The following is a 57671-nucleotide window of genomic DNA, read 5'->3' on the forward strand; positions in this document are numbered from 1 at the left end:
CTCACAATGACGCCCTTGCCTCCGGCTCGGGGTTAGCACCACCTCTTCCCCCAGGGGACTTTCACCCCCAAGCAATCGCCCATGCTGGGCGCACACGGCGAAGGGGCCCCGGTCGGTTGACCGGGGCCCCTTCGCCATATCACGTACCTCGTATGTGCGTGCCGCCTACGCCGTCTTCTGCTCGCCCGGCCCCCGCCCGCGCGCGTCCCGCGGGATCAGGGTCGGGTTGACGTTCGAGCGGACGACCTCCGATGTGATGACGACGCGGGCCACATCCTTGCGGGACGGGACCTCGTACATCACCGCCTGGAGGACCTCTTCCATGATGGCGCGCAGGCCGCGTGCGCCGGTCTGGCGGAGGATGGCCTGGTCGGCGATGGCTTCGAGGGCCTCGCGCTCGAAGTCCAGCTCCACGCCGTCGAGTTCGAAGAGGCGCTGGTACTGCTTCACGAGCGCGTTGCGCGGCTCCACCAGGATCTGCAGGAGGGCCTCACGGTCGAGGTTGTGGACCGAAGTGATGACCGGGAGGCGGCCGATGAACTCCGGGATCATGCCGAACTTCACCAGGTCCTCGGGCATGACGTCCTCGAAGCGGTCCTTCGCCTCCAACTCCTTCTTCGAGCGGATCGTCGCGCCGAAGCCGATGCCCTTGGCACCCGCGCGGGACTCGACGATCTTCTCCAGGCCCGCGAAGGCGCCGCCCACGATGAACAGGACGTTCGTCGTGTCGATCTGGATGAATTCCTGGTGCGGGTGCTTGCGTCCGCCCTGGGGCGGGACCGAGGCCGTCGTGCCTTCGAGGATCTTCAACAGGGCCTGCTGGACGCCCTCGCCGGACACGTCGCGAGTGATCGAGGGGTTTTCGCTCTTACGAGCCACCTTGTCGATCTCGTCGATGTAGATGATGCCCGTCTCGGCCTTCTTGACGTCGTAGTCGGCGGCCTGGATGAGCTTCAGCAGGATGTTCTCGACGTCCTCGCCGACATAGCCGGCCTCCGTCAGCGCCGTCGCGTCGGCGATGGCGAACGGGACGTTCAGCATGCGGGCCAGGGTCTGGGCGAGGAGCGTCTTGCCCGAGCCCGTGGGGCCGAGGAGCAGGATGTTGGACTTCGCCAACTCGATGGCGTCCTCGCGGTTCTGACCCGTGCTGTTCTCACCGGCCTGGACCCGCTTGTAGTGGTTGTAGACCGCGACGGAGAGCGCCTTCTTGGCGGACTCCTGGCCCACGACGTACCCCTCGAGGAACTCGTAGATCTCGCGAGGTTTGGGGAGTTCCTCCCAGCGGACCTCGCTCGTTTCCGCGAGTTCCTCCTCGATGATCTCGTTGCAGAGGTCGATGCACTCGTCGCAGATGTACACACCAGGGCCTGCGATGAGCTTCTTGACCTGCTTCTGGCTCTTGCCACAGAACGAGCACTTGAGCAGATCGCCGCCGTCACCGATGCGTGCCACGGTGTGCTTCCCCTTCGCCTGGGAGACGCCTAGGTCCAGCGGCTCCTGGTGCTGCCTTATGTCCGACGGTACCTTGCCGAGCCCCCCGTTCGGGCCCCCCTTGGCGCGGTTCACTTTGTCGTGAACCGCGTCAAGGAGCGGCAGACGATACAGCGACGCGTCACGCGACCGCGGCGTTGTTCATCTTCCGGGTCGAGATGATCTGGTCGATCAGGCCGTACGCGAGCGCGTCCTCGGCCGTGAGGATCTTGTCGCGCTCGATGTCCTCGCGGATCTTGTCGATCGGCGTCGTCGAGTGCTTGGCCAGCATGTCTTCCAGCTGGGCGCGCATGCGGAGGATCTCGTTCGCCGCGATTTCGAGGTCCGAGACCTGACCTCGGCCGGTCTCGCTGTACGGCTGGTGGATCAGCACGCGGGCGTTGGGAAGTGCCATGCGCTTGCCCGGCGTACCAGCGGCGAGCAGGATCGCGGCGGCCGAGGCCGCCTGGCCCATGCAGACCGTCTGGATGTCCGGCTTCACGAACTGCATCGTGTCGTAAATCGCAGTGAGTGCCGTGAAGGAACCGCCGGGGCTGTTGATGTAGACCGAGATGTCCCGGTCGGGGTCCATCGACTCCAGGCACAGCAGCTGCGCCATGACGTCGTTGGCGGAGGCGTCGTCGATCTGCACGCCGAGGAAGATCACGCGCTCCTCGAAGAGCTTCGCGTACGGGTCGTACTCACGGACGCCCTGCGAGGTGCGCTCGACGAAGCGCGGGATGACGTAGCGGGACTCCGCGCGAGGGCCGGTGTACTCGGCCTCTGTGCGGGCGTAGAGGCCGCTGCCGGGGAAGTCGTTCACTGTGTCTCCTGGAAAGCCTGATAAGGGCTGAGGCGGTCGGCTGGGGGCTCGGAGGGGCTTGGTGCCGGTCTACGCCGGCACCCGGGTCGGCTGTGTGCCGACCTAGGCCGCTCCGGTGCCGCCGCCGCCAGGCATTCCGGCAGCGGTGGGCATGATGTCGTCGATGAGGCCGTACTCCTTGGCCTCGATCGGGTCGAACCAGCGGTCCCGGTCCGAGTCGCGGGTGATCTGCTCCACGGTCTGGCCGGTGTGGAAGGAGGTCAGTTCCGCCATCCGCTTCTTGGTGTGCAGCAGCCGCTCGGCGTGGATCTTGATGTCCGACGCGGAACCGGCGAGGCCGGCCGAGGGCTGGTGGATCAGGATCTCCGCGTTCGGCAGCGCGAAGCGCTTGCCCGGAGTGCCCGCGCTCAGCAGGAACTGGCCCATGGAGGCCGCCATGCCCATCGCGATCGTCACCACGTCGTTCTTGATGTACTGCATGGTGTCGTAGATCGCCATGCCGGCGGTGATCGAGCCGCCGGGGCTGTTGATGTAGAGGTAGATGTCCTTCTCCGGGTCGGAGGCAAGGAGCAGCAGCTGCGCCGTGATCTTGTTGGCGATGTCATCGTCGACCGCCTGGCCGAGGAAGATGATCCGCTCGCCGAGCAGCCGGTTGTAGACCTGGTCGCCGAGGCCACCACCGATGGGGTCGCCGGCGGCTGTGGGCATCAGATTCGTCACGTATCCACCTGCTCGTCTTACGACGGCGCCGGGCCGTCTCACGTCTTCTGCTGGGGGCGTGGGACCCCGTGTGCGCGCCGTGTCGGACGGCTCCGGGGACTCCCCTGCCCTCGTACTCATGGACCCTAACGCGCGGGTCCCTCCGGGGAATCCCGCAGAGGTGACTGTTCGCTGTGAGCGCATGCGCTCCGCTGGGTGAGCAGGGGGTACGGCCGGCCCCGCCCCGGCCTCTTGGGGGCGCGGGGAACTGCGCGCTCAGCCCCCGCCGGGCCGCGGTCGCGTCTGCCACGGGAGGTTCGACGGCGGGTGCGGCTAGGTGGCGGCCGGCCGCAGTCGCGTCTGCCGCGGGTGGCGCATCGGCGGGTGCGGGGTCGTGGACGGTTGCTCGCGCAGTTCCCCGCGCCCCTGGGAGGCCCTACGGGCCCCCGGGACATGTCCCGGGGGCCCGTAGTACGTACTGGTGAGGCGATCAGGCCTCGGTCTTCTCCTCGGAGGCCTCGGCGGCTGCCGGGGTCTCCTCAGCGGCTTCCTCGGTCGAGCCCTCGGCAGAGGCCTCGTCCTCGTCCTCGTCGTCCAGGTCGACGAGCTCGCCGTTCGTGTCCTTCACCGTGGCGGCCTCGACCACGACGGCCAGGGCCTTGCCGCGGGCGACCTCGCCGACGAGCATCGGGACCTGACCACCCTCGACGACCGCCTGGGCGAACTGGTCGGGGGACATGCCGGAGGAGGCAGCGCGCCGCATGAGGTGCTCGGTGAGCTCCTCCTGGTTGACGTTCAGCTTCTCCTTGTTGACGAGCTCGTCCAGGACGAACTGCGTCTTGATGCCCTTGACCGCGGCTTCCTTGGTCTCGGTGTCGAACTCCTCGGCCGTCTTGCCCTGGATCTCGAGGTACTTCTCGAGGTCGATGCCCATCTGGCCGAGCTGGTGGTGCTCCAGGTTGTGCTTGCGGGTGTTGATCTCGTCCTCGAGCAGCTTCTCGGGGACGGGCACCTCGACGAGCTCCAGCAGCTTCTCCAGGACGCGCTCCTGGGCCTGCGTGGCCTGGTCGTACTGCTTCATGTTCTCGAGGCGCTTGCGGCTGTCGCCACGCAGCTCTTCAAGGGTGTCGAACTCGGACGCGAGCTGCGCGAAGTCGTCGTCCAGCTCGGGCAGTTCGCGCTTGGCGACCTGGGTGACCTTGACGGTGACCTCGGCCTCCTTGCCGGCCGCCGAGCCGCCCTTGAGCTCGGAGGCGAAGGTGGCCTCGCCACCGGCCTCCACGCCCTTCACGGCGTCGTCGATGCCATCCAGCAGCTCACCGGAACCGATGGTGTAGGAGACGCCGCTCGCGACGCCGTCCTCCAGGACCTCGCCGTCGACCTTGGCCTCCAGGTCGAGGGTGACGACGTCGCCGTCCTCGGCGGCACGCTCGACCGGGGCGGTCGAGGCGAAGCGCTCACGCAGCTCCTCGACGGCCTTGTCGACGTCCTCTTCGCTGACCTCGACGGCGTCGACCTCGACCTCGATGCCGGAGTAGTCCGGGATCTCGATGGCCGGGCGGACGTCGACCTCGGCGGTGAAGTTCAGCGTCTCGCCGTCCTTCAGCTCCGTGATGTCGACCTCGGGCTGGCCGAGGACGTTCAGCTCGGCCTCGTTGACCGCGTCGGTGTAGAACTTCGGAAGCGCGTCGTTGACCGCTTCCTCAAGAACCGCACCGCGGCCGAACCGCTGGTCGATGACGCGCGCCGGAATCTTGCCCTTCCGGAACCCCTTCACCGTGACCTGCTGGTTGATCTTCTTGTACGCCGCGTCGAGGCTGTCCTTGAGCTCCTCGAAGGGCACCTCGATGCTGAGCCGAACCCGGGTCGGGTTCAGGGTCTCCACGGCGCTCTTCACGGTTCGGTCTCCTTGGGGGCTGACTTCTCTGGGTTCTGCTGACGTTCTCTGCCGGATACGGCGGAGCCTCAGCGGATTGGCGGCCCTTGAGGGACGTAACAATGCAGACACACGGGCGCGCAGTTTGCATACTAGCCGCAGGCGGTACACGCCCCAAAAGGTGATCTTGCCGATGTCCGACACGGTGGTCCGGCACGGTGGTCGGGGTGGCGGGATTTGAACCCACGGCCTTCCGCTCCCAAAGCGGACGCGCTACCAAGCTGCGCCACACCCCGTCTGGTGCGAGACGTAGGGTACATGCCCGCAGGCGGCGCGGCTCCCGCATTTCACGGGGCACTCGGGCCCTCCGGAACGGGGTGTGCGACGAGGGGGTGCGACCCGCTACGATGCTTCCGTGCCGCGCGTCACTGACCTGCGGCGCGTCCTGTGCGGGCGTAGCTCAATGGTAGAGCCCTAGTCTTCCAAACTAGCTACGCGGGTTCGATTCCCGTCGCCCGCTCTGTACGGCTCAGGGCCAGGTCGGAGATTCACTCCCCGACCTGGCCCTGACGCGTTTCCGGGGCGGGTTCGATTCCGGAAGCGGATCCGGAACCGGTCTGTCCCGTTCAGCTGCGTTCAGCTGCGGAGGAAGGCGATCAGTTCGCCCAGGAGGCGGGCCGGGGCGTCCAGGGGGACCAGGTGGCCCGCGTCCGGGATCGGGCGGAGGCGGGCGCCCGGGATCAGGGAGGCTAGTTCCTCGCCCTTGGCGGGTGGGATCCAGGTGTCCTCGGCGGCCCAGCAGACGGTGACCGGCAGATTCAGCGTGGGATAGAGGGGTTGGATCTCGTCCGTGTAGCGCTGGTCGGCCTGGGCGATCTGACGGTAGAACGCCGCCTGTCCCGCCGTGTCCGTCCAGGGGGCGACCAGGGCGTCCAGGGCCTCGGGCAGCAGCCCCCGATGGCTCGCGGAGCCCACGTACTCGCGGACCAGGGCCTCGTGCAGCGGGGCGGGCAGTCGCCCGAAGACCGCCGCGTGCTCGGCGACCAGGCGGAAGAAGGGTGAGCCCCAGGGGGCGAGTGCGACGGGGTCGACCAGGGCGAGACGCCGGTACTCGGCCTTGTGCAGCAGATGCGCGCGCAGTGCGACGCAGCCGCCGAAGTCGTGCGCGATCACCGACGGGTTCGACAGCCCCCAGACCCCCAGAAGCTCGGCGAACGCCTCGCCCTGCGCCTTGAGGGACACGTCCTGACCGTCGCTCTTCTGGGAGCTGCCGTAGCCCGGCATGTCCCAGACGTGGACCCGGTGGCCGTCGGCGGCGAGCGCCGGGGCGATGTCGTGCCACACGTACGACGAGAACGGGGTGCCGTGCAGCAGCACCACGGCTGGACCGTCCTGCGGCCCGAGGTGGTCCCACCGGAGGGTTCCGATCGGACTCTCCCAGCTCTCCCGCAACTCCCAGGCGTTCTCGGGGCTCACTTCCTCGGGCTCCTTCGGTCAAGAGGGTCGAGAGTGTGGCTGAGAGGTCGACGGATGGACGACGGATGAATGGATGAGAAGTCGTACGTCGACCGGAGGGCTCGGACGTCCACCGCGGGGACCTGATGGATTCCGTACGGCACACACGGGGCGTCGCCACGGCACATACGGGCGCCGCCGCTCAGGAGTCCGCGCCGGCGTGCGGCCCCGTTCCCGTCCGCTTCCCGGGCGCCCTTGACCGCCGGGAGTCCCCGAGTCGCTCAGAACTGGATCGAGTTGATGGTCTCCGCTACCGAGTTGAGGAACCGTTGGATGTCGTCCGCCATGCCTGTGGAGGCGAGGAAGAAACCGAAGAGCACGGCGACCACCGCCGGCCCGCCCTTGATCGATCCGCCTCGTATCAACACCACCAGGACGATCCCCAACAGAAGCACCACTGACAGCGAAATGGCCACAACTGATCACACCCTACGGTCGGTCCGCTCTCCCGGCCCGGAGGTGCAACCCCGCGCACCCCCGCCAGAACCATCGTGCCACCAACGAGCCCGGCGTATGCGGCTGGTGAGTCATCCTTCGGTCACAGACGCGAACAGCTGGTCGTCGCACGGCAATTCGACGGATCCCTCTCACGGGAAATTCAGGAAGATCGTTTCCATGTCCACACAGTCGTCCACACAACCTGTTCGCAGCCAATTCGAATTGTTGCCACAGGCACAGCAACGAGGCTGAAGACGGGTCACTAAAGACGACTCAACCGGACATTTCACCAGAGTCGCCCGCAGACGTTATGCACCATTTAGTCATGACGAATCTGGACGTAACACCCGCTTGCGGTATGACGATCGACACAGGCATCCGCATGACGACTTCACCAAATACCGGGTATCCGTACAGCGATAAGCAGGATTCGCCTCAGAGGTTTTACGAAATCACACAGACAACGCTAGGGTGCCTCAGATGTTCTACGCTGCCACGTCCCCCGCACGCGCAGCGAGGTCCAGGATCGTCTCCCCCAGCTCCTGGTGGGAGGGTCTGTGACGAACTCGCTCCGTCCGTACGGCCATCAGAGGGCTCCGCTCCCGTCGGCCCAGACACCGGCACCGGGTGTGCCGAGCCCGCGACCACCACGGAACCCGGGATCCCCGCAACCGGGTAACACCGCCACCGGGCCGGGCACCAAGCCCGCCAAGCAGCGCGACGCGTTCTTCGACAACGCCAAGTATCTGGCGATCGTGTTCGTCGCGATGGGTCACGCCTGGGAACCGCTGACCGACCACAGCCGCGCCGCCGAGGCGCTCTACATGGTCGTCTACACCTTCCACATGCCGGCCTTCATCCTCATCTCCGGCTACTTCTCCCGCAGTTTCGACATGCGCGCCGACCGGCTCCAGCGGCTGGTCACGGGCATCGCCGTGCCGTACATCCTCTTCGAGGTCGCGTACTCCCTCTTCAAGAAGTGGGCGGACGACGACCCGAGCCATCCGATCAGCCTGCTCGACCCCTGGTACCTCACGTGGTTCCTGGTCGCGCTGTTCGTGTGGCGGATGACGGTCCCGCTGTGGAAGGTCGTGCGCTGGCCCGTGCCGCTCGCGCTCGCCATCGCGATCCTCGCCTCCGTCTCGCCCGACATCGGCGACGACCTCGACCTCCAGCGGGTCCTGCAGTTCCTGCCGTTCTTCGTCGTGGGCCTGTTCATGAAGCCCGAGCACTTCCAGCTCATTCGGCGCCGCGAGGTGCGGATCCTGTCGGTTCCGGTCCTCCTGGGCGCGCTCGCCTTCGCCTACTGGGCGGGGCCGCGCATGAGCTCGGCGTGGTTCTACCACCGCGACAGCGCCCAGGAGTTGGGTGGCCCCTGGTGGGCCGGTGTCGTGATGACGCTCGCCATGTTCGGCTGCTCGCTCGTGCTCACATCGTGCTTCTTCGCCTGGGTGCCGCGCCGCAAAATGTGGTTCACGGTGCTCGGCGCGGGCACGCTGTACGGCTATCTGCTGCACGGCTTCCTCGCCAAGGGCTCCCGCTTCTGGGGCTGGTACGACGACTACGCGTGGCTGAACCAGCCGCTCGGCGAGATCTTCCTCACGGTTGTCGCCGCCGCGGTCATCACGGTGCTGTGTACGCCGCCTGTGCAGCGGGCGTTCCGGTTCGCGATGGAGCCGAAGATGGAGTGGGCGTTCAAGAGGGACGCCACGGAGTTGGCCCGGGAGCGGGCCAAGAAGTCGTAGGGCGCGCCCCCTCGCGCCCCCGCGGAGCGCTCCGCGGGGAACATGTCGTATGAACCTGCGGGTCCGGCCGTGGCTGGTCGTGCAGTTCCCCGCGCCCCTTACGGGGCCTTGGCCAGGCCCAGGAGTTTGCGCATTCTTGTGTACTTCTGGGTCAGGCGGGCCCGGGTGAACTCGTCGAGGGCCGCCAGGCGGGCCGGGTTCGCGTTGTGGGCCAGGTCCGACTCCTTCACCAGGAGGGCTCCCGGGGTGGCCAGGATGCGGTCGGCGTAGGCCTCCGGGGGCTCGTCCTTCCGCTTGGTGAGGGCCAGGACGATGTCCTTCGTGCGCCGGGACAGGGCGGCCTCGCGGAGCCAGTCCTCGGAGAGCGCGTCGTCCTCGACGGAGTCGTGCAGCCAGGCGGCGGCGATCTGTTCCTCGTCGCCGCCGCGGGCCCGCACCCCGTCGGCCACGGCCAGCAGGTGTTCGGTGTACGGGCGGCCCGCCTTGTCCGTCTGTGCGGCGTGGGCGTTCCGGGCCACGGCCTCGACCTCGGTGAGGGTCAGCAGGGGTCTCTCGGTCACTCGGCGCTCGTTCTCGTTCATGGGTCGAGTGTGCCCCGTATCGCGGCCCGTGCCGGTACGGTCGCCGCCGTCAGGCCGAGGATCACAATGGCCGCCGCGAACGAGCCGTACACCAGCGGGGGTATGTACGGTGCCTGGCCCGTCAGGCCCTTCATCATCGGGACGAGCGTGGCGAGCGCGATGGCCGTGCCGAGGGCGATGCCGGCGAGTGCGACGAGCAGGGCCTCCCAGCGGATCATGCGCATCACCTGGCGGCGGGTGGAACCGATGAGCCGCAGCGTGCCCAGCTCGCGCCGGCGGTCGAGGACCGTCATCACGAGCGTGTTGGCGGCGGCGACGGCCGCGAATCCGCCGAGGACGGCCGCCATGACGGTGTTCGCCCAGGCGTTGAGTTCACGGTCGAGGGACTGGGCGGTCGTGTAGTCCGCGCGGTCCAGGACAGTGCCCACCTTCGCCAGACCGCCGGCGCTCCCGCCCTTCGTCCAGACCTCCGTGAGGAAGGCGGAGCTGACGTGACCCGCCAAATCAGCCTGACCCATGGTGACTTGAGACAGGCCCATGCCCCGTTCGTACGTCGCCACGACGCGCGGGGACGTCTTCGTGCCGTCGGGCAGGCGCAGTTCCATCCGGTCGCCGACACCGACGCCGGCGTTCTCGGCCAGTGAGGCGTCGACCGCGATCTCGCCCCGCTTCAGGGACAGGGCGCCCTTGTCGACGTTCAGGTCCTGCACCCGGGCCAGGTCGCGTGCCGAGCCCGTGACGCCCTGGGTGGAGGCCGAGTCCAGGTACCCGTTCGCCCGCACGAGCACCTCGGTCTTCAACAGGCCGACGGCGGCGGTGACTTCGGGTGTGCGGCCGGCCTCGCGCACGGCGTCCGGAGCCAGTCCCCCGTCCGACGTCACGATGTAGTCGGCCACGATGCCGTCCCGCTGCTGCTCCTCGGTGACCCGCTCCTCGCTGGTGTGCATGAAGACGAGGACGGACGAGAAGGCCATCGCGAGGACGATCGGGGTGATCGCGGAGGCCAGCCGACGGGCGTTCGTACGCGAGTTGGCGGCGGCGAGCGATGCGGACGCTCCCGCGCCACGCAGCGGGAGCCCGAACAGCGCGGCGCAGGCGCGGGCGACCAGCGGTCCGAGAAGCGCCACGGCCAGCATGAACAGCATGACGATGCCCAGTGCGGCGTTGGCCGCGTCCTCGCCGGTCAGCGACGCGGCGAGCCCCGCGCAGACGCAGCCTCCGGCGGCCGCCGCGATCCCCAGAGGGGTACGGATCCAGCCCGGGCGCAGCCGCTCCACGGATGCCTCGGTGAGGGCCTGGCCCGGCTTGATCCGTGCCGGGCGACGGGCGGCCGCGTACCCGGCGAGCAGGGCGGCGACGAGCACCGCGCCGACGGCCGAGACCAGCGGGATGTACGAGACGGACAGGTCGACGGCCTCCGGGATCGCGCCCTTCTCCTTGAGCTGCCCGAACCACCAGCCTGCCAGCGCGATCCCGGGCACCAGGCCGGCCAGTCCGGCGAGGGGCGCGACGAGCAGGGTCTCGGTGGCGATGGAGCGGCGGATCTGACGCGGGGTCGTGCCGATGGCCCTCAACAGGGCGAACTCTCGGGCGCGTTGGGCGACGGACAGCGCCACGGTGCCCATCGCCGTGAAGACGGCGACCGTCGCGGCGATACCGCCGAAGGAGCCGCCGAGCGCGATGAGCAACTCCTTTGCCTCGGCGAGGGAGGAGTCCTCGACGGTCCCTCGGTCACCCCCGGCGTACACCTCGGCGCGGTTGCCGAGGGCGTGCTCCACCTGGGACTTGAGGTCCCCGGCCGACACACCTTCCTTCGGAAGGACGGCGATGGCGTCGACGCGGCCGGGGTGCCCGGAGACGCGTACGGCTTCGGTGTCGGTGAACCAGACGGTGGGCGCCCCGGCCTTGGTGAGCCCGGATACGCGGAAGGTGCGGGGGCCGTCGGCCGTGGTGAGGCTGACGCGGTCGCCCACCGTGCCGTTCGCGAGGACACCCCGCGTGAGGGCGACTTCGCCCGCCCCGGGAGCCTTCCCGGACGTCAGTCGCTCGCCGGTGAAGGCGGTGGAACCCCAGCCGTGGGCGGTGACCTGCCCACCGGCCCGCGTCTGGACGGGGAAGGTCACATCCGGCACGGCCGCCCGCGCCCCGGGCACCGAACCGGCCTTCGCCACCAGGGAGTTGTCCAGCCAGGCCCTGTCCGGGACCGGTACGGCGTCGTCCTCGCGGTCCTCGCCGTGGCCGGTGACGAGGTGGGCCCGCTGGTCGGCGGCGGCGACCACGGGGACGTCGGCGTACCGGACGGGCGGAACCGAGGCCCGCAGGCCGGTCTCCAGGAGGATGCCGCACGCCGAGACGATGAACGCGGCCATGGCGAGCGCGACGAACGTGCCCACGAAGGCGGCGGGCTTGAAGCGGACGGTGGCGCGGGCGAGGCCGTTGGGTACGAACATCAGGCTGCCGCTCCCGAGAAGGAGGGCGCGGCCAGCGAGGCCATACGGGCGGCGATCCGGTCGGCCGGGGCACGCTCCAGGTGGTCGACGATCGAGCCGTCGGCGAGGAACAGGACCCGGTCGGCCCAGGCGGCGGCCGCCGGATCGTGGGTGACCATGACGACGGTGGCACCGAGCCCGTCCACCGCCTGCCTCAGCAGACCGAGGACCTCGGCCGCGGTGGTGGTGTCCAGCGCTCCCGTTGGCTCGTCGGCGAAGACGACATCGGGGCGAGTAACTAGGGCGCGGGCGATGGCGACGCGCTGCTGCTGCCCGCCGGAGAGCTGGCCGGGGCGTCGGCGCGCCAGGCCGTCGAGGCCGACCTGACCGAGGACGGCTGCGGCCCGGCGCCGGTCGGGCCGGTGACCCGCCAGGCGCATCGGCAGCACCACGTTCTGCTCGACCGTCAGGGACGGCAGCAGGTTGAACGCCTGGAAGACGAACCCGAGGCGCGAACGCCTCAGCGCCGTCAGCTTGTTCTCGCTCATGCCCGTGATGTCCGTGCCGCCGAGCCGGACCGTGCCGCCGCTCGGCCGGTCGAGGCCGGCCGCGCACTGCAGGAACGTGGACTTGCCCGAGCCGGACGGCCCCATCACGGCGGTGAAGCTGCCGCGCGGGAGCGCGAGGTCGATACCGCGCAGGGCGTGCACGGCGGAGGCGCCGCGCCCGTACTGCCTCCGCACGCCCCGCAGTTCGACGGCCCAGTCCCCCGCCGGGCCGCTCTCGCCCTGTGCGACGACCGCCGGCCCGCTCGTGCTCCGTGTCCGTACGGCGTCCCCGTCCTCGTACCGCTTCCTGCGCAGCCCCATGGCCGGGTCCGCCTTCCCTCACTCGTAGCCCCGCTCGTCGCAGCGCGCTCGCTGCCGATGTCTCGAAACTACGGATTCGGGACCGCTCGGGACCATGAGGGCGACCGCCGAGTCCAGCTGGGGTAAACCCCACCACTCGGCACGGCCCGACCGACCACCCAGGTCGTTTGGTAAACTAATTACTGACGATTCCTTGACGCTTCTTTGACCAATTTCTGACCGAACCCCCTCACGGAACACCCTCACCGAACACCCCCTGACCGAACCCCCTGCCCACTCTCTCGACCAAGGAGGAACGGGCCCATCGGACACGCAGAGCTTCTGATCGCCATGGGCGGCGCCTTTCTGGCCGCCGCCGTTCTCGCCCGCGCGGGTGCCCGTATCGGGCTCCCCACGATTCCCCTCTTCATCCTGGCCGGCATCCTGCTCGGCCCCCACACGCCCGGCATCGTGCTCGTCTCGGACCCGCACGACATGGAGATGCTCTCCGCACTCGGCCTGGTCCTGCTGCTCTTCTACCTCGGCCTCGAGTTCCACATGGACGACCTCAAGGCGGGCGGGCGCCGGATGGCTCTCGCCGGGGGTACGTATCTGGCGCTGAACGTCGGCGCGGGCCTGGGTTTCGGATTCGCCCTCGGCTGGGGCACCTCCGAGGCGCTGGTCCTCGCCGGGGTGCTGGGCATCTCGTCGTCCGCGATCGTGACGAAGGTGCTCGTGGACACGGGGCGGCTCGGTAACCCCGAGACCAAGCCGATCCTCGGCATCATCGTCGTCGAGGACATCTTCCTCGCCCTCTACCTCGCGGCCCTCCAGCCGATCCTGTCCGGCGCGAACTCCCTCGGCGCAGCCGTCCTCGACGGCGGCAAGGCCTTCGCCTTCCTGCTGCTGCTCGCCCTCGCGGCGCGGTTCGGTACGCGGGTGGTGGGGCGGCTCTTCGACACCAAGGACGACGAGCTGCTGGTCATCTCCTTCCTCGGGGCGGCCGTGTTCATGGCGGGGGTCTCGGAGTGGTTCGGGGTGGCGGACGCGATCGGGGCGTTCATGGTCGGGCTGATGCTCGGCAGTACGTCCTCCGGGGAGCGGATACGGAAGCTGGTGCATCCGTTGCGGGACGCCTTCGGCGCGATGTTCTTCTTCGCGTTCGGGCTGTCCATCGATCCCGGTGATCTGCCCACCGTGCTCTGGCCGGTGCTGGCCGCGGTGGCGCTGACGCTCGTCATGAACGTGCTTGCGGGGCTTGGGGCGGCTCGGGTGTACGGGTTCGGGGCCGGGCCCGCGGCCAATATCTCCACGACTCTTCTGGCTCGGGGGGAGTTCGCGCTCATCCTTGCGACGATGGCTGCGGTGGCGGGGCTCGATGATCGGCTGTCGCCGTTCATCGCGGGGTATGTGTTGCTCTTGGCCGTCCTTGGGCCGCTTGCTGCGGGGCGGGCGGGGTGGCTGGCTCGGGTGTTGCCCGGGGGGCGGGACGTGGAGGTCGAACGGGACGTGGCACGAGTCGGCTGAGGCCGACCGCGTTCGTCCTGTGTGGTGTGGGTTGCTGTGAACGGCCTTTCTCTTCCCCAACCCCACCCCTTCCCGAAACTGGGGCTCCGCCCCGGGGGTGGGTGGGGGTTGGGGCGGATCGGCGAGTGCGGGCCCACTGTGGCTTGTCGCGCAGTTCCCCGCGCCCCTGAAGGCACCGGTGCCTGGGCCGGTTCGCCGTGTGCGGGTCCATCGTGGTTGCTCGCGCCGTTCCCCGCGCCCCTAAAAGCACCCGTGCCCAGGCCCGTCCGGCACGTGACGGTCCGTCCTCGTTGCTCGCGCAGTTCCCCGCGCCCCTAAAAGCACCCGTGCCCAGGCCCGTCCGGCACGTGACGGTCCGTCCTCGTTGCTCGCGCAGTTCCTCGCGCCCCTGAAGACACCGGTGGCCAGGCCGGTTCACCACGTGCGGGCCGACCTGGCTTGCTCGCGCCGTTCCCCGCGCCCCTGAAGGGGCACCGGCCGGAGGGGACGTGGCGGGATGTGTGGCCGCAGCTTACGGCGACATGGGGAGGCGGTCGGCTTGGAAGTGGGGGTTGCGGCCTCCGCTGCGGGCGGACATTCCGACGCGGCCCCGCACCCGAACTACGAGCCGAAACCCCCAACCACCCCAGGGGCGCGGGGAACTGCGCGACCAGCCACAACGAACCCGCAGACGAACACGAACCCCGACAACTCAGACCGTCGCCGGCCCCATCGTCGCGCCCTCGCGACAGATCAGCAGCAACGCCCGGTCATCGTTCACATCCTTGGCGACGGCCTCGATGAGGTGCCAGGCGGCGCCATGGAAGCCCCCGGCCACATACCGGTCGGCCTCGCCGGTGAGGCGGTCGATGCCCTCGACGATGTCCCGGTCGGATGTCTCCACCAGTCCGTCCGTGAAAAGCATCAGGACATCTCCAGGCCGCAACGAACCCTTCACCGGGTCGAACTGGGCCCCGTCGTACACCCCCAGCAACGGCCCCTCCGCGGCCTTCTCCTCCCAGCGCCCATTCCCCGCGCTGAGCTGAAGCCCCGGCGGATGCCCGGCCGAGAACAGTTCGTAGTCGCCCGAGTCCAGGTCCAGGACCAGATGGATCGACGTGGCGAACCCCTCGTCCCAGTCCTGCCGGAGCAGATACCCGTTCGCCGCGGGCAGGAAGGCGTGCGGGGGAAGCGAGCCCAGCAAGCCCCCGAACGCCCCGGACAGAAGCAGCGCACGCGACCCCGCGTCCATCCCCTTGCCGGAGACGTCCGTCAGGACAACCTCGAGCGTGCGGCCCCCGTTCGTACGGGCAGCGACGACGAAGTCGCCGGAGAACGACTGCCCGCCGGCCGGCCGCAGGGCCATCTCCCGATGCCAACCCATCGGCAGCTTCGGCAGCTTGCTCTGCACCCGGATCCGCTCGCGGAGGTCGAACAGCATGGTCCCGCCCCGCCGCCACGGCACACCCACCCGGCTGCGAAACTGGGCGATGAGGAGTCCGAAGAACCCGCACGCCGCCACGACCAGCACGATTCCGGGCGTCACCCGCGAAGGTCCCTCCGTGTAGGGCCCGAGTTTCACGGACTCCACGATCAGCGCGGTGGCGGCCGCGGCGTACAGCCCGAGCAGGCTCGACGGCCGCAGCAGCAGCCCGCCGGCGACGATCGGCAGGACCAGCAGCGCCGGCGAGCACCAGACCGAGTTCATGAGTGTGAGGCAGGCGATCACGGGAATGGTCAGCAGCAGACCGGCGAGCGCGACCCAGTCGGAACCGTCGCCGCGGAAGTAGTCGACAGCGGATCTGCGCAGGCCGGTGCGGACCCGGTGAACCTGCTTCTTCAACCGGGCCGTGAACGTATCGGCTTCAGCGCGCCGCTCTCGTCCTGCTGCCATTAGTTCGGGACCCTATCCATCGGACCAGGTGCTTGGCACGGGAGGTCCCACTTGTCCCCCGTCCGGGGACGGAAGTCACAGGGAATTCCGACCCTCGCAGAGCGTACGGCCGGATACGGACCCGACATCCCCGGGCGGGGAGAAATACAGTCGCTCATCCCGGATTGCCCTGGTAGGCATGAGGACATGACGACAGAACTGCGCGTGCTGCGCCCGGACGACTGGGACAAGTGGTACGGGAATCTGGAGCTCGCGTTCGGCGGGGTCGCGGAATCCCCCGAGGAGAGGTCGCTGTGGAGCGACCTCACGGAGCACGACCGGTTCATCGGCGCCTGGGACGGCGACGACTGTGTGGGCACGACCGGTGCGTTCACGTTCCGGGTCACCGTCCCGGGCGGCGCCGCCGTGCAGGCGGCCGGCGTCACGATGGTGAGCGTCTCCTCGACGCACCGCAGGCGCGGTGTGCTGCGGTCGATGATGCGGCGCCAGCTGGACGACGTACGGTCCTGGGGCGAGTCTCTCGCGGTGCTCACAGCGTCCGAGCCGGTCATCTACGGCCGGTTCGGCTACGGCGCGGCGACACACCAACTGCGCGCCGAGATCGACACGTCCCGGGTGCGGCTGTCGGTGCCGGAGGGCACGGACGACGTACGGCTGCGGCTCGTGGTACCGGACGCGCCGGCCGTACGCGACGCCTGTGAGGCCGTGTACGCGCGTCAGGCGGCGGCCAGGCCCGGGATGCTGGAGCGCAGGCCCGGCTGGGAGCGGCTGCCGCTGCTCGACCCGGAGAGCGACCGCAAGGGCACCTCGCCGCTGCAGTGCGTGCTCGCCGAGCGGGACGGCGAAGTGGTCGGCTACGCCCGGTACTTCATCAAGCCGGACTGGGACTCGGCCGGCCCCAGCGGCGCCGTCGAGCTGCGCGACCTGGAGGCGCTCGACCCGGCCGCGTACGCCGCGCTGTGGCAGCACCTCTTCGGCATCGACCTGACGTCGACGGTGAAGACGCACAGCCGTCCCGTCGACGACGCCTGGCAGCACCTGGTCTCCGACCCCCGGCGGTGCGCCCTGTCGCCCCGGGACTCGCTGTACGTGCGACTCGTCGACGTCGGTGCGGCGCTGGAGGCACGGACGTACCAGGCGCCCGTGGACGTCGTGTTCGAGGTCGAGGACTCCTTCTGCCCCTGGAACGAGGGGCGTTGGCGGCTCACGGGTGACGCGAAGGGAGCGTCCTGTACGCGGACGGCCGACGCGGCCGATCTCACCCTGTCCGTACGGGAGTTGGGGTCCGTCTATCTCGGTGGCGTGTCCCTCGCCTCGCTCGCCGCGGCGGGGCGGGTGCGGGAGCAGCGCCAGGGCGCCCTCGCGGAGGCCTCGCTCGGCTTCTCCTCCGTCGTGGCGCCCTGGCTGCCGCACGGCTTCTGAGCCGTGCCGGGCCCGTCCGCCGTCGGGACCGTCCGCCGTCGGGACCGATGACCTTCAGGTCTTCTGACAGGTCGGGCACCAGAAGAGGTTGCGGGCGGCGAGATCGGCGGTGCGGATCTCGCCGCCACAGATGTGACAGGGCAGGTTGGCCCTGCGGTACACGTAGACCTCGCCGCCGTGGTCGTCCTTGCGCGGCGGGCGGCCCATCGCCTCGGGTTCGTGCTCCGGGCGGACGGTGTCGATGCGGTTGTTGCGGACGCCCTCGCGCATGAGCGCGACCAGGTCCGCCCAGATCGCGTCCCACTCGGCCGGAGTGACGTCCTTGCCCGCCCTGTACGGGTCGATGCCGTGCCGGAAGAGGACCTCGGCGCGGTAGACGTTGCCCACGCCCGCGATGATCTTCTGGTCCATGAGGAGTGCGGCGATCGTCGTACGGCTGCGGGAGACGCGGGTGTACGCGCGCGCCGGTTCCGCGTCCTCGCGCAGCGGGTCCGGGCCCAGGCGGGCGTGTATCGCCTGCTTCTCCGTGTCCGTGATCAGCGTGCAGGTGGTCGGGCCGCGGAGGTCCACGTACGTGGTGTCGTTCGCGAGTCTCAGGCGGACCGTGTCCGTGGGTGGGGGTGCGGGGGTGGTGCCGAAGTTCACCTTGCCGAAGAGGCCGAGGTGGATGTGGATCCAGTCCTCGGACTCGAAGCGGAGGAAGAGGTGTTTGCCGTGGGCTTCCGCCGTGGTGAACTCCATGCCGTTCAGGAGCGCCGCGGCGTCCGCGAACTTGCCCTGGGGGCTGGTGACGCGTGCCCCGCGTCCACGGAAGCCGGCGAGGTAGTCCTCGGCCAGCCGATGAATGGTGTGCCCTTCGGGCACGGCGCCTCCTGGGTGGGTTGCGGTACGAGCGGTTTCTCTTCCCCAGCCCCACCCCTTCCCGAAACTGGGGCTCCGCCCCAGACCCCGTGGGGTGCGTTGTCGGGTGCGGGTGGGATGTGGCTGATCGCGCAGTTCCCCGCGCCCCTAAAGACCTAAGGGGCGCGGGGAACTGCGCAATCTTTTACGGGGGTTCGGGGGCGGAGCCCCTGAGTAGTGACGGGAATGGGTAGGGGCGGCGGGGGCGAAAAAACCCTAGCCCTGCGGGTGGTGGGCCGGGATCGACGGAAGGGCGCCCGTCGTCTCGTACGTCGACAGCATGTCGATGCGGCGGATGTGGCGCTCGTCGCCGGAGAACGGGGTGCCGAGGAAGATCTCGACGAACTTGGTCGCCTCCTCCTCGGTGTGCATCCGCGCACCGACAGCCACCACGTTGGCGTCGTTGTGCTCCCGCCCGAGCGCCGCGGTCTGCTCGCTCCACGCGAGCGCGGCCCGCACACCCTCGACCTTGTTCGCCGCGATCTGCTCCCCGTTCCCCGAGCCGCCGATCACGATGCCCAGCGAGCCCGGGTCGGCCGCCGTGCGCTCCGCGGCGCGTAGGCAGAACGGCGGGTAGTCGTCCTGGGCGTCATAGATGAGGGGCCCGCAGTCGACGGGCTCGTGCCCGGCCGCCCTGAGCCACTCGACGAGGTGGTTCTTGAGTTCGAAACCGGCATGGTCGGAGCCGAGATACACGCGCATGGTCCGAGTGTGACACGCCTGTTTCCGATCGGCCCCGTCGGGGCAGGCGCACGAAATGCGCTGAGTCGCATGACGGAAAAGCGTGAGCAACACTACAGAACCTCAAGGAAACCTCAAGTAACGATCTGGATTCAAAGGTTCACGAATCCATTCGCCTGGGATTCACTGGACCGGCTCGTGCACCTCGTGTGCATCGCCCGTACACCGCTCGTACGGACTCCCCGTAGGAAAACCGCGGTATTCGCAACATCCGCGGTGGCTCGTAGTCCCCCACTTGAGTCCCCCTCCCCCACAGTCCCCGGCGCAAAGGAACACCGCCCTATGACCTCGCAGCCGACTCTGACGAAGGCCGGAAACGGCCCCGACGGGCCCGGAGAACCCGGAGGGCCCGACGCCGGCCTTCAGGCCGGGCTCAAGAACCGTCACCTCTCGATGATCGCCATCGGCGGAGTCATCGGCGCCGGCCTGTTCGTCGGCTCCAGCTCCGGTATCGCCACCGCGGGCCCCGGCATCCTCCTGTCGTACGCCCTGGTCGGCACGATGGTCGTCCTCGTGATGCGGATGCTCGGCGAGATGTCCGCCGCGAACCCGACCTCGGGTTCGTTCTCGGCGCACGCGGACCGTGCGCTCGGCCGGTGGGCCGGGTTCTCGATCGGCTGGCTGTACTGGTTCTTCTGGGTCGTCGTGCTCGCCATCGAGGCGACCGCGGGTGCCGTGATCCTGGAGAGCTGGATCCCCGCCGTACCGCAGTGGGGCTGGGCACTCATCGTCATGGTCGTCCTGACCGCGACGAACCTGGTCTCCGTCGGCTCGTACGGCGAGTTCGAGTTCTGGTTCGCCGGGATCAAGGTCGTCGCGATCGGCGCGTTCATCGTCATCGGCGGGCTCGCGGTCTTCGGCGTACTGCCGGGTGTCGACAGCGACACGGCAGGGCTCGGGAACCTCACCGACCACGGAGGGTTCCTGCCGAACGGGCCGGGCGCGATCCTCACCGGCATCCTGCTCGTCGTCTTCTCCTTCATGGGCAGCGAGATCGCCACCCTGGCGGCGGGCGAGTCGGAGAACCCGCAGCGCGCGGTCACCAAGTCCACCAACAGCATCATCTGGCGGATCGGCGTCTTCTACCTCGGCTCGATCTTCGTCGTGGTCACGCTGCTGCCCTGGGACTCGGACGCCATCCAGAAGGACGGCTCGTACGTCGCCGCGCTGAACTCGCTCGGCATCCCGAACGCCGGCGAGATCATGAAGTTCATCGTGCTGACGTCCGTACTGTCCTGTCTCAACTCCGGCCTCTACACGGCCTCCCGCATGGCCTTCTCGCTGGGTCAGCGCGGTGACGCGCCGAAGTCCTTCGCCCGTACCACCAGCCGTGGTGTGCCGATGACGGCGATCATCGCCTCGGTCGTCTTCGGCTTCGTGGCGGTGTTCTTCAACTACGAGTTCCCCGACTCGGTCTTCCTCTTCCTGGTCAACTCCTCCGGCGCGGTCGCCCTGTTCGTCTGGCTCGTCATCTGCCTCTCGCAGCTGCGGATGCGGAAGATCATCGAGCGCGAGACGCCGGAGAAGCTGGTCGTGCGGATGTGGCTGTACCCGTATCTGACGTACGCGACGATCGCGCTGATCGTCTTCGTCCTCGGCTACATGCTCACCGACACCGAGCACGACGGCCGCAAGACCGTACTGCTGTCGCTTCTTGTGGCTGCCGTCGTCGTCGGCATCGCGCTGGTGCTGGAGAAGGTGCGGCGCGGGAAGGCCCGGGCCGAGCTCCAGGAGGAGCAGGACTCCGCCACGGTCTGACGGCTCGCCGATCGCTCGACCGCCTCACCTGTTCTCCGTACGACGCCTCCGTGGGACTCTCCGCGGAGGCGTCGTCGTGTGCCGTGGGGTCGTCGGGCTCCGGCTCGTCGTCGGGTCTCCGGCTCGTGGGTCACAGGGGCGTGAAGCTGTCCTTGACCTCCTCGTATACCGGGAGTGCGCGGTCCTCGGTGTCCGGGCGGTACCAGGTGGTGATCTCGTAGTACTTGCCGTCCGCGTTGAAGCCGAGCAGCCGGGCGTGCCAGGGCAGCCCCTTGGCCGTGACCGTGTACTCCCAGACGACCGCGGGCGCGTCGCGGAACGTCGTCTCCTCCAGCCGGATCCGCTGGTAGTCGAGGCCCTTGCTGGTGTCCTTCTCCGTCTCCGTCCACTGGTCCATCAGGTCGCCCCGGGCCGGAGCCGCGTTGGCGAGGATCTCCTGTTTGCGGTCCGGGGAGGTGTAGTGGACCTCGGCGCCGCTCTGCACGACCCGTTCCCAGCCCTCGGGCGGGACCCACGCGTACATGCCCGCCTCCGTACGGGAGCCCTCCGGGAGGGTGGGCGGCCGGGCCGTGCCCGCGACGGTGGGCGGCGGGGTGGTCGGGGTGCCGCCTGTGGTGGCGGAGGCAGACGAGGAGGAAGAGGGAGGGGAGGCCTTGTCCTTGTCGTCCGGGGATCCGCCGAGCGCCGGGATCACCAGGGCGGCTACGACACCGGCGACGACCACACCCGCGACGGCCACGACTCCCTTACGGTTCCGGCTCCAGGCCCGGCTCCGGCGCGGGTCGGCCGGCACGGCGGGGCCGAGCGGTTCGCCCGGCGGCATCGGGGCGGACCGGGGCCTGGTGGGGAGCGAGTTGTTCCCGTTGGCCGTCTGCACTGGCGCCCCTGTCCGCTCCGGGCGGATGCCGGACGCGTGGAAGGCGTATCCGGGTCCCGAAGCCGCTCCCGCGGAGGGGATCTCTGGAGTGCCCTCGGGCGGGGCTTCGGAGGACGCGTTCTCGGGGTCGGGGGGTGTGGCGCTGGTGGGGTCAGTGGGGGTGGTGAGGCCGGTGGGGCCCGCAGGCCCGGTGGGCTCTGTGGGGAGCCGTTCGGGGGCGGGTTCCTCCGGAGCCGGGGCCGGAGCCGGGGTCTGTGGCGGGGCCTCGGTTGGGGTTGGAGTTGGGGTTGGGGTTGGGGTTGGCGCGGCGACAGCGGCGGGACCGGCCGCCTCCTCGGATTCGGTCGCGCTCCTCATCGTCGGCGTACGCCGTACCGGTACCGCGTCCTCCACCGGCTCCGTCAGCCTCGGATCGCCCTCGCCCTCGCCCTCAGCCTCGCCCTCGCCCGTCGTCGGCGGGGTGGCGGGCGGCGGCTCCGGGGCAGGGATCCGCAGGAACAGAGGTGTCGGGCGTTCGGTCGGCGGCGGAGGTTCGATCGGTGGTGCCGGGGCCGCCGTGTGGGGATCCGGTGGTGCCTGCCCGGCGACACCGGGTGAGGACTCGGCCGTACGGGCGGCCGCCGGTACGGCTCCCGGTCGCCCCCCGGATTCAGGCCCGGCCACGGCGCCCGACTCGGACTCGGGCCCTGGAGCAGGCCCCGACGCCGGACCGGATTCAGAACCAGCTCCCGTTCCCGCTCCCGCTCCAGTTCCCGCTCCTGGCTCCGCCACCCCTCCCGGAGTGGTCCGCTCCCCCAGGCCGACCGGCTGAGCAGGCTCAGCCCGCCCAGTCGACTCAGCCGGCCCAGTAGGCCCAGTCGGCCCAGTCCGCTCCGGACCGGCCGCCGTACCCAGCCCGGCCGCCGCGCCCAGCCCGGCAGTCGTCCCCGGCCCGGCCGTCGTACCCGGCCCGGCCGTCGTACCCGGCGGCGCGGACGCCCCCGTGCTGCCGTCCGCCACCGGCCCGAGGATCTCCGCCAGTTCCTCCAAGCCGGGCCGTACCGACGGGTCCTTGAGGAGCAGGGCCGACAGGACCTCCCTCAACTCCCCCGCCGCGGACGGGATTTCCGGCTCCTCGTACAGCACGGCGTGCAGGGTGGCGAGGGTGGTCGCGCGGGAGAAGGGGGAGCGGCCGCCGAGGGCCGCGCAGAGGGTGGCGCCGAGGGACCAGAGATCGGACGGGGGGCCCTGGGGGCGGCCGGAGACCCGCTCGGGTGCCATGTAGTCGGGGGAGCCGACCAGCATCCCCGCCATCGTCAGCGCCTCGGCGTCCTGGATCGCGGCGATGCCGAAGTCGGTGAGCACGACCCGGCCCGCGCGCTGCTCGACCAGGACGTTGGCGGGCTTGATGTCCCGGTGCAGCACGCCCCCCGCGTGCACCTGGCCGAGCGCGGCGACCAGTCCGAGCCCGATCCGTGCCGTGTCGCGCGGGCTCAGTGGCCCGTCCTCCGTCAGGACCCTGTCCAGGGAGCGGCCGGCGACCAGTTCCATCACGATCCACAGCCGTTCGCCCTGGTCCACCACGTCGTACACGCGCACGACGTTGGGGTGGTCGATCCGGGCCGTGGCCCTGGCCTCGCGCAGGGTGCGTTCGCGACGGGTCCGGGTGTCCTCCTGGTCCATGCCGTCTATACGCATTTCCTTGACGGCGACCTGTCGGTCGAGGATTTCGTCGACGGCCCGCCACACCCGTCCCATTCCCCCCTGACCAATGCTCTCGGTCAGCCGGTAACGGCCCGTCACCAGCAATCCCGGAATACCGCCCCTCGTTATTTCCGGCACCCCCATGCCCCCCTTCAACACCTGCCACAGAAGAACCGCAAAGAAGCACAACGGTCACAACTTCGTGCCACACCAGCATAGTGGGGAGAAATCTTGTGGTACCACTTCAAAGACTGCGAATTCAGGCGCAGTCAGGGGGATACAAGGGGGACGAACATGAGTTCTCGTCGCATGACGATCGCCACGGGATCGCTGCTCACTGCATCTTTCTCGGCAGTGATGATCTTTTCCTTCTCGGCCGGTGCGGATGACGAAGGGCCGATGAGCGGCAAGGGGGGAAAGGCCGTTGACAAGGCACCCTCGGGTGTCGAGCTGACGACGCTGCTGCCCGAGAAGATCGAGGTCGACAACAGCTCACAGGGAACGGCGATTACCGCCACGGTAAAGAACGGGGGGACGAAGGACAGCGGCGAAATCCGACTGCTTGTGGTCGGTTTTGATGGCCTCTCGGTCAAGGGCGTCGAGGGCTGTGCGGAAATCGCCGAGAAAGACCTCCCCGAAGGTTCGAACAGTGGCTTCGCATGTGCCATCGACAATCTCGCGGCGGGCAAGTCGAAGTCGTACGCCGTGGACGCGACCTTCGATCTGAAGAAGGAGGGCAAGATCTGCCTGCCCGTCCAGGACGCCGACGGCACGAAGACGTTCTGGCAGCAGGGCCCGGTCCCGTTCGGCGCGAACAACCCGTCGCCGAATGCGCCGGCCACACCGCTCCTGCTCGGCACCGACAACAGCCCGGTCACCCCGGGCAGCGACAAGGCCGACGGTGACAAGTCGGGCGGTGCCAAGTCGGGCGGCAAGGAACTGCCCAAGACCGGTCCGGCCGACCGGATCCTGCCGCTCGGCGCGGTCGGCGCGGCGCTGATCTCCGCGGGTGCGGCGGGGATGTGGTGGACACAGCGGCGGCCTCAGCGGAACGGGTCGTAGGCCCCCACTCCCCACAGCACGACAGGTACGCGTACGGCGCCTCCGTGGTCTCGCCGCGGAGGCGCCGTACGGGGTGGGCGGACGAACGGCGCCGTCAGCCCTCGCGCTTGACGAACTTCCAGGCGGTGGGCAGCACGCCCATCGCGAGGGCGGCCTTGAGCGCGTCGCCGAGGAGGAACGGGGTGAGGCCTGCCGCGATGGCCTGGGTCAGCGTCATGTCGGCGGCGAACGCCAGGTACGGGACGCCGATCGCGTAGATGATCGCCTCACCCAGGAGCATCGTGCCGGCCATCCGTACGACCGAGCGGTCGGCGCCGCGGCGGGCGAGGGCGCCCACGACGGTGGCCGCGAGCAGCATGCCGAGGATGTAGCCGAAGGACACGGTGGCGCCGGAGCTGCCCTCGGCGAACCACGGGACGCCTGCCAGGCCCATCAGCGCGTAGATCGCGAGGGAGGCGAGGCCTCGGCCGGTGCCGAGTGCGGTGCCCACGAGGAGAGCCGCGAAGGTCTGGCCCGTCACCGGGACCGGGGAGCCCGGGACCGGGACCGCTATCTGGGCCGCGAGGCCCGTGAGCGCGGCGCCGCCTGCCACGAGTGCGGCGTCCCTTACGCGGGAGGCGGGGAGCAGGTCGGCGATTACCTGGCCCGGGCGGGTGGGGGCGACGGCGGTGGTCATGGGGGCTCCGGCGGGTGTGGGCAGTTCGGGACACGGTGACGCTATCCCAGGGGCGTTGGGGGCAGCACCGTCAGCGGTCGACAAAGGGGGGATCCCGTGTGTGGTGGACCTCTTACAAAGAGTGTGGTGTACACCTGTGCGGGCGTGATGCTGGTCACTGAGGTGGGGTGGGGTTCCCGACGGGGTGGTGGCCGACGCCGTCTGTAGGGTCCCGCCAAAGGGTTATCGCCCCCGCCGCCCCTACCCGTTCCCGTCCCTTCTGGGGGCTGCCGCCCCCAGACCCCCGCTGATCGGCCTGAACGGCCTCGTCCTCAAACGCCGGACGGGCTGAAAATCAGCCCCTCCGGCGTTTGAGGAGCGGGGGTTCGGGGGCTGGCCCCCGAGTAGTGACGGGAATGGGTAGGGGCGGCGGGGGCGAAGAAAAGCGCCCCTGGCCGGACAGGCCGCCCACCGCCTACCCTTCACCCCATGGTCGCCCAAGCCAGGAACTTCGCGTCGCGTCGCTATGTCGACCTGCGACGCCAGGGCACGGCCACCTGTCGCCACCGCTGAGGCGGGCGCGGAGGGGATTCATCCGGCTCGCCGAGACGAGACAAGACAGCAGACGTCGGCGCAGTGTCGGACCCAGTTCCCGAGGAAGTCCTCCATGCCTCTCTCCTCCCTCGCACCCGTTCCCGCTCCCGCTCCCCTTCCCGCTCCCGTTCCCGTCCCCACCCGCCGGGCCGTCGACAGCGACCGTCGGCGCACCAGCGCGAGTGCCATCCTGCGGTCGGTGCTGGCGCACGGCCCGGTCGCCCGCAGCACCATCGCCCGGCTGACCGGACTCTCCCCGGCATCGGTCACCGACCACTGCAACCGCCTCACCGCACTCGGCCTGATCCAGGAGGCCGCAACCCTCCGGCGGTCGAACGGAGTCGGCCGCCCCCACGTACCGGTCGACCTGGACGACTCCCGGTTCGTGGTCGGCGGCGTGCACGTGGCGGTGCCGTACACGACCGTCGCCCTCCTGGACCTGCGCGGCCGGGTCGTCGCCGAACGCCGCCTGAACCACGGGGAGGAGGGCGGGGACGGCGACCGACAGGCCCCACCCCCGGCCCCCGCCCAGGTACTGGCCGACGCCGCCTCCGGGCTGCGCGCCCTGCTCGCGGCCGCCCCCGACCGCGTCCCCCTCGGTGTCGGCGTGGCCACCGGCGGCTGGGTGGACCGGGACTCCGGGACCATCGTCGAACACCCGCTCCTCGGCTGGCGGGACGTCCGCGCGCGCGAGGTGATCCACGCGCTCACCGGCCTGCCCGTGCACGTGGACGGGCACGCGCGAGCCCTGGTCAACGGAGAGCGGCTCTTCGGTCGGACCGCGGGCGGCGGCCGCAGCCTGCTGCACCTCTTCGTCGGCAACGTCGTGGACGCCGCCTTCGCCACCCACGACGAGGTCCACCACGGCCCCCGTTCCCAGGCAGGGTCGATCGCCCACCTCCCGCTCGCGGGCGGCACGGAACGCTGCGACTGCGGCCGGACCGGCTGCCTCCAGGCCGAGTTGAGCGAGCGGACCCTGTGCAGAAGGGCACGCGAGGCCGGGGTCGTCCGGACCTCCGACCCCACGCACGTCCTCGCCGCGGCGGCCGACGGCGACCCCGTCGCCGTACGCCTGCTGCTGCACCGCGCCCGCATGGTCGGCCGTGCTGCGGGGCTCCTGCTCGACGTGCTCAACCCGGACACGGTCGTCGTCACGGAGATGGGCGCCGTCCACCGCGAGGACTGCCTCGCCGCCCTGCGCGAGGAGGTCGGTCCCGACCGGGCGGCGGCCGTCGTGCCGACCAGTTTCCCGGACTCCGTGCTCGCCGTGGCCGGCGGTTCGGTGGCTCTGGACGTGCTCTACCGGGATCCCCTGAGCGCGCCGTCCGGCACGCCGTCCAGCACGCCGTCGACCAGGTCCTCGGGCTCCTCACCGGGGCCGATTTAATTCAGAAAATCCGAATGTTGACAGGCCTTGTACCTGGCCAGGAGCATCTTGCCCATGAGCTGTCGCACTTTCTGTTGCTGACGCGTCGACTTGTTGCCGCTGATGCGTTGACGCACTGACGCACTGACGCACTGACGACGATCCACCGGCTTTCTTTCGCCCGCCGGTCGGTCCGTCCTCCGTCCGCGTTCTTCGCCGATCCGTCGGCATCCTGTGCCACCACCGCCACGCCCTCCGCGTGCGTCTCCGCGTGCGCCTCCACGTGTGCCCACCCCTGCGCACCTCCAGCGTTCCCGGCTTCGCCCTGCCCGAATTGCCGGGAACTGCCGGGAGCCCCGCCTGCCTGCCCCAATGAACTCAGGGAGTCCTCCCATGCCACCTCCGTCCGCCTCCGGTGTCGACCGACGGTTCTTCCTCTCGTCCCTGCTCGGGGCCGCCGCCGCGGCCGGGCTCAGCGGCTGCGCGGGCAGCAGCGCCGCCGACACCGGGGTCAAGGGATCCACGTCCGCCCCGCTGGCGGCCAAGGTCCCGTCCGGTACGAGTCTGAAGATCGCCTCCTACCAGGGCGTCCAGCAGCTGCAGTTCAAGCTCGCGGGCCTGTCCGACCTGCCGTTCGAGGTGGCCGACTGGCCGAACCTCGGCGCGGGCCCCGATGTCATCAACGCCTTCCGCGCCAAGTCCCTGGACGTCGGCAACAACGCCGGCATCCCGCCCATCCAGGCGCACTACCAGGGCTTCGACGCGAAGATCGTCGCGATCAACGTCACCCGCAAGCCCAACTACCTCTTCGCCACCAAGCCCGGCAGCGACATCCAGGACGTCCAGGGCTTCAAGGGCAAGAAGCTCGCCTTCTCGCAAGGACAGGCGCAGGGGGTCGTACTGCTGCGGGCGTTGAAGGAGGCCGGGCTGGCCTACGACGACGTCGATCTGGTGCCGCTGACCAGCAACCAGTTCCTCACCGCGCTCCAGGCGGGCCAGGTGGACATCGCCCCGCTCGCCAACGCCCAGTCACCGGCGTACCTCAAGCAGTACGGGTCCAAGGGCGCCCATGTCATCACCACGGACGTCGTGGATCTGCTGAACCTGCTGTGGGCGCCCACCTCCGTGCTGGCCGACCCGGCGAAGGCCGCCGCCGTCGCCGCGTACATCCCGCGCTGGGCGAAGGGCGCGGTGTGGGCGTACGAGCACCCCGACGCCTGGAACGAGGAGTTCTACGTGAAGACGCAGAACCTCACGCTCGCGCAGGCGCGGTCGATCACCGAGCTTGCCAACAAGCCGTTCTTCCCGCCGAGTTGGGACGAAGCGGTGAAGTGGGAGCAGGAGACCGCCGACCTGCTGGCGGAGGGCGGCTTCGTGAAGGGGTTCAAGGTCGACTCGCTCTTCGACCGGCGTTTCGAGGGCATCGCGGCGAAGTCCGTACCGGCGGAGTACCGGAGGTGAGCGCCGTGACCACGACCACGACCGCTGCCGGAACCACGACCGCCGCCACGCCCCTCGCGGCCACCGTGGAGAGTCCCCAGGTCCGCAGGCGTCGCCGGCTCTCCCCCGGCAAGCGGCTGCCCGCCACCCGGTTCCTCGGCCCGGCCCTGCTGCTCGCGCTGTGGGCCGCCGCCTCCGCCGCCGGGCAGCTCGATCCGGGTGCGATCCCGGCGCCCTGGACGGTGCTGGAGACCGGCGTGCAGCTGTGGACCGACGGGACACTGCCCACCGACATCCTGACCTCGCTGCGACGCGCCGGCTCCGGCTTCGCGATCGGCCTCACGGCAGGCATCGTGCTCGCGCTGGCCTCCGGGCTCAGCCGGACCGGTGAGGCGCTGATCGACGGATCGGTGCAGCTCAACCGGGCGATACCGACGCTCGGACTGATCCCGCTGTTCATCCTCTGGCTGGGCATCGGCGAGACCTTCAAGATCGCCATCATCGCGATCGTCGTCTACATCCCGATCTACCTGAACACGCACGCCGCGCTCTCCGGCATCGACAGCCGTTTCGTCGAACTCGCCGAGGTCCAGGGCCTGTCGAGGTACGCCTTCATCCGGCGGATCGTCATCCCGGGCGCGCTGCCCGGCTTCTTCGTCGGACTGCGGCTCGGAGTGACCGGCTCCTGGCTGGGCCTGGTCGTGCTGGAGCAGATCAACGCCACCAGCGGACTCGGCTACATGATGTTCCAGGCTCAGAACTACGGCCAGACGGACGTCATCCTCGTCGGCCTGGTCGTCTACGGCATCTTCGGCCTGATGTCCGACAGCGCGGTCCGTCTGATCGAACGGAGGGTGCTGTCATGGCGCCGCACGCTGAGCAGCTGACCCGTCCGGCCGTCCAACTCCGGGGCCTGACAAGGTCGTTCGACGGACGTACGGTCCTCGACGGCATCGACCTCGACCTTCCCGCCGGGCAGTTCACCGCCCTGCTCGGGCACAGCGGCTCCGGCAAGAGCACGCTGCTGCGGGCGGTCGCGGGGCTCGACCACGAGGTGGCGGGCAGCGGTCAACTCACGGCCCCGTCAAGGGTGTCCGTGGTCTTCCAGGACTCCCGGCTGCTGCCCTGGCAGCGCGTCCTCGACAACGTCCTGCTCGGTCTCGACGGCGGGGAGGCCGAGCAGCGGGGCCGTGCCGCCCTCGCCGAGGTGGGGCTCGCGGGCCGCGAACGGGCCTGGCCCAACGAGCTGTCCGGCGGCGAGGCACAGCGCGCCGCCCTGGCCCGCTCCCTCGTCCGGGAGCCCGAACTCCTGCTGGCGGACGAGCCGTTCGGCGCGCTGGACGCGCTCACCCGGATCCGTATGCACACCCTGCTGCGCGAGCTGTGGGAGCGCCACCGGCCCTCCGTCCTGCTCGTCACCCACGACGTGGACGAGGCGATCGTGCTGGCCGACCGGGTGCTCGTGCTCGACGAGGGCCGCATCGGCCTCGACCTGACGATCGACCGCCCGCACCCCCGCTCGTACCGCGACCCCCTGCTCGGCGAGTACCGAGAGCGGCTCCTCACCGCCCTCGGCGTCACGGAACACCACGACCACCACGGGACCGACGGGACCGACAAGGCCGACGACCGCGCCCAGCACCACGAGCCCGCGGAGGACCCCAAGTGACCGAGCGCAGACTGCACCTCAACGCCTTCCTCATGAACACCGGTCACCACGAGGCCTCGTGGCGGCTCCCGGAAAGCGATCCGTACGCCCATGTGGAGCTCGGCCATTACGTCCACCTGGCCCGTATCGCCGAACGCGGGACCTTCGACTCGCTCTTCCTCGCCGACGGACCGCAGTTGTGGGGCAACCTCGCACAGCGGCCGGCCGGTGCCCTGGAACCGCTCACCCTGCTCACCGCGCTGGCGACGGTCACCGAGCACATCGGCCTGATCGCCACCGCCTCCACCTCGTACAACTCGCCCTACAACCTGGCCCGCAGGTTCGCCTCGCTCGACATCATCAGCGGCGGCCGGGCGGGCTGGAACATCGTCACCACGGCGGGCGCCGAGGCCGCCCGCAACTTCGGTCTCGACGCGGAGCCCGCGCACGCCGAGCGGTACGCGCGTGCCGCCGAGTTCCTCGACGTGGCCCTGAAGCTCTGGGACAGCTGGGAGGACGACGCGATCGTCGCCGACAAGGCGGCCGGCGTCTGGGGCGACGACACGAGAGTCCACCCGGCCCGGCACAAGGGCAGGTACTTCAGCGTCGAGGGCGCCCTCAACGTGCCGCGCACACCGCAGGGTTACCCGCTCCTGGTGCAGGCGGGGTCGAGCGAGGACGGCAAGGAGTTCGCCGCCCGGTACGCGGAGGCCGTGTTCACCGCCCAGCAGACCATCGAGGACGCGCAGGCCTTCTACGCCGACCTCAAGTCCCGTACGGCGGCGGCCGGTCGGGACCCCGACCACATCAAGGTGCTGCCCGGCATCGTCCCCGTCATCGGTTCGACAGAGGCCGAGGCGCTGGCGGCGGAACAGGTCCTGGAGAACCACATCGTGTACGCGCACGGTGTGGGCCGTCTGGAATCCCTGCTCCAACTACCGTCGGGGACACTGGAGTTGGACTCCGAGCTGCCCTCCGACCTGCCTCCGGAGAGCGTCATCGAGGGCGCCAAGAGCCGCTACACGCTCGTGGTGGAGCTGGCCCGGCGCGAACGCCTCACCGTGCGGCAGCTGATCGGGCGCCTCGGCGGCGGGCGCGGACACCTCACCTTCGCCGGGACGCCCGAGCAGGTCGCCGATGCCATCGAGACCTGGTTCACGAGCGGCGGCGCCGACGGCTTCAACATCATGCCCGCGGTCCTGCCGTCCGGCCTCGACGCCTTCGTCGACCACGTCGTCCCGCTCCTGCGCACCCGCGGCCTGCTCCGCGAGGAGTACGGCCCCCGGCAGACCCTGCGCGAGAGATACGGACTCCCGCGCCCCGCCAACCAGTACGTCACCGCCCCGGCCCCGGCCCCAGCGCTCGCCCGAGTCTGAACCCGATCCCGATCCTGATCCCGACTCCGCTTCGAAAGGAACCCCATGTCCGACATCGAGATCCGCAAGGTCACCGCGAGGATCGGCGCCCGGATATCCGGCGTCGACATCTCCGAGCCGCTCGACCAGGAGACCGTCACCGCACTGCGCGACGCCCTCAACGTCCACAAGGCCCTGGTCTTCGACGACGTGAACCTCGACGACGAGGGCCAGCAGGCCTTCGCGCGCCACTTCGGCGACCTGACCACCGCCCACCCGACCGTGCCCGCCGTCGAGGGCGCCCCGAACGTGCTGCCCGTCGACAGCGAGCGCGGCCGTGCCGCCAACAACTGGCACACCGACGTCACGTTCGTCCTCAACCCGCCGCAGGCCAGCACCCTGCGCAGCATCACGATCCCGCCGTACGGGGGCGAGACCCTGATCGCCAGCTCGGCCGCCGCCTACCGCAACCTGCCCGAACCGCTCCGGCTGCTCGCCGACACCCTGTGGGCCGAGCACACCAACGACTACGACTACGCGGTGCCGGAGGAGGAGGCGGACGAGGAACAGGCCGCCCAGCGCGCCCGGTTCACGTCCATCAAGTACCGCACCGCCCACCCCGTCGTCCGCGTCCACCCGCTGACCGGTGAGCGCGGGCTGTTCATCGGCGGCTTCGCGCAGCGGATCGTCGGCCTGTCGGTGAGCGAGTCCCGCAAGGTCCTCGACCTGCTCCAGGCGTACGTCACCCGGCCCGAGAACGTCCTGCGCCACCGCTGGTCCCCGAACCAGCTCGTCCTCTTCGACAACCGCATCACCCAGCACTACGCCATCGACAACTACGACGGCCTGCCGCGCCGGCTGAACCGGGTGACGGTCGCCGGTGACGTGCCGGTCGGCATCGAGGGCAAGGAGAGCTACTCGATCCAGGGAGACGCCTCCCACTACACGTCGGTCGCCACGTCCACGTACCCGGCGGCCGCGTAATCGGAATCTTGCCCTCCGTGTCGAGTGTGTCCACATGATGGGCGGCCTCTCCGTGCGGGCGGAGGGGTTGCCCAGACTGTGGGCGTTTTTGCCCTCGCACACAAGGGACCACCCGCACCCATGTCCCGTACCACCCACGACCCCGCGCCCGGCACTCCCGATGCTCCCGGCACTCCCGGTGCTCCCGGTGCTCCCGGTGCTCCCGACGCGGACGTCTCGCTCTCGCACGGCCTCAAGCAGCGCCATCTGTCGATGATCGCCCTCGGCGGGGTGATCGGCGCGGGCCTGTTCGTCGGCTCCGGCGCCGGCATCGCCGCCGCCGGTCCTTCGATCGTCGTCGCGTACGCCGTCTCCGGTCTGCTCGTCATGCTGGTGATGCGGATGCTCGGCGAGATGTCGGCCGCGTATCCGTCGTCCGGTTCCTTCTCGGCGCACGCCGAGCGGGCGATCGGGCCCTGGGCGGGCTTCACCGCCGGCTGGTCGTTCTGGGTGCTGCTCTGCACGGCCGTCGGCCTGGAGGGCATCGGCGCCGCGAAGATCGTGACGGGCTGGCTGCCGGGCACGCCGGAGTGGGCCTGGGTGGCCCTCTTCATGGTCGTCTTCTGTGCCGCGAACCTGGCCGCCGTGAAGAACTTCGGCGAGTTCGAGTTCTGGTTCGCCGCGCTGAAGGTGGGCGCGATCACGCTGTTCCTGGTGCTCGGGGTGCTGGCGATCGCCGGGGTCCTGCCGGGCACGGACTCCCCCGGCCTCACGAACCTCACCGGCGAGGGAGGCTTCCTGCCGAACGGCGGCGAGGGGCTCGTCATCGGCCTGCTCGCCTCCGTCTTCGCGTACGGCGGTCTGGAGACCGTCACCATCGCGGCGGCCGAGTCGCAGGACCCGGTACGGGGTGTCGCGAGCGCCGTGCGCACCGCGATGTGGCGCATCGCGCTCTTCTACATCGGCTCGATGGCGGTCATCGTCACGCTCGTCCCCTGGGACTCGAAGGCGGTCGTCGAGAAGGGCCCGTACGTCGCGGCCCTCGACCACCTGGGCATCCCGGGCGCGGGCCAGCTGATGAACGTGGTCGTGCTGGTCGCCCTGCTCTCGGCGATGAACGCCAACATCTACGGCTCCTCGCGCATCGCGTACTCGCTGGTGCGGCGGGGGCAGGGACCGAAGGCCCTCGGCCGGGTCTCGGGAGGCGTCCCGCGGACCGCCGTCCTCGCCTCGTCCGCGTTCGGCTTCGTCTGCGTCCTGCTGAGCTACTGGCGCCCCGACGACGTCTTCCCCTGGCTCCTGAACATGATCGGCGCGGTGATCCTGGTCGTCTGGATCTTCATCGCGGCCTCCCAGCTCCGACTCCGCCGCACCCTGGAACGCGAGGCCCCGGAGAGGCTGGCCGTACGGATGTGGGCTTTCCCCGCCCTGACCTGGACAGCCCTGGCGGGAATGCTGGCGATCTTCCTCCTGATGGCCCGGGAACCGGACACTCGGGTCCAGCTGTACTCGACAGGCGCGATGACGCTGACCCTGGCACTGGCGGGCTACACCTGGCAGAAGAAGCGAGCGGACCGCGCCCGATAGGGGCGCGGGGAACTGCGCAATCTTTTCGCCTTTAGGGGCGCGGGGAACTGCGCGACCAGCCACAGCGAACCCGCACTCCTCGAACGAACATCAATCGAAGCGCCCCCACCAGGGGGCGCTTTTCGCATGCCCGGGCACACCAAAGCCACCCTCTTGCTGCTAGCGTGCACTTGCAAGTAAGTTGCAATAAGAGGTCGGAGAGGACCTGGCATGGCCGTCTACACACTTCCAGAACTGCCGTACGACTACTCCGCGCTCGCCCCCGTGATCAGCCCCGAGATCATCGAGCTGCACCACGACAAGCACCACGCGGCGTACGTGAAGGGGGCGAACGACACCCTGGACCAGCTCGCCGAGGCGCGGGACAAGGAGTCGTGGGGGTCGATCAACGGGCTGGAGAAGAACCTCGCCTTCCACCTCTCCGGGCACATCCTGCACAGCATCTACTGGCACAACATGACGGGCGAGGGTGGCGGTGAGCCGCTGGCCTCGGACGGTGTGGGCGAGCTGGCCGACGCGATCACCGAGTCGTTCGGCTCCTTCGGTGCGTTCAAGGCCCAGCTGACCAAGGCCTCCGCGACGACTCAGGGCTCCGGCTGGGGCGTACTCGCGTACGAGCCCCTCAGTGGCCGTCTGATCGTCGAGCAGATCTACGACCACCAGGGCAACGTCGGCCAGGGCTCGGTGCCGATCCTGGTCTTCGACGCCTGGGAGCACGCCTTCTACCTCCAGTACAGGAACCAGAAGGTCGACTTCATCGACGCCATGTGGCAGGTCGTCAACTGGCAGGACGTGGCACGCCGTTACGAGGCAGCCAGGTCCCGCGCCGACGTGTTGCTGCTCGCCCCCTGAACCTGCCTCACCCCGCCCCCGGAGGGCGGCCCGAGACGCCCTGCCTCGTGATCGTCTTCTCAACCTTCGCGTGGCAGGCGGATGGATGGAGAGCCCCCGCGAGGACGTGACTCGCGGGGGTTCTCCCCGTCTCCGGCGGGGGTTCTCCCCAGCACCGGGGTCCACCGATCGGTGGACGGCAAGTTCAACCGAGTACCTCTGCCGGCCAACTGCCCTGCTCAGCCAGGCTTTTGGGCATGAACTCACTCACTGTGCGTGCGGCTCGCTGGAGTGCCCTGCACCCCTGGCGGGCCATCGTCGGATGGCTCGTGTTCGTCGTGCTCTGTCTGGGCCTCGGCAGCGCCGTCGGCGTCAACAGCGCGAAGACCGCCGACTACCGGGTCGGCGAGGCAGGCCGGGCCGAAGCCATCGCCGCCGAGGGGCAGTTGGAGCGCAGGTCCACCGAACAGGTGCTGATCTCCGCCCGTCCGGGCGCCCTGGACAGGACCGCCGCGAGGACCGCCGTCGAGGCCGCCGCGAAGGACCTCACCGCCCGTTTCGAGCGGCTGCCCGAGGTGGAGAGCGTGGCCGAGCCGGTGCTGTCGGGGGACGGCGGGATCCTGCTGGTCGAGGCGGCCCTGAAGGGCGAGGAGCGGGACGCGAAGGACAAGGTCGACGCGCTCGTCGCGCAGACCGGCGCCGTACAGAAGGCGAACCCCGGCCTGCTCCTTGAGGAGACCGGAAGCCCCTCCATCAGTAAGGGCGTCGACAAACAGCGCGGCGACGACCTGGCGCTCTCCGAGGCGATCACCCTCCCGGTCACGCTGATCACCCTGCTGATCGTGTTCGGTTCCGTGACGATGGCCGGGGTGCCGCTGCTGCTCGCGCTGTCGTCGATCGCGGCGGCCGTCGGACTGTCGATGGTGGTCTCGCACATCTCCCCGGACACCGGCGTCGGCACCAACCTCATCCTGATGATCGGCCTCGCGGTCGGCGTCGACTACACACTCTTCTACCTCAAGCGCGAACGCGAGGAACGGGCCCGCAGCCAGGGGAAGTTGAGCCCGGAAGCGCTGGTGGAGCTGGCCGCGGCGACCTCGGGCCGGGCGGTCGTCGTCTCCGGGCTCGCGGTCGTGGTCTCCACCGCGACGCTGTACCTGGCCTCCGACGTGATCTTCTCCTCGCTGGCCACCGGCACCATCGTGGTCGTCCTGGTGGCGGTGCTCAGCTCCCTGACCGTGCTGCCCGCGCTGCTGGTCAAGCTCGGCAGGCGGGCCGAGCGCAGGGACCGCCGGCGGGCGGAGCGCGGGAAGCCCGTACGGAACCGGACGCGCGGCGAGAGCGGCGGGCGGGTGTGGGCCGCGCTGCTGCGGCCCGCGAACCGGCACCCGGTGGCCACGCTGTGCGTCTCCGTCCTCGCCCTGCTCGCGCTCGCCGCACCGCTGGCCGGACTGAGGATCACCGAGATGAGCCGGGACACCCACTCCCGCGAGATCCCCGCCATGCAGGTGTACGACCGGCTCAACGAGGCCTTCCCCGAGCGCCGGGTCACCCACGACATCGTCGTACGCGCCGACGCCGGCCGTTCCGCCGAGGTGACGGCCGCCCTGTCGAAGCTGGCCGAACTCGCCCACACCGACCCGCTGTTCACGGACGCGGAGCGGATCCGCACCTCGGACGACCGCCGCGTCAGCGTCCTCGAACTGAAGGTGCCGTACCTCGGCAACTCCGACGAGGCGTACGACTCCCTGGACCAACTGCGGGGCGAGTACGTGCCCGCGACCGTCGGCCGGATCGAGGGCGCCGAGTACGGCGTGAGCGGCGATGTCGCCCGCTACAGCGACTATCCGGCGCACCAGAACAGCAAACTGCCCCTGGTTCTCGGCGCGTTGCTCCTGGTGACCTTCGCGATGACCCTGTACGCGTTCCGCTCGGTGGTGCTGGCCCTGCTCGGTGTCGTACTGAACCTGCTCTCCGCGGCGGCGGCGCTGGGGCTGCTCGTCCTTGTCTTCCAGGGCAGTTGGGCCGAGGGTCCGCTCAACTTCGACTCCACCGGGTCGATCGGATCACGCGTGCCCCTGTTCCTGTTCGTGATCCTCTTCGGGCTGTCGATGGACTACCAGGTCTTCGTGGTGAGCCGGATCAGGGAGGCCGTGCTCGGCGGCGTACCGACGCGGCAGGCCGTGCTCGACGGGATCCGCAGCTCGGCGAGCGTGGTGACCAGCGCGGCGGCGGTGATGACGACCGTCTTCACGAGCTTCGTCTTTCTCCACATCATCGAGATGAAGCAGATCGGGTTCGTGCTCGCGGCGGCCGTGCTGCTCGACGCCTTCGTCATCCGGGTGCTGATCCTGCCGGCGGCGATGCTGCTGCTCGGCGAGGCGAGCTGGTGGCCCTCGCGCGGGGTGCGACGGCCCGTACGGGAAAACCGGGAGGCCTCCGCGTTGGCGGCGGACGTACGTTGATCGGTATGACCACTTCCGCCGGGCAGGCCACCGATCCCTTCTGGGCCGCCACGATCCGTCGCTGGAACGCGGTGTGCTGGGTGCTGTTCGCCGCGATGGCGGTCGGGCTCGCCGCGATGGACCGGCCCGGCGGAAGCAAGTACTGGGCGCTCGGACTGCTGGGGCTCCTGGTGCTGTGCTACGCGGTGGTCGACCGGTTCCCGGACAACCCCGTGCTGCGCCCGCACACGTATCTGCTGGTGCTGGTCACCGTCCTCGGGGTGTTCGCGTACATGCGCAACTCCTTCGGGTCGCTGTTCATGGTGACGCTGCCGCACTTCTGGATGTTCAGCCGTACGCCCCGGGCCTCGGTCCTCTTCCTGGGGCTCGCCACCGGGTCGACGCTGACCGGGAGTTGGCTGCGGCTGGGGAACTCGCCGAAGTTCTTCGGGGAGACGCTGGTGCCGGTCGTGATCGTGGTGGCCGTCGGGGTGCTGATCGGTCTGTGGGTGCACTCGGTCGTCGCCCAGAGCCATGAACGGGCGCGGCTGATCGTCGAGTTGGAGCAGACACAGGCCGAGCTGTCCGAGGCGCACCAGCGTCAGGGGGCGGCCGACGAGAGGGAGCGGATGGCACGCGACATCCATGACACGCTCGCACAGGGCTTCGCCTCGATCATCGTGCTCGCGGAGGCGGCACGCGCCGGTCTCGACAGCGAACCGGCGCGCAGCGCACAGCAGTCTCGGTCGATACAGCAGTTGCGGTCGATACAGCAGTTGCGCTCGATCGAGTCCACGGCTCGCGAGAACCTCGCGGAGGCGCGGGAGCTGGTCGGTTCGGCGCAGCAACAGGGGCAGATGGCCGCGGGTTCGGTGGCACAGACGCTGCGGCGGACCCTGGACCGGTTCGCGGAGGACACCGGGCTCGCGGTCGACGCCGACCTGGCGGACATCGAGTGCGACCAGCCGACCCGGATCGCGCTGCTGCGCTGCACCCAGGAGTCGCTTGCCAATGTGCGCAAGCACGCGCGGGCGTCCACGGTCGGTGTCGTGCTGGCCCGGCAGCCGTACGGGGTGGAGCTGGAGGTCACGGACGACGGCGCCGGGTTCGTGGTCGGGGAGTCGGCGGGGTTCGGGCTCGACGGCATGCGCAAACGGCTGGCGGAGCTGGGCGGGGAGCTGACGGTGACGAGTTCGGTGGGCGACGGGACGCGGGTACTGGCGACGATTCCGGGGGACGGGACGGAGGCCCCGCCGTCCCCCGCGACAGGAATTCCGAGGGACGCGGCAGTCGGCGACCGCGAGTGTGCGGGGGCTGGTCGCGTACCTGGAGGCCAGGCCGAACCCCAGCCCCCCAGGGGCGCGGGGAACTGCGCGACCGGCCACAACGAACCCGCACCCACAAACGTCCCGCCGGACACGGCGACCTCCATGGCGGGCCCCGCCAAAGGCGGGGCAACGACATGACCCCCAAAACGCTGCGGATCGTCGTGGTCGACGACCACACGGTGATGCGGGCGGGTGTCGTGGCCCTGCTGGCCGCCGAGCCGAGCATCGAGATCGTCGGCGAGGCGGGCGACGGCCGGGCGGCGCTCGACCTCGTCGCCGCACACGAACCCGATGTCGCACTGGTGGATCTGCGGATGCCCGTGCTGGACGGAGTGGCGACGACGACCGAGATCGTGGCGGCCCACCCCCGCACCCGGGTCCTGATCCTCACGACGTACGACACGGACGCCGAGATCGAGCGCGGGGTGGAGGCGGGCGCCATCGGCTATCTGCTCAAGGACACCACGCGCCAACAGCTCGTCGACGCGATCCACGCGGCGGCGCGGGGCGAGACGGTCCTCGCCCCGCGGGTCGCGGAGAAGCTGGTCGCCCGTATGCGCCGGCCGGCCCAGCCGCCGCTGACGGCTCGCGAGGCCGACGTCCTGAACGCCGTCGCGGACGGTCTCACCAACGCCGAGATCGGCGCCCGGCTGGTCATCGCCGAGGCCACCGTGAAGACCCACCTCCTGCGCCTGTTCGCCAAGCTGGACGTGAACGACCGGACGCGGGCGGTGGTGGTTGCGATGGAGCGCGGACTGCTGCGAAGGGCTTCCGGTACGGAAGGCTCCGGGTGATGGTTGCGGAATGCCGAAGGAGAAGACGTACCCCTGCTTCACGTGCGGCTCCTACGAGCCGCACCGCCAGCCTCAGGACGACCGGGAACGGAACGTGATCCGGAAGCTGGCCAAGAAGGAGAAGGACAACGCGTTCGTCGACGACTACTGGATCTGCGTCACCGGCGACCGCGACTGCCGCAACATCCGGTACGCGTTCAAGAACAAGCCCTTCGACCCTCCCGAGAAGATGCCCAAGCCCGAATGAGCCCCCGCTCCCTCACAGATTGCTGAAGTCCGGCCCCGCCGTGCGCGTGCGCTTGATCTCGTAGAAGCCCGGGATCGAGGCGACCATCAGCGTGCCGTCCCACAGTTTGCCGGCCTCGTCGCCCTTGGGGGCCGGGGTGACGACCGGGCCGAAGAAGGCGATCTGCTCGCCGTCGGAGCCGGGGACCGCGATCACGGGGGTGCCGACCTCCTGGCCGACCTTGTCTATGCCCTCCTTGTGGGAGGCGCGCAGCTGGGGCTCGTACGGGGTTCCGTCCCAGTGGTCCATGAGGGACTCGGGCAGGCCGGCGTCCTTCAGGGCGGCGGCGACCGCATCCTTGCCGGGACCCTCGCCCTGGTTGTGGATATGGGTGCCGAGCGCGGTGTAGAGATCGCCGAGCACCTCGGGGCCGTGCTCCTCCTGGGCCGCGATCACGACGCGGACCGGGCCCCACGCCTGGGTGGTGAGGAACTCGCGGTAGTGCTCGGACAGATTGTCGAGCTTGTCCTCGTTCAGTACCGCGAGGCTCATCAGATGCCAGCGGATCTCGATGTCCCGGACCTTCTCCACCTCCAGGACCCACCGCGAGGTCATCCACGCCCAGGGGCAGAGCGGGTCGAACCAGAAGTCGACGGGGGTCTTGCCGGCGGTCTGCGCGGTCTGCTCGGACATGCTTCTCCTCGGTACGGATCTCGGTGCGGGTCCCGGTATGGATCTCGGCATGGATCTCGGTATGGAACTCGGTATGGAACTCGGTATGGATCTCGGTGCGGCCTCAGGGGTCCACGGTCGTGTCCCTCAGCCCCAACGCAACCGGTCACCTGTGCCATTCCCGGGTGTCCGGGGTCAGGGGCACATGGCAGGATCGGTGCTGTTCACGCGTACCAGACGCGTACCCGACGCCTACCCATGACGCCACGAGGGAGTGCCGCCCGTGCCCGGTGAGAATCTGTCCCGCGACGAGGCCCGCGAGCGGGCCGCACTGCTGTCCGTCGAGGCGTACGAGGTGTCCCTGGACCTGCGCTCCGCGGTGGGCGGGACGGACGCCGGGCCGCGCACCTTCCGGTCGGTGACGACGATCCGCTTCCGCAGCGTCGAGCCCGGTGCCACGACCTTCGCGGACCTGATCGCCCCGAGCGTCACGGCCGTCTCGCTGAACGGCAGGGACCTCGACCCGGGCGCGGTCTTCGACGGCTCGCGCATCGTCCTGGAGGACCTCGCCGAGGACAACGAACTCGTCGTCGACGCCCAGTGCGCCTACAGCCGCACCGGCGAGGGCATGCACCGCTTCGTGGACCCCGAGGACGGCGAGGTCTATCTCTACACGCAGTACGAGCCGGCCGACTCCCGCCGGGTCTTCGCGAACTTCGAGCAGCCGGACCTCAAGGCGCCCTTCCGGTTCGAGGTGCGAGCCCCCGAGGGCTGGGTCGTGTGGAGCAACGGCGTCGGCGAACTGGCCGACGGGGTATGGAAGTTCGCCGAGACCAAGCCCATCTCGACGTACATCACGGCGTTCGTCGCGGGCCCGTACCACTACGTGACGGACTCCTACGAGCGGGTCTTCGAGGACGGTACGCGCCTGGAGATCCCGCTCGGCGCGATGTGCCGCAAGGGCCTGGCCCGGCACTTCGACTCCGACGACGTCTTCCTCGTCACCAAGCAGGGGCTCGACTTCTTCCACGACAACTTCGACTACCCGTACCCGTTCGGGAAGTACGACCAGGCTTTCGTGCCGGAGTACAACCTCGGCGCGATGGAGAACCCGGGACTCGTCACCTTCCGCGAGGAGTTCATCTTCCGCGGCAGGGTGACACAGGCGTCGTACGAGCGCCGGGCGAACGTGATCCTGCACGAGATGGCCCACATGTGGTTCGGCGACCTGGTGACCATGGTGTGGTGGGACGACCTGTGGCTGAAGGAGTCCTTCGCGGACTTCATGGGCACGTTCTCGATGGTCGAGGCGACCCGCTTCACGAACGGCTGGATCACCTTCGCCAACAACCGCAAGTCCTGGGCGTACCGCGCCGATCAGCTCCCCTCCACGCACCCGATCACGGCCGACATCCGTGACCTGGAGGACGCCAAGCTCAACTTCGACGGGATCACGTACGCCAAGGGGGCTTCTGTTCTGAAGCAGTTGGTGGCGTACGTGGGGCGGGACGCGTTCCTGGAGGGCGCCCGCCGCTACTTCAAGCGGCACGCGTACGGGAACACGCGGCTCGGTGATCTGCTGTCGGTCCTGGAGGAGACCAGCGGGCGCGACATGGCCGCCTGGTCGCGGTCCTGGCTGCAGACCGCAGGGGTCAACTCCCTTACACCGCAGGTGATTCTGAGCGCGGAGGGGCGCGTCACCGAGCTGGCGATCCTCCAGGAGGCCGCCGAGTCGCATCCCGAACTGCGCCCGCACCGGGTGGCGGTGGGCCTGTACCGGCGCTCGCCCGACGGCGTGGTGGAGCGGTACGCGCGCGCCGAGGTCGACGTCGAAGGCCCGCGCACGGTCGTCGGGGAGCTGGTGGGCGCCGAGGCTCCCGACCTGGTGCTCGTGAACGACGACGACCTGACGTACTGCAAGATCCGGTTCGACGAGGGCTCGTTGGCGGCCCTGCGGGACGGGCTCGGCGACATCACCGACCCGCTGGCCCGCGCCCTGTGCTGGTCGGCGCTGTGGAACCTGACCCGCGACGCGCTCATGCCCGCCCGGGACTTCATCGATCTGGTCCTGCGCTTCGCGGGCCGCGAGACCGACATCGGTGTGCTGCAGATGCTGCACGCGTGGGCCAACTCCGCGCTCACCCACTACGCGGCGCCCGGGTGGCGCGGCGAGGGCGGACGGCTGCTCGCCGAGGGTGCGCTGCGCGAGCTGCGGCTGACCGAGCCCGGCAGCCAGCACCAGCTGACGTGGGCGCGGTTCTTCGCGGCGGTCGCGTCGGGCGAGGCCGATCTCCAGTTGCTCCAGGGCCTGTTGGAGGGCACCGCGAAGATCGACGGTCTTGAGGTGGACCAGGAACTGCGCTGGGCGTTCCTGGAACCGCTCGCCGCGCACGGGGTCGCGGACGAGGGTGTCATCGCGGCCGAGCTGGCGCGGGACGACACGGCTTCGGGCAAGCGGCATCAGGTGCGCTGCCTGGCCGCGCGGCCCTCCGCGGCGGTCAAGGCGCAGGCGTGGGCGTCCGTCGTCGAGTCGGACTCGCTGTCCAACGCGCTGGTCGAGGCGACGATCGCGGGCTTCGCCCAGTCGTCGCATCGGGAGCTGACCGCTCCGTACGCGTCGAAGTACTTCGAGGTGATCGAGCGGGTGTGGGGTGAGCGGTCCATTCAGATCGGGATGGATGTGGTGAAGGGGCTGTTCCCTTCGCTGCAGGATTCCCAGGGGACCTTGGAGGCGGCTGACGCGTGGCTTGCCGACCGGGGGGCGGCTGCGCCCGCGTTGAGGAGGCTGGTGTTGGAGGCTCGGGATGATCTGGCGCGGGTCCTGCGGGGGCAGGCGTGTGACAGTGCCGTCGGCTGAGTGGGGCTTGGGGGCGCGGTTCGTGGTCGGGTGCGGGTGAGTGGGGGCTGGTCGCGCAGTTCCCCGCGCCCCTAAAAGCCAAAAGACTGCGCAGTTCCCCGCGCCCCTAAAGGGGCTCGTGGCTCACGCGGTTGACTTTCGTCCCGTCCATAACAGTTACGGAATGCGGGTAATCGGTGCCGTGACCCCCGTACGGACCAGGGGGTTTCGGCAGTCGAACGCTTGCACTTTAGGGCGAGCTTGTCCGGTTTTGTCGACGGACGTGTAACAGCGGTTAGCAGGAGGATCGGGGGCGGGAAATCCTCGGGTCATGAACCACAACACCCCGCTCTCCCCCCGGCCTCTCCGCCACCTGTCCGACGTTCAGCTCCGTGTCCTGACCACCGCCCAGTTGCGGTCGCAGGGCGTGAGCCCCGCCGACATCAACGCGCAGTGCAGGCCGGGCGGCACCTGGCAGCAGCTTCTGCCGGGCGTGTACCTGCTCCGCCCGGGCCCGGCCACCAGCGAGGAGCGGCTGCACGCGGTTCTCCTGTACGCGACCCGCTCCCCCGCGGCGGAACCGGCGGTCCCCGCCCAGCCCGGCGCGGGCGGACCGCACGCTCCGCAGCGGTACGCCGACGTGATGGTCACCGGCCTGGCGGCGCTGGCCCTGCACCGCTTCTCGTCGGCGCCCCCGCTGCTCTCGCTGGACCGCATCGACGTCCTCGTCCCGCGGCTGCGCCGGCTGCGTTCGACGGGCTGCGTCCGTATCGTCCGTACGCCGGGCATGCCGGAGCCCGAGCAGATCACCGGCATCCCGGTGGCGCCCGTCCCGCGCGCCCTGGCCGACGCGGTCGCCGACCTCGCGGACGCGGGTGTCGTACGCCGGCTGCTGACCGAGGCCGTGCGCGGCGGGCACTGTGAACCGGCCGCCGTGGTCAAGGAGTTGACGCAGGCGCGGCTGTTGAGCCGCCCGCATGTCGTGGACGCCGTCGACTCGCTGCTCGCCGAGGGGCGGGCCATCGCGGAGGACCGCCTCTACCGCATGGTCCACGACCACGGCCTGCCGGACCCCGTCTGGAACGTGGACCTCCGCCTGCCCGGCGGCCCGCACCTGGGCGGCCTCGACGCGTACTGGCCCGACCACGCGGTCGCCCTCGAACTCGACACGCGCGCGCCCCGCCAGGACGAGGACGCCATGTGGTCCGAGTACGCCCGCAAGCGCGAGCACCTGGAGCGGCTCGGCATCACGGTCGTCCACATCACCCCGAAGAAGCTCCGGGACTCGATGGAACAGCAGGCAACAGTCGTACGCACAGCCCTGATGGCTTCAGCGGACCGCGACCCGGCCGCGTATGTGGTGGTGCTGCCCCGGTAGTGACGGACCGGGACGGCGTCAGGAGGGCGGGGCCCCGGGAGCACTGGTGCCCCACTTCTCCTCAGAAGCAGCCGTGCTCTCTCAGCACCATCTGAAGGGTCGCCGAACCCTTGGCGGCGGCTTCAGTCGAACCGGTTGAGCGGCCTGCCTGTCCATGGATCCACACCCTCGTCGAGAAATCGTTCCTCGTCCCTGAAATTCAGGAATCGGGCGCTCTGGACACGCCACAGAACTTCGTCACTCACAGGGCATTCGGAGAAATCACCCCTCAACAGTCCCAGAAGAAACTCCACGATCCCGCAGTCGTGGACCTTCCACCCTCCGCCCTGCCGCTCCCACACCGCGACCGGCCACCGGTCCGGGTCGGGGTCCGAGGCCACCCAGCACAGGGTGTCCGCGCTGTTCGTCCGTCCCCAGACGAGCATGTCCTCCAGCCGGGACCGGGAACCTGCGCCGGGATCCTGCCAGACCCTCATCGACTCCGACCTCAGGGCCGTATCCGGCAGGCGCCCGGTCGTCAGCGGCACACCCGCTGATCCCGGACGTGGGATCGACACGAACAGGCTGTCCTCAATCGATCCTGCGCCGAAGACGGAAGCGAACTCCCTGTAGTCATCCGGGAACGACGCCACGTGGAGTTCGGTCGCTGCAGCTTCCCAGTCCACTTCGTCCCCCGCTCCCCCTTCATGGAGCAGGGACACGATGTCCATCAGTTCCCTCAGCGCGTTGTGCATGGCGCCTTCCTCGTCCAACGGTTCATGGCTCTGGCCGGGCTTCTTGCCGCTGCCTAGGGTGTGGCTTCCGTGGGCACTGGCAGCCCTTGATGGGTAACCGTGCCGATGCTGTACCAGTCCTTGAACTCGAGCCGTCTCCCGGGAACGGGTGAGCGGCTTCGTGCGCGCACACCCGGCCCACCCTCCGGCTCCGGGCAGTTACTTGGCGCAGAACTCCGCCTCGATCACCGCCTCGCTGTCCCCGGACCAGTCGCCGTTGAAGTTGAAGGCGAGGGAGTGGCGGCCGTCCACCGTCGTGACGGCCTCCGAGCTCGAGCCGTGGATACCGCCGCCGTGGCCCCAGACCACCACGCCGCAGCTCAGCTCGCGTTCCATGAGACCGAGGCCGTAGCCGGCGTTCGGGATCGCGTCGACCTTGATGGTGGTCTTCATCTCGGTGAGTTGCTTCTTCGGCAGCAGCCTGCCCCGCAGCAGCGCCGAGTAGAAGCGGTTGAGGTCGCCCGAGTCGGAGATCATCTCGCCTGCCGCGGAGGCGAGGGACGGGTTGAGTTCCGTGACGTCGTAGGTCGGGCCGGTGGTGGATTCGGCGAGCTTGCCGTACGCCCGGCTGCTGGGCCGGGGCATGTGCGGGTTCGTGCCGGGGACCGTCGTGGCGCGCAGGCCGAGCGGCTCGATGATGCGCTGCCCGACCTCGTCCCCGTACGCGTGGCCCGTGGCCTTCTCGATCACCATCCCGGCCAGTACGTAGTTGGTGTTGGAGTAGTTCCAGGAGGTGCCCGGCTCGAAGTCCGGCTTGTGGGCCGTCGCTGTCGCGACGAGCTGCTCGGGCGACAGCGTGTCGTACCGGTGCTCGAAGAAGCCGTCCTTCAGGAAGTAGGTCCGGCCGAAGTCCTCGTCGTCGGTGTAGTTGAAGATGCCGCTGGTGTGGTTGAGGAGCTGGCGGAGGGTGATCCGGCTGCCGTCGTGGCCGTTGCCGCGGACCACCCCCGGCAGCCACTTCTCCACCTTGTCGTCCAGCGACAGCCGTCCCTCCGCCTCCAGTTGAAGCAGCACCGTCGACACGAACGTCTTGGTGATGCTGCCGACGCGGTAGCGGTCGTGGGCGGAACGCGGCTGCTTCGTCCTGAGGTTGCCGACGCCCGAAGTGCCCTTCCAGGTCCCGTACTTGTCCTTGGCCTGCCCGGCCACACCGGGGACGCCGTCCCGCACGGCGGCGTCCATCGCCCGCTGGGTCGCGCCGTGGTCTCTGAGCGGGGCCGGGGCCGAGGACGAGGCCGGGGAGGCCATGGCCACCGGAGCCGTGAGCGAGGCCGCGACCAGTGCGGCCGCGCTCGTCAGTCCGAGGCGCAGCGTGCGGGATGCAGTCATGAGTCGTCGTGTCCCATCCGTCGTGTCCGTCGTGGTGAACCGACGGGAGGGACCCGGTGCCATGTCGTACGGGTTGCCTGCGACTGCGGCGGTTGAGCCGGTTTCGGCCTTCTGGAACAGCTCGGGTCGGCAGGCTTCAGCAGCTCAGGCCTGCTGCCCCTGCCCCTGTCCCTGCCCGCGCCCCTTGAGGAGGCTCAGGCCCGCCCCGAGGGAGACCACACCCATGCCGACGGCCGTCATCACGCCCTGTGAGCCGTCCACGACCAAGGGCGCGGCCGCGGCGACGACGAGGTTGAACAGGAACAGGAACCACAGGACCGGCTTCGAGGAGAGCAGCGCCTTCATGGGGAGTTTCCTTTCGGGTGGGGGAGCTGAGAACTCCCGCGACAGGCCGGGTTCGGCTGGGATCAACCGAGATCAACTGAGATCAACGATCCCGGGATCGGCCTGCCGCCACGAGGGAGCGCCCTCCCGAACCGGAGGTGTAGCGGGCTACACCACGGGCGGGCCCCCGGCAGGGAGGCGCCGCAGGTCAGCAGCGAGGTGGCCGCAGGTCAAGGGAGGGTTTCCGCTGATCAAAGGAAGGTGGTCGCGCGCCCGCACGTGCCCCCGTTCGCCTACTCTGATCGCCATGCGGAAGACAGTCGGGGAGGCCGCGCGGGCCACACGTCAGCTCGCGCCCGCCGCCGTGCTGTCCTTCGGCTCGTACCTCTTCATCGCGGTCCTGCTGATCGGAGCCATCGGCGCGGTCAGCGTGGTCGCCATCGGGCTGCTGCCCGAGACGGTGCTGCTGGTGCGCCGGATCGCCGGGGCCAAGCGGCGCATGGTGGCCGCGTGGACGGGCCAGGAGATCCCCGAGGCCTACCAGCACGTCGAGGGCACGGTGCGCGAGCGGGTGCGTACGGTCGTACGCGATCCGGGCACGTTCACCGATCTGCGCTGGATGGTCGCCTACTACGCCTACGGCTGTCTGCCGTATCTGGCGATCCCGCTGTGGCCGCTGGGCCTGCTCGTCGACGGTGTGTGGTGCGGGCTGCTGCGCCGCGAGGCCGTCGTGCTGCCGTTGATCGGCCGGCTCGCGGACCTCGACGCCAAGTGGTCGACCGCCCTGCTCAAGCCCTCCCCCAAGGCGGTGCTCGCCGTGCGGGTCGAGGAGCTGACCGAGACCCGGGCCGGCGCGATCGCCGCGCACGGCGCCGAGCTGCGGCGCATCGAGCGGGACCTGCACGACGGCACGCAGGCCCGGCTGGTCTCGCTGTCGATGCGGATCGGGCTGGCCAAGCGGGCGTACGACCGTGATCCCGAGGCCGCGCGCAGGCTCCTCGACGACGCCCAGGACCAGGCCGAGGAGGCCCTGACCGAACTGCGGCACGTCGTACGGGGCATCCACCCGCCGATCCTCACCGACCGCGGTCTGGCCGGCGCGGTCCGGGCGCTCGCCGCGAGCAGCGGCCTGGACGTGGCCGTGACCGTGGACGGCCTGGAGGACACCGACAGCGAGCGGGACGGGGCGCGGGACGGGGCGCGGGCTCCGGCGGCGGTCGAGGCCGCCGCGTACTTCGTCGTCGCCGAGTCGCTGACGAACGCCGCCAAGCACAGCGGTGCGGAGCGGGCCGAGGTCGGCCTCGTCCGTACCGGCAAGGGGTTGCGGGTGACCGTACGCGACGAGGGCCGGGGCGGTGCCGACGAGGCCGGGGGTTCCGGGTTGCTCGGTATGCGGCGGCGCGTCGCCGCGCTCGACGGGACCCTGCGGCTGACCAGCCCCGCCGGGGGCCCGACCGTGATCGAAGTGGAGCTGCCGTGCGTGTGGTGATCGCCGAGGACAACGCCCTGTTGCGGGAGGGGCTCGTCCTGCTGCTCACCTCCTCCGGGCACGAGGTGGTGGCCGTCGCGGGCAGCGGGCCCGAGGTGCTGCCCGCGCTGCTGGAACACCGCCCCGATGTGGCCGTGCTCGACGTCCGGATGCCGCCCGGCTTCCGCGATGAGGGGCTGCGCGCGGCGCTCGCGGCCCGCAAGGAGATCCCCGGGCTGCCGGTGCTCGTGCTCTCGCAGTACGTCGAGGAGTCGTACGCCGCGGAGTTGCTCGGCGGTGGGGCCGGCGGGGTCGGTTATCTGCTCAAGGACCGGGTGGGGCGGGTCGACGAGTTCCTGGACGCGCTTGAGCGGGTTGCCTCCGGCGGTACCGCATTGGACCCCGAGGTGGTGTCCGAGCTGCTTGTGCGGCGGCGGGACTCGCCGCTCGATTCGCTCACGCCTCGTGAGCGGGAGGTTCTTCGGCTGATGGCCGAAGGGCATGGGAATTCGGCTATTGCTGAGGCGCTTGTGGTGACTGAGCGGTCTGTGAGCAAGCACATTGGGAATGTGTTTTTGAAGTTGGGGTTGCCGCCTAGTGACAGTGGGCATCGGCGGGTGCTTGCTGTGCTTGCTTACCTGAACAACTCTTGAGTGTGCCGCCGGGGAGGTTGTGTTGAAGGTGCGGGTCGGTCGGGGCTGGGTGCGCAGTTCCCCGCGCCCCTGAAAAGCGAAGCCCTTAGCCCTCAGCCCTTCTTCAGCACCAGCTCCGTGTTGCGGTCTCCTGCCTCTCCGCTCAAGTCCGTGCGGGCGCCCGGGGCGTTGAAGGAGAGTTCTCGGTAGAGGGCGGCGAGGCCCGTCTGGGTGAGGTCGGCGAAGTCCGTGCTGTGCGGGGCGCCGGACTCGATGAGTGTGGTGAACAGGGAGACCGTGCCGTCGTGGTTGTCGACGATCTCGATCACCCGGGCGAGCTGCGGGAAGTCGATGTGGGAGGCGGTGGAGACCTCCCAGAAGGAGCGGCCGTCCGGGGCCGAGTGCGGGGTGATCTTGTTCTTGTGGCTGTGGCCGTTCACCCAGGCCAGCACCGAGCGGTACGTGCCGAGGAGCGCGAGCACCTCGTCGCCGCCGTGCCGCCGCTCGCCCGGGTGGGCCGGGTCCTCGCGGAGGTTGCGCATCGACTTGCTGGTGTGGTGGCTGAAGACGATGACGTGTTCCTTGTTCTTCTCGGCCGCCTTCAACGTCCGTTCCAGCCACCGCAGTTGGGCGGTGCCGAGTGAGCCCTCGTAGTGGCCGCCCGGGTCGGTGCTGTCGAGGCTGACACCGATCAGACCGTCGGCGATGCGGAAGGTGTAGTACTGCGTCTTCGCGGCGAGGTTGGCCTGCGAGTAGCCGTGCCCGACGGGGCCCGCTCCGGTGTGCGCGGGGTCGAGGTGCGCCTGGAGGTACTCGGCGGGGGTGAAGGGGGCACGCCCCTCGTCCGGGGTGACCGAACGCATCCTCCGCGCCTGGGACTTGAGCATCGCCTTGAAGGCCGCGCCCTTGGGGTCGCCGCCCTTCCTGACGTTGTTCCAGATGGCGACGCCCTCCGACTCGTCGAGGGTCATCAGCTTCTTGCCGCCGACCGCGAAGTCGGCGAAGAAGGAGTCGCCGGGCGCGTAGCAGCCGCCGGGCAGGGAGTCGTGGTTGCCGACCGTGGAGTACCAGGGCAGGTTGAGGCCGGGGCTGCGCAGTTCGCGGATCGCGGCGGCGAGGAAGCCGTCGATGCGCGGGAAGCCGAGCTGCTTGTCGGCGTCGCGCAGGGCCGCGTCGGGCTGCCAGTACAGCTTGAGGTCGCTGTTCTGGACGCCCTCGTAGCGGTTCGGGTCACCGGAGTTGGGGGTGATCCGGCCGCCGCTCATCACCTTCAGGAACCAGTCCAGTTCCGTCTTGGCGTTGTTGTCGGTGTTGTCGCCGGTGGTCATCACGAAGTGCAGCGGCGAGCCGGTGACGGGGGCGCCGCGCAGCGCGTTGACCCGCTCGACGAGTGAGACCGCGCCGGGCACGGACAGGGCCTCCTGGGGCCGCCAGGCGCTGGCGGTCTGGGCACGCAGGTACTCGTACCGCAGCGGGTGCTGTACGTCGACCAGGTGCAGGTCGGTGAACTGCACGAACGCGGCGAGCGCGGTGCGCCGTTCACCCCGGCCTGCCTTGGGCGCGGCCAGATCGCCGCGGACGACGCGCGACCAGGCGGGCCCGTCGCCGAGCCGCCGGTAGCCGGAGCCGCCGCGCGGGACCGCGACCGTCGAGAGGGTGGTGCCGCGGGTGTACGGAGCCAGCGGCGCGGCCGGCGCCGGGCGGGAGACCGCGAGGGGCTGCCCCTGGGGCGAGGCGGTGTGCGCGGCGGCCTCGCCCGAACCGGGCCGCAGCGCGAGGCCGATGCCCGCGGAGAGGGACACCGCCCCGGTTGCGGCCAGGAAGGCGCGGCGGTCACGAACAGTGGCGGTGGCGACAGAGCGTATGCGCGACATGGCGCGATCTCCCCGGGTCCGAACGCGTCAGCAGTGGTCGCGGGCGGTTCGCTCGCGCGAACTGCCCGCTCATACTGGATCGTTGGCACCGGGGGTGACCTGCGCGTTAACTCGACAGCAACGGGCAGCGCCGATCACCGTACGTGGATCTTGGTTACCCTCCGCGTCCACCGAGCCCTGTCCGAACCGAGGGGAGGCGGTCACTCCATGTTCACCTGGCTGGGTACGTGGGCGCTCCGCTGGAGGGCGGTTATGAATCTGCGGGTCCGCTTCGGCTGGTCGCGCAGTTCCCCGCGCCCCTTAGGCGCGCCCCGCCGCCGGGCGGTCCCGCCACAGCTTGAGGCCGACGTCCACGAGCCCCACCCGGTCCAGGGCGGGCACCTCGTCCAGAGGGTGCCAGGCCGCCAGGTCGGTGGAGCCGTCGGTCTCGTGGCGCAGTTCGCCGCCGGTGACGCCGACCTCGTAGACGATCCGCAGGCCCTGGAAGTCGGCGGCGGGGCCTAGGCGGCGCGCGAAGGTGCGCCGGATGGAGTCGACGCCGAGCAGCGCGAGGGGCTCGACCGTGTACCCGGTCTCCTCCTCGGCCTCCCGGATCACGGTGTCGTACGGGTCCTCGCCGTGGTCCATGCCGCCGCCGGGCAGCGTCCAGGGCCTGGTGCCGTTCTTCTCCACCAGGCGCGCGAGGAGTATCCGATCGTCCCGCACGCATACGGCGTAGGCCGCCACCCTCAACTCCTTGTGCATGCGCAGACGTTATTACGGCAGGGGCGGGTTCGCCGGTGAGTATTCGGGCGGCGACCAGCGCAGCGGGCTCGCCGCGAGCGTGGCCACGACGGCCTCGACGGTGAAGCGGACGGTGCGTGTGCCGTCGGGGGCGAACTCCGTGCGGGCCGTGCCGGAGAGCTGGAGGGCGGCGCCCGTCTCCCAGTCGAGGAAGAGGAGTCCGGCGCGCGGGTCGGCGGCGAGGTTGCCGAGGGTGAGGAACATCGAGTTGCCGGGGTAGTCGCGCCAGCTCAGCTCGGACGGCGAAGTGACGTGTACGAAGCCGGGGTTGCCGCCGCGGTGACTGGCGTCGGCGCCGCCACCGTGCACGGTGGCGAGGAAGAAGGTGTCGGCGGCGCTGACGAACTCCCGCTGGGCCGCGTCGAGTTCGCTGCCGCGCAGCGGCTCGCCCGGGGTGCGCGCGACCGTCTCGTACGACTCCCGTTTCTGGAGGTACTTGGGGCAGTTGGAGAAGACCTGGTCGGCCTCGACCGCCAGGCCGCGGGGTGTGGGCCGGGAGCGGCCGTTGAGCCGCATGCGGCGGCGGGTGCGCGGGTCCAGTGCGATGGTGCCGACCGGGGTTCCGGCGGCGGCGAGCGCCTCGGTGAGCGGGTCGCCCGCGCGCGGGCCGTGCGCGAGCGAGATCTGCCGCGGTCCGGTGGCCCGCACGAATCCGGGCTCGCCGGTGACAGGGGAGGCCCACACCCGGCCGGTGTCCAGGTCCGCGGCGCCGAGCACGAGCATCGGCTGGAGTTCCAGGAAGGCGGCGGCCACCGGTCGCAGCCCCTCCCCGATCGACCGTCCGACATGGTCGGCCATGTCACGCACGCCGACCCGGTCCTGCACCGCACGCGAGCCCGAGTGGTAGGCCATGGTGTCCTCCTCCTATCGCTCCTGTCGGTTCGGGCTAGAAGAAACCGCAGGTCGGAGCCTCGCCCGACGGTGCCGGCACCCCCTCCGCGCCATGGGCCGTGGAGATCTCCAGGCGCGTGCCGTCCGGGTCATGGAAGAAGATGCCCCCGGACGCGGAGCCCTCGCGATGGGCCACGACGCCCTCGTGGGCGAACTCCACGCCCTGGGCGCGCAGCGCCGTCTCGTACGCCCTGACCTGCTCGACCGTGTCGACCTCCAGGGCCAGGTGGTGCAGCCCCGCGCCGGTCGCCGCGTATCCGTGGTCCGCCTGCTGCCACAGCGTGAGCACGGGGCGGCCGTCCTCGCCGAGGAACGCGTACCGCCGGTCCTCCTCCTTGCCCTCGACGATCACCGTGAAGCCGAGGACGTCCCGGTAGAAGGCGAGCGAGCGGTCGAGGTCCGTGACGTTGAGGCCGATGTGGCCGATGCGTGGCGCGGTGGTCGTCGACATGGCACTCCCCTGTGTCGGGCCCGGCTTGCGTCGGGCCCAGCTCTGACTAACCGTTGTAAGTGACTTTAGAAGTTAGAATCGGCGAACGTCAACCGGTCACATACCCTTGACCGGTTAGCAGGGGTCGGTCGGTGCAGGTCGGCCGGGGAAGCAGGGAGCCGCCAGATGTCCGTCGCCGCCCGGGATCCACGTCCGCTCACCGGCGAGCCGCTCTCGCTGGACCTGCTCAACACGCGATGGATGCAGGAGGGCGTGATCCAGGACCTGCTGACGGACACCGGTGGGCTCGCGGTGTGGCTGGCCGCCAACAAGCTGGACTTCACCGCCGACGAGGCGACCCTCCGCCATGCGCTGACGGCACGGGACGCCCTGCGGGCCGCCGTGGACGGATCCCTGACGGAGGGTGCGGGCCGCGTCGACGCCGTGCTCGCGCACGGGCGGATCAGGGCGACCCTGACCGCGGAGGGGCCGGGCGAGGCCGCCGAGTTCCGCGACCCGTCCTGGGGACCGGCCTGGCTCGCGGCCCGCGACTACCTGGAACTGCTGGCCACCGCCCCCGACCGCATCCGGCACTGCGCCCACGAGGCGTGTGTCCTGCACTTCTTCGACACCTCGCGGAACGGCACCCGCCGCTGGTGCTCGATGGCCGCCTGCGGCAACCGCGCGAAGGCGTCCCGCCACTACGCGCGCTCGCGAGAGGGCTGAGCCCTCCGGGAATGTCCGGCCAAACGCCGCTATGCCCGCGGTGGCGTATGGCGGAATTACGCCATGGACACTTCACACCACGGTCAACCCTCCCCAAACATGTGTCACTTGGGCAAAGCTGAGCGGTCATCCGGGTTCACATACCGGACTGGGGCGATCGTTCCGATCGTCAACGGACTTTCCTTTACCTACGAGGATGCTGATGACCCCCAACCCTCAGCGAGCTCCGATCACCGGCGCGAGACGCGCGGCGCGCATAGCCGTGGCCGCCGGGCTCGTGGCCGCACTCTCCGCGGCGGGGCCGATACCCATGGCCTTCTCCGCGGACGATCCGGGTACTCCCGTCGACACGTCGGTCAAGTCCGCGAGCGGCAAGCTCGGTTCGGACGACGCCGACCTCCTCGCCGAGGCCGAGGCCGGCGGCGACAAGAACGTCACGATGATGGTCGCCACCGCGCCGGGGCAGACCGAGCAGGTCGCGGACCAGCTGGACGCGGTGAAGGGCGGCTCCGTGGGCCGTACCTACGACAAGCTCGGCTACGTCCGCGCCACCGTCCCGACCGCCAAGGCCGACGCGGCCATCAAGGCGGCCGCCAAGCTCTCCTCCGTGCACGGTATCGACCTGCGCCAGGAGATCGCGCTGGACGACCCGACGCCGTCCGCCGACACGGCCAAGGGCGCCGAGAAGGCCCCGACGGCCGGCGCCTACCCGGCGCCCGGCAAGAACACCCCCGCCGAGAACCCGTACAACCCGTCGTTCGAGACGGGTGCCGTCGACTTCGTGAAGAAGAACCCGAAGGCGGACGGCCGGGGCATCACGATCGGCGTCCTCGACTCCGGTGTGGACCTGGCGCACCCCGCGCTGCAGAAGACCACCACCGGCGAGCGCAAGATCGTCGACTGGGTGACGTCCACCGACCCGATCATCGACGGCGACGCGTCCTGGCGCGCGATGCTGACGTCGGTGTCCGGGCCCACGTTCACCTTCGGCGGCAAGACCTGGACCGCGCCCGCGGGCAGCTACCAGGTGAACCTCTTCCGCGAGTCCGCGACCGCCGGCGGCGACGCGGCCGGCGACGTGAACCGCGACGGCGACACCACCGACGCCTGGGGCGTGCTGTACGACGCGGCGGCCGGCACGGTCCGTGTCGACTCCAACGGCAACAGCGACTTCAGCGACGACGCGCCGATGAAGCCGTACAAGGACGGCTACCAGATCGGCTACTTCGGTACCGACAACCCGGCCACCGACGTGGTCGAGCGCCAGCCGTTCGTCGTGGAGATCCGCAAGGACGTCCCGATGGACCCGCTGGGCGGCGACTGGGTCGGCCAGAAGCGCGACTTCGTCAACATCGGCCTGATAGCGAGCGAGCACGGCACGCACGTCGCCGGCATCACCGCCGCGAACGGGCTGTTCGGCGGCAAGATGAACGGCGCCGCGCCCGGTGCGAAGGTCGTCTCCTCCCGCGCCTGCCTCTTCGGCCCCAGCTGCACCAACGTCGCGCTCACCGAGGGCATGATCGACCTCGTCGCCAACCGTGGCGTCGACATCGTCAACATGTCCATCGGCGGCCTCCCGGCGCTGAACGACGGCAACAACGCGCGTGCCGAGCTCTACACCCGCCTGATCGACACCTACGGCGTCGAGCTGGTCATCTCGGCCGGCAACTCGGGCCCCGGCGCCAACACGATCGGCGACCCCGGCCTGGCCGACAAGGTCATCTCGGTCGGCGCGTCCATCTCCAAGGAGACCTGGGCGTCCAACTACGGCTCGGCCGTGGAGAAGAAGTACGCGATGCTGCCCTTCTCCTCGCGCGGCCCGCGTGAGGACGGCGGTTTCACGCCGACGCTGACCGCGCCCGGTGCATCCATCAACACCACGCAGACCTGGCTGCCCGGCGGCCCGGTCGCCGAGGCCGGCTACTCCCTGCCGGCCGGCTACTCGATGCTCCAGGGCACCTCGATGGCGTCCCCGCAGGCCGCGGGCGCGTCCGCGCTGCTGCTGAGCGCCGCGAAGCAGAAGAACATCGACCTGACGCCCGCCAAGCTGCGCACCGCGCTCACCTCGACCGCGGACCACATCAGCGGCACGCAGGCGTACGCGGAGGGCGCGGGCCTCGTCAACATCCCGGACGCCTGGGACTCGATCCGTGACGGCGCCACCGCCCACGAGGCCGCGGTTTCTGAATACGTGGTGAAGGCCCCGGTCGACACCGCGATCGACTTCGCGCTCAAGACCCCGGGCTTCGGCACGGGCCTCTACGACCGCGAGGGCGGCCTCAAGGTCGGCCAGAAGAAGACGTACGACGTCACCATCACCCGTACGACCGGCGCCGACCGCGCCATCCGGCACGAGCTGCACCTGGAGAACAACCGGGACGACACGTTCAGGATCGTCGGCAGCGACGAGGTCTCGCTGCCGCTGAACAAGCCGGTGACGGTGAAGGTCGCGGCCAAGGCCGAGAACTCCGGTCTCAGCAGCGCGATCCTGGAGGTCGACGACCCGAGGACCGAGGGCATCGACAAGCAGGTCCTCACCACGGTCGTGGTCTCCGCCCCGCTGAAGTACACCTACTCGGCGTCCGGCACGGTCCAGCGCAACTCCAGCAAGTCGTACTTCGTGACCGTCCCCGAGGGTGCCAAGGCCCTCGAGGTGGCGATCGGCGGGCTGAAGGACAAGAGCCAGACCCGGTTCATCGCCATCCACCCGTACGGCGTTCCGGTCGACAACACCTCGACGCCGTTCTGCTACAACAACTACCTCGACGGCAACGGCTGCAAGCCCGACGTGCGTTCGTACGCCGACCCGCAGCCCGGCGTCTGGGAGATCGAGGTCGAGTCGCGCCGTACGTCGCCGGTGCTCGACAACCCGTACAAGCTGAACGTCGAGGTGCTCGGCGCCGACTTCGACCCGGCGGTCGTGACCGTCCCCGAGGCCAAGGTCGGCACGCCGGCCCCGGTCTCCTGGAAGGTGACGAACAAGCTCGTCGCGGTCGACGGTTCGCTCAAGGGCGGCCCGCTCGGCTCCTCCAAGAACGCCCGGCCGACCATCGCCGACGGCGCCACGGACACCACCACGGTGGACGTGCCCGCGGGCGCCGAATCGCTCGACGTCACCATCGGCAACGTCTCGGACGCCGCGGCGGACCTCGACCTGACCGTCTACGACGCTCAGGGCAACCAGGTCGGCCAGTCCGCGGACGGCGACTCCGAGGAGTCCGTCTCCGTCCCGTCGCCCGCCGCCGGCACGTACACCATCGAGGTCGTCGGCTACGCGATCCCGGCGGGTTCCACGGCGTACGACTACCTGGACGTGTACTTCGCGCCTTCGCTCGGCGAGGTCCAGGTCGACTCGACGCCCGTGAAGCTCGGCACCGGGGCCACCGCCTCGGTCGAGGCCAAGGTCGTCGCGAACGCGGCGCCGCCGGAGGGCCGGACGTTCTTCGGGCGCGCACAGCTCGTGAACGCGCGGGGCACGGTGGCCGGTACCGGCAGCGTGCTGATCGAGAAGGTCACGCCGTAGCTCACGCCGTAGCTTTCGTGAGGCTCTGAACGGCTTGCTCTCTGTACGGCTTGCTCTCTGTACGAGAAGGGCGGGCGTCCGGTCCCACCGGTCGCCCGCCCTTCTCGTTGCCCGCAGGCCCTACCCCCCGTTCGGGCCCGCGCACTCCATCCCCCGCGCTCCCGGCAGCGCGTCCACGATGCCCTTGCGGGCGTCTGCGACACCCCCGCCGGTCTCCCAGTCCTGCCGGTCCTGCGGGTACACCGGCACCCTGACCAGGGTGTACGTCCCGACCTTCAGGTCCGCCCTGGCACTGTCGAGCAGCGTGACGGTGATCGTCGGGTGGTCCGTCACGGACTGCTCGGGCCGGTAGTAGCGCTTCACCTCCAGGACGACGCGTACGTTCCCGTCGTCGGTGGGCGTGATGCTCCGTACGGTCCCCTCGACGAGGACCTTGGAGCAGGCGAGGTGCATCTCGGGCGAGTACAGCGACGAGTCGCCCGCGCCGTCCTCCTGCTTCGCGGACGACGAGTCGGCGCCCCCGTCTGCGGCGCC

At 69.9% G+C, this 57671-nt stretch carries 45 protein-coding genes, 2 tRNA genes and 1 pseudogene (1 of these 48 running past the window's edge); 24 read left to right on the forward strand and 24 right to left on the reverse strand.

Features of this window, described 5'->3' with window-relative positions; genetic code table 11:
* Window positions 1–165: 165 nt before the first annotated feature.
* The 5 genes from clpX to ACIBEI_RS30945 all read right to left on the reverse strand — a co-directional run bounded on the left by clpX (window position 166) and on the right by ACIBEI_RS30945 (window position 5164).
* Window positions 166–1452: an ATP-dependent Clp protease ATP-binding subunit ClpX gene (gene clpX / locus ACIBEI_RS30925; protein WP_398893500.1), complete on the reverse strand. Its 1287-nt coding sequence runs from the start codon at window positions 1450–1452 to the stop codon at window positions 166–168.
* A 160-nt stretch (window positions 1453–1612) separates the two neighbouring features.
* A complete protein-coding gene (locus tag ACIBEI_RS30930; RefSeq protein ID WP_398893501.1) occupies window positions 1613–2293 on the reverse strand; it encodes an ATP-dependent Clp protease proteolytic subunit in 681 nt (226 codons plus the stop codon).
* Between the two features lie 102 nt (window positions 2294–2395).
* Window positions 2396–3001, reverse strand: coding sequence for an ATP-dependent Clp protease proteolytic subunit (locus ACIBEI_RS30935; protein ID WP_189838477.1), 606 nt, complete (start codon window positions 2999–3001; stop codon window positions 2396–2398).
* A 481-nt stretch (window positions 3002–3482) separates the two neighbouring features.
* Window positions 3483–4889 carry a trigger factor gene (gene tig / locus ACIBEI_RS30940; protein ID WP_398893502.1) on the reverse strand — a complete coding sequence of 469 codons (1407 nt, stop codon included), beginning with the start codon at window positions 4887–4889 and terminating at the stop codon, window positions 3483–3485.
* A 198-nt stretch (window positions 4890–5087) separates the two neighbouring features.
* Window positions 5088–5164, reverse strand: a tRNA-Pro gene (locus ACIBEI_RS30945).
* A gap of 153 nt (window positions 5165–5317) precedes the next feature.
* Here ACIBEI_RS30945 and ACIBEI_RS30950 point away from each other — a divergent pair.
* Window positions 5318–5388, forward strand: a tRNA-Gly gene (locus ACIBEI_RS30950).
* Between the two features lie 116 nt (window positions 5389–5504).
* On the opposite strand, the gene ACIBEI_RS30955 is transcribed toward ACIBEI_RS30950, so the two are convergent.
* Both ACIBEI_RS30955 and ACIBEI_RS30960 read right to left on the reverse strand, forming a co-directional pair.
* Window positions 5505–6344, reverse strand: a complete 840-nt coding sequence (locus tag ACIBEI_RS30955; protein ID WP_398893503.1) for an alpha/beta fold hydrolase — start codon at window positions 6342–6344, stop codon at window positions 5505–5507.
* Window positions 6345–6604: 260 nt separating this feature from the next.
* On the reverse strand, window positions 6605–6799 hold the full coding sequence (locus tag ACIBEI_RS30960; RefSeq protein WP_055611884.1) for a hypothetical protein: 195 nt from the start codon (window positions 6797–6799) through the stop codon (window positions 6605–6607).
* A gap of 579 nt (window positions 6800–7378) precedes the next feature.
* On the opposite strand from ACIBEI_RS30960, the gene ACIBEI_RS30965 reads away from it, so the two are divergent.
* Window positions 7379–8566, forward strand: a complete 1188-nt coding sequence (locus ACIBEI_RS30965; protein WP_398893504.1) for an acyltransferase family protein — start codon at window positions 7379–7381, stop codon at window positions 8564–8566.
* A 98-nt stretch (window positions 8567–8664) separates the two neighbouring features.
* Here ACIBEI_RS30965 and ACIBEI_RS30970 read toward each other — a convergent pair whose 3' ends face one another.
* From ACIBEI_RS30970 to ACIBEI_RS30980, 3 genes are read right to left on the reverse strand one after another with little or no spacing between them, the layout of a single operon-like run.
* Window positions 8665–9147 (reverse strand): HD domain-containing protein, encoded by a 483-nt coding sequence (locus ACIBEI_RS30970; RefSeq protein WP_398893505.1) that lies wholly within the window; start codon window positions 9145–9147, stop codon window positions 8665–8667.
* Entirely contained in the window at window positions 9144–11597 is a 2454-nt protein-coding gene (locus ACIBEI_RS30975; protein ID WP_398893506.1) for an ABC transporter permease, read from the reverse strand. Before ACIBEI_RS30975 ends, ACIBEI_RS30970 begins: the two co-directional genes overlap by 4 nt.
* Entirely contained in the window at window positions 11597–12445 is an 849-nt protein-coding gene (locus ACIBEI_RS30980) for an ABC transporter ATP-binding protein (protein WP_398893507.1), read from the reverse strand. Before ACIBEI_RS30980 ends, ACIBEI_RS30975 begins: the two co-directional genes overlap by 1 nt.
* A gap of 330 nt (window positions 12446–12775) precedes the next feature.
* Here ACIBEI_RS30980 and ACIBEI_RS30985 point away from each other — a divergent pair, with 330 nt between their 5' ends.
* The gene (locus ACIBEI_RS30985) at window positions 12776–13951 is read left to right on the forward strand and encodes a cation:proton antiporter (RefSeq protein ID WP_398893508.1); all 1176 of its coding nucleotides are present in this window, start codon (window positions 12776–12778) and stop codon (window positions 13949–13951) included.
* Between the two features lie 691 nt (window positions 13952–14642).
* Here ACIBEI_RS30985 and ACIBEI_RS30990 read toward each other — a convergent pair.
* Entirely contained in the window at window positions 14643–15824 is a 1182-nt protein-coding gene (locus ACIBEI_RS30990) for a PP2C family protein-serine/threonine phosphatase (RefSeq protein WP_398893509.1), read from the reverse strand.
* A 186-nt stretch (window positions 15825–16010) separates the two neighbouring features.
* Between ACIBEI_RS30990 and ACIBEI_RS30995 the strand changes: the two genes are divergently transcribed.
* On the forward strand, window positions 16011–17246 hold the full coding sequence (locus ACIBEI_RS30995) for a GNAT family N-acetyltransferase (RefSeq protein ID WP_398893510.1): 1236 nt from the start codon (window positions 16011–16013) through the stop codon (window positions 17244–17246).
* A gap of 54 nt (window positions 17247–17300) precedes the next feature.
* Here ACIBEI_RS30995 and ACIBEI_RS31000 read toward each other — a convergent pair whose 3' ends face one another.
* The gene (locus tag ACIBEI_RS31000) at window positions 17301–18110 is read right to left on the reverse strand and encodes an Fpg/Nei family DNA glycosylase (protein WP_398893511.1); all 810 of its coding nucleotides are present in this window, start codon (window positions 18108–18110) and stop codon (window positions 17301–17303) included.
* A gap of 252 nt (window positions 18111–18362) precedes the next feature.
* Entirely contained in the window at window positions 18363–18848 is a 486-nt protein-coding gene (locus ACIBEI_RS31005; RefSeq protein ID WP_398893512.1) for a ribose-5-phosphate isomerase, read from the reverse strand.
* Window positions 18849–19169: 321 nt separating this feature from the next.
* Between ACIBEI_RS31005 and ACIBEI_RS31010 the strand changes: the two genes are divergently transcribed.
* On the forward strand, window positions 19170–20645 hold the full coding sequence (locus ACIBEI_RS31010) for an amino acid permease (RefSeq protein ID WP_398893513.1): 1476 nt from the start codon (window positions 19170–19172) through the stop codon (window positions 20643–20645).
* Window positions 20646–20775: 130 nt separating this feature from the next.
* Here ACIBEI_RS31010 and ACIBEI_RS31015 read toward each other — a convergent pair whose 3' ends face one another.
* Window positions 20776–23307 (reverse strand): protein kinase, encoded by a 2532-nt coding sequence (locus tag ACIBEI_RS31015; RefSeq protein WP_398893657.1) that lies wholly within the window; start codon window positions 23305–23307, stop codon window positions 20776–20778.
* Window positions 23308–23499: 192 nt separating this feature from the next.
* Here ACIBEI_RS31015 and ACIBEI_RS31020 point away from each other — a divergent pair, with 192 nt between their 5' ends.
* Window positions 23500–24267, forward strand: a complete 768-nt coding sequence (locus ACIBEI_RS31020) for a hypothetical protein (RefSeq protein ID WP_398893514.1) — start codon at window positions 23500–23502, stop codon at window positions 24265–24267.
* A gap of 94 nt (window positions 24268–24361) precedes the next feature.
* Here ACIBEI_RS31020 and ACIBEI_RS31025 read toward each other — a convergent pair whose 3' ends face one another.
* Window positions 24362–24943 (reverse strand): biotin transporter BioY, encoded by a 582-nt coding sequence (locus ACIBEI_RS31025; protein WP_398893515.1) that lies wholly within the window; start codon window positions 24941–24943, stop codon window positions 24362–24364.
* 646 nt (window positions 24944–25589) lie between these two features.
* On the opposite strand from ACIBEI_RS31025, the gene ACIBEI_RS31030 reads away from it, so the two are divergent.
* The 12 genes and pseudogenes from ACIBEI_RS31030 (at window position 25590) to ACIBEI_RS31085 (ending at window position 39519) form a co-directional block, all read left to right on the forward strand.
* Complete coding sequence (locus tag ACIBEI_RS31030) at window positions 25590–26903, forward strand: ROK family protein (RefSeq protein WP_398893516.1); 1314 nt, start codon at window positions 25590–25592, stop codon at window positions 26901–26903.
* Between the two features lie 372 nt (window positions 26904–27275).
* On the forward strand, window positions 27276–28343 hold the full coding sequence (locus tag ACIBEI_RS31035; RefSeq protein ID WP_398893517.1) for an ABC transporter substrate-binding protein: 1068 nt from the start codon (window positions 27276–27278) through the stop codon (window positions 28341–28343).
* Window positions 28340–29209, forward strand: a complete 870-nt coding sequence (locus ACIBEI_RS31040) for an ABC transporter permease (protein ID WP_398893518.1) — start codon at window positions 28340–28342, stop codon at window positions 29207–29209. Before ACIBEI_RS31035 ends, ACIBEI_RS31040 begins: the two co-directional genes overlap by 4 nt.
* Window positions 29185–29991, forward strand: coding sequence for an ABC transporter ATP-binding protein (locus ACIBEI_RS31045; protein ID WP_398893519.1), 807 nt, complete (start codon window positions 29185–29187; stop codon window positions 29989–29991). The genes ACIBEI_RS31040 and ACIBEI_RS31045 overlap by 25 nt, the downstream gene beginning before the upstream one ends.
* Window positions 29988–31346, forward strand: a complete 1359-nt coding sequence (locus ACIBEI_RS31050) for an LLM class flavin-dependent oxidoreductase (RefSeq protein ID WP_398893520.1) — start codon at window positions 29988–29990, stop codon at window positions 31344–31346. Before ACIBEI_RS31045 ends, ACIBEI_RS31050 begins: the two co-directional genes overlap by 4 nt.
* A gap of 45 nt (window positions 31347–31391) precedes the next feature.
* Window positions 31392–32309 carry a TauD/TfdA dioxygenase family protein gene (locus ACIBEI_RS31055; RefSeq protein ID WP_398893521.1) on the forward strand — a complete coding sequence of 306 codons (918 nt, stop codon included), beginning with the start codon at window positions 31392–31394 and terminating at the stop codon, window positions 32307–32309.
* A 120-nt stretch (window positions 32310–32429) separates the two neighbouring features.
* A complete protein-coding gene (locus tag ACIBEI_RS31060; RefSeq protein WP_398893522.1) occupies window positions 32430–33875 on the forward strand; it encodes an amino acid permease in 1446 nt (481 codons plus the stop codon).
* 210 nt (window positions 33876–34085) lie between these two features.
* Entirely contained in the window at window positions 34086–34727 is a 642-nt protein-coding gene (locus tag ACIBEI_RS31065; protein WP_398893523.1) for a superoxide dismutase, read from the forward strand.
* Window positions 34728–34963: 236 nt separating this feature from the next.
* A complete protein-coding gene (locus ACIBEI_RS31070; RefSeq protein ID WP_398893524.1) occupies window positions 34964–37171 on the forward strand; it encodes an MMPL family transporter in 2208 nt (735 codons plus the stop codon).
* Window positions 37172–37176: 5 nt separating this feature from the next.
* Window positions 37177–38391 (forward strand): annotated as a pseudogene (locus tag ACIBEI_RS31075) (sensor histidine kinase); the annotation flags it as partial.
* A gap of 221 nt (window positions 38392–38612) precedes the next feature.
* Window positions 38613–39272, forward strand: a complete 660-nt coding sequence (locus ACIBEI_RS31080) for a response regulator (RefSeq protein ID WP_398893525.1) — start codon at window positions 38613–38615, stop codon at window positions 39270–39272.
* A 10-nt stretch (window positions 39273–39282) separates the two neighbouring features.
* Window positions 39283–39519, forward strand: a complete 237-nt coding sequence (locus tag ACIBEI_RS31085) for a hypothetical protein (RefSeq protein ID WP_398893526.1) — start codon at window positions 39283–39285, stop codon at window positions 39517–39519.
* Window positions 39520–39531: 12 nt separating this feature from the next.
* Here the strand turns inward: ACIBEI_RS31085 and ACIBEI_RS31090 are convergent, their stop codons facing one another.
* Entirely contained in the window at window positions 39532–40191 is a 660-nt protein-coding gene (locus tag ACIBEI_RS31090; RefSeq protein WP_398893527.1) for a DsbA family protein, read from the reverse strand.
* A 262-nt stretch (window positions 40192–40453) separates the two neighbouring features.
* Here ACIBEI_RS31090 and pepN point away from each other — a divergent pair, with 262 nt between their 5' ends.
* On the forward strand, window positions 40454–43027 hold the full coding sequence (gene pepN, locus ACIBEI_RS31095) for an aminopeptidase N (RefSeq protein ID WP_398893528.1): 2574 nt from the start codon (window positions 40454–40456) through the stop codon (window positions 43025–43027).
* 310 nt (window positions 43028–43337) lie between these two features.
* Complete coding sequence (locus ACIBEI_RS31100) at window positions 43338–44384, forward strand: hypothetical protein (protein WP_398893529.1); 1047 nt, start codon at window positions 43338–43340, stop codon at window positions 44382–44384.
* 122 nt (window positions 44385–44506) lie between these two features.
* On the opposite strand, the gene ACIBEI_RS31105 is transcribed toward ACIBEI_RS31100, so the two are convergent.
* From ACIBEI_RS31105 to ACIBEI_RS31115, 3 genes are all read right to left on the reverse strand, one after another.
* Window positions 44507–45118, reverse strand: a complete 612-nt coding sequence (locus tag ACIBEI_RS31105) for a hypothetical protein (protein ID WP_398893530.1) — start codon at window positions 45116–45118, stop codon at window positions 44507–44509.
* A 198-nt stretch (window positions 45119–45316) separates the two neighbouring features.
* Window positions 45317–46486: a serine hydrolase domain-containing protein gene (locus ACIBEI_RS31110; RefSeq protein ID WP_398893531.1), complete on the reverse strand. Its 1170-nt coding sequence runs from the start codon at window positions 46484–46486 to the stop codon at window positions 45317–45319.
* Window positions 46487–46630: 144 nt separating this feature from the next.
* Complete coding sequence (locus ACIBEI_RS31115) at window positions 46631–46831, reverse strand: hypothetical protein (protein ID WP_398893532.1); 201 nt, start codon at window positions 46829–46831, stop codon at window positions 46631–46633.
* 286 nt (window positions 46832–47117) lie between these two features.
* On the opposite strand from ACIBEI_RS31115, the gene ACIBEI_RS31120 reads away from it, so the two are divergent.
* Together ACIBEI_RS31120 and ACIBEI_RS31125 are read left to right on the forward strand one after the other, a co-directional pair.
* On the forward strand, window positions 47118–48299 hold the full coding sequence (locus ACIBEI_RS31120) for a sensor histidine kinase (protein ID WP_398893533.1): 1182 nt from the start codon (window positions 47118–47120) through the stop codon (window positions 48297–48299).
* Complete coding sequence (locus ACIBEI_RS31125; RefSeq protein ID WP_398893534.1) at window positions 48287–48931, forward strand: response regulator; 645 nt, start codon at window positions 48287–48289, stop codon at window positions 48929–48931. The genes ACIBEI_RS31120 and ACIBEI_RS31125 overlap by 13 nt, the downstream gene beginning before the upstream one ends.
* A 92-nt stretch (window positions 48932–49023) precedes the next feature.
* Here the strand turns inward: ACIBEI_RS31125 and ACIBEI_RS31130 are convergent, their stop codons facing one another.
* From ACIBEI_RS31130 to ACIBEI_RS31145, 4 genes are all read right to left on the reverse strand, one after another.
* Complete coding sequence (locus ACIBEI_RS31130; RefSeq protein WP_398893535.1) at window positions 49024–50784, reverse strand: TIGR03767 family metallophosphoesterase; 1761 nt, start codon at window positions 50782–50784, stop codon at window positions 49024–49026.
* A gap of 300 nt (window positions 50785–51084) precedes the next feature.
* On the reverse strand, window positions 51085–51528 hold the full coding sequence (locus tag ACIBEI_RS31135; protein WP_398893536.1) for an NUDIX hydrolase: 444 nt from the start codon (window positions 51526–51528) through the stop codon (window positions 51085–51087).
* 12 nt (window positions 51529–51540) lie between these two features.
* Window positions 51541–52419, reverse strand: a complete 879-nt coding sequence (locus ACIBEI_RS31140; protein WP_398893537.1) for a pyridoxamine 5'-phosphate oxidase family protein — start codon at window positions 52417–52419, stop codon at window positions 51541–51543.
* Between the two features lie 34 nt (window positions 52420–52453).
* The gene (locus ACIBEI_RS31145) at window positions 52454–52909 is read right to left on the reverse strand and encodes a VOC family protein (protein ID WP_398893538.1); all 456 of its coding nucleotides are present in this window, start codon (window positions 52907–52909) and stop codon (window positions 52454–52456) included.
* A gap of 165 nt (window positions 52910–53074) precedes the next feature.
* Here ACIBEI_RS31145 and ACIBEI_RS31150 point away from each other — a divergent pair, with 165 nt between their 5' ends.
* Both ACIBEI_RS31150 and ACIBEI_RS31155 read left to right on the forward strand, forming a co-directional pair.
* Complete coding sequence (locus ACIBEI_RS31150; protein WP_398893539.1) at window positions 53075–53614, forward strand: CGNR zinc finger domain-containing protein; 540 nt, start codon at window positions 53075–53077, stop codon at window positions 53612–53614.
* A 202-nt stretch (window positions 53615–53816) separates the two neighbouring features.
* Window positions 53817–57137 carry a S8 family serine peptidase gene (locus ACIBEI_RS31155; protein ID WP_398893540.1) on the forward strand — a complete coding sequence of 1107 codons (3321 nt, stop codon included), beginning with the start codon at window positions 53817–53819 and terminating at the stop codon, window positions 57135–57137.
* A 120-nt stretch (window positions 57138–57257) separates the two neighbouring features.
* On the opposite strand, the gene ACIBEI_RS31160 is transcribed toward ACIBEI_RS31155, so the two are convergent.
* Window positions 57258–57671: the final stretch of a hypothetical protein gene (locus ACIBEI_RS31160; RefSeq protein WP_398893541.1), read on the reverse strand. 519 nt of this gene lie beyond the right edge of the window; only the last 414 of its 933 coding nucleotides appear in the window; the start codon falls outside the window, past its right edge; it ends in the stop codon at window positions 57258–57260.

The organism is Streptomyces sp. NPDC050988 (assembly GCF_044456225.1).
GTDB lineage: Bacteria > Actinomycetota > Actinomycetes > Streptomycetales > Streptomycetaceae > Streptomyces.

Excerpts from the sequence above, each read along its gene's own strand:
- ACIBEI_RS30935 (WP_189838477.1), bottom strand. The coding sequence starts at position 3,001 with ATGCCCACAGCCGCCGGCGACCCCATCGGTGGTGGCCTCGGCGACCAG.
- ACIBEI_RS30970 (WP_398893505.1), bottom strand. The coding sequence starts at position 9,147 with ATGAACGAGAACGAGCGCCGAGTGACCGAGAGACCCCTGCTGACCCTC.
- ACIBEI_RS30975 (WP_398893506.1), bottom strand. The coding sequence starts at position 11,597 with ATGTTCGTACCCAACGGCCTCGCCCGCGCCACCGTCCGCTTCAAGCCC.
- ACIBEI_RS30980 (WP_398893507.1), bottom strand. The coding sequence starts at position 12,445 with ATGGGGCTGCGCAGGAAGCGGTACGAGGACGGGGACGCCGTACGGACA.
- ACIBEI_RS30985 (WP_398893508.1), top strand. The coding sequence starts at position 12,776 with ATGGGCGGCGCCTTTCTGGCCGCCGCCGTTCTCGCCCGCGCGGGTGCC.
- ACIBEI_RS30990 (WP_398893509.1), bottom strand. The coding sequence starts at position 15,824 with ATGGCAGCAGGACGAGAGCGGCGCGCTGAAGCCGATACGTTCACGGCC.
- ACIBEI_RS30995 (WP_398893510.1), top strand. The coding sequence starts at position 16,011 with ATGACGACAGAACTGCGCGTGCTGCGCCCGGACGACTGGGACAAGTGG.
- ACIBEI_RS31005 (WP_398893512.1), bottom strand. The coding sequence starts at position 18,848 with ATGCGCGTGTATCTCGGCTCCGACCATGCCGGTTTCGAACTCAAGAAC.
- ACIBEI_RS31010 (WP_398893513.1), top strand. The coding sequence starts at position 19,170 with ATGACCTCGCAGCCGACTCTGACGAAGGCCGGAAACGGCCCCGACGGG.
- ACIBEI_RS31020 (WP_398893514.1), top strand. The coding sequence starts at position 23,500 with ATGAGTTCTCGTCGCATGACGATCGCCACGGGATCGCTGCTCACTGCA.
- ACIBEI_RS31025 (WP_398893515.1), bottom strand. The coding sequence starts at position 24,943 with ATGACCACCGCCGTCGCCCCCACCCGCCCGGGCCAGGTAATCGCCGAC.
- ACIBEI_RS31030 (WP_398893516.1), top strand. The coding sequence starts at position 25,590 with ATGCCTCTCTCCTCCCTCGCACCCGTTCCCGCTCCCGCTCCCCTTCCC.
- ACIBEI_RS31035 (WP_398893517.1), top strand. The coding sequence starts at position 27,276 with ATGCCACCTCCGTCCGCCTCCGGTGTCGACCGACGGTTCTTCCTCTCG.
- ACIBEI_RS31045 (WP_398893519.1), top strand. The coding sequence starts at position 29,185 with ATGGCGCCGCACGCTGAGCAGCTGACCCGTCCGGCCGTCCAACTCCGG.
- ACIBEI_RS31055 (WP_398893521.1), top strand. The coding sequence starts at position 31,392 with ATGTCCGACATCGAGATCCGCAAGGTCACCGCGAGGATCGGCGCCCGG.
- ACIBEI_RS31060 (WP_398893522.1), top strand. The coding sequence starts at position 32,430 with ATGTCCCGTACCACCCACGACCCCGCGCCCGGCACTCCCGATGCTCCC.
- ACIBEI_RS31065 (WP_398893523.1), top strand. The coding sequence starts at position 34,086 with ATGGCCGTCTACACACTTCCAGAACTGCCGTACGACTACTCCGCGCTC.
- ACIBEI_RS31070 (WP_398893524.1), top strand. The coding sequence starts at position 34,964 with ATGAACTCACTCACTGTGCGTGCGGCTCGCTGGAGTGCCCTGCACCCC.
- ACIBEI_RS31080 (WP_398893525.1), top strand. The coding sequence starts at position 38,613 with ATGACCCCCAAAACGCTGCGGATCGTCGTGGTCGACGACCACACGGTG.
- ACIBEI_RS31085 (WP_398893526.1), top strand. The coding sequence starts at position 39,283 with ATGCCGAAGGAGAAGACGTACCCCTGCTTCACGTGCGGCTCCTACGAG.
- ACIBEI_RS31090 (WP_398893527.1), bottom strand. The coding sequence starts at position 40,191 with ATGTCCGAGCAGACCGCGCAGACCGCCGGCAAGACCCCCGTCGACTTC.
- ACIBEI_RS31100 (WP_398893529.1), top strand. The coding sequence starts at position 43,338 with ATGAACCACAACACCCCGCTCTCCCCCCGGCCTCTCCGCCACCTGTCC.
- ACIBEI_RS31105 (WP_398893530.1), bottom strand. The coding sequence starts at position 45,118 with ATGCACAACGCGCTGAGGGAACTGATGGACATCGTGTCCCTGCTCCAT.
- ACIBEI_RS31110 (WP_398893531.1), bottom strand. The coding sequence starts at position 46,486 with ATGACTGCATCCCGCACGCTGCGCCTCGGACTGACGAGCGCGGCCGCA.
- ACIBEI_RS31115 (WP_398893532.1), bottom strand. The coding sequence starts at position 46,831 with ATGAAGGCGCTGCTCTCCTCGAAGCCGGTCCTGTGGTTCCTGTTCCTG.
- ACIBEI_RS31120 (WP_398893533.1), top strand. The coding sequence starts at position 47,118 with ATGCGGAAGACAGTCGGGGAGGCCGCGCGGGCCACACGTCAGCTCGCG.
- ACIBEI_RS31130 (WP_398893535.1), bottom strand. The coding sequence starts at position 50,784 with ATGTCGCGCATACGCTCTGTCGCCACCGCCACTGTTCGTGACCGCCGC.
- ACIBEI_RS31135 (WP_398893536.1), bottom strand. The coding sequence starts at position 51,528 with ATGCACAAGGAGTTGAGGGTGGCGGCCTACGCCGTATGCGTGCGGGAC.
- ACIBEI_RS31140 (WP_398893537.1), bottom strand. The coding sequence starts at position 52,419 with ATGGCCTACCACTCGGGCTCGCGTGCGGTGCAGGACCGGGTCGGCGTG.
- ACIBEI_RS31145 (WP_398893538.1), bottom strand. The coding sequence starts at position 52,909 with ATGTCGACGACCACCGCGCCACGCATCGGCCACATCGGCCTCAACGTC.
- ACIBEI_RS31150 (WP_398893539.1), top strand. The coding sequence starts at position 53,075 with ATGTCCGTCGCCGCCCGGGATCCACGTCCGCTCACCGGCGAGCCGCTC.
- ACIBEI_RS31155 (WP_398893540.1), top strand. The coding sequence starts at position 53,817 with ATGACCCCCAACCCTCAGCGAGCTCCGATCACCGGCGCGAGACGCGCG.